48 protein-coding genes and 1 pseudogene (1 of these 49 running past the window's edge) are annotated in these 56,939 nt (G+C 67.2%); 26 read left to right on the forward strand and 23 right to left on the reverse strand.

Annotated features, from left to right (window positions below):
• The 8 genes and pseudogenes from glyA to HMPREF2924_RS28180 all read left to right on the forward strand — a co-directional run.
• Positions 1 to 314: pseudogene (gene glyA / locus HMPREF2924_RS28145) on the forward strand (serine hydroxymethyltransferase); the annotation flags it as partial.
• A gap of 85 nt (positions 315 to 399) precedes the next feature.
• Positions 400 to 1,650: a sarcosine oxidase subunit beta gene (locus HMPREF2924_RS28150; RefSeq protein WP_003096779.1), complete on the forward strand. Its 1,251-nt coding sequence runs from the start codon at positions 400 to 402 to the stop codon at positions 1,648 to 1,650.
• Positions 1,651 to 1,849: 199 nt separating this feature from the next.
• Positions 1,850 to 2,170: a sarcosine oxidase subunit delta gene (locus tag HMPREF2924_RS28155; RefSeq protein WP_003096781.1), complete on the forward strand. Its 321-nt coding sequence runs from the start codon at positions 1,850 to 1,852 to the stop codon at positions 2,168 to 2,170.
• Positions 2,167 to 5,184, forward strand: coding sequence for a sarcosine oxidase subunit alpha (locus HMPREF2924_RS28160; protein ID WP_003136379.1), 3,018 nt, complete (start codon positions 2,167 to 2,169; stop codon positions 5,182 to 5,184). The genes HMPREF2924_RS28155 and HMPREF2924_RS28160 overlap by 4 nt, the downstream gene beginning before the upstream one ends.
• Positions 5,185 to 5,277: 93 nt before the next feature.
• Entirely contained in the window at positions 5,278 to 5,913 is a 636-nt protein-coding gene (gene soxG, locus HMPREF2924_RS28165) for a sarcosine oxidase subunit gamma (RefSeq protein ID WP_003096784.1), read from the forward strand.
• Between the two features lie 49 nt (positions 5,914 to 5,962).
• Positions 5,963 to 6,820, forward strand: a complete 858-nt coding sequence (locus tag HMPREF2924_RS28170; RefSeq protein ID WP_003096786.1) for a formyltetrahydrofolate deformylase — start codon at positions 5,963 to 5,965, stop codon at positions 6,818 to 6,820.
• A 206-nt stretch (positions 6,821 to 7,026) separates the two neighbouring features.
• Positions 7,027 to 8,226, forward strand: a complete 1,200-nt coding sequence (fdhA, locus tag HMPREF2924_RS28175) for a formaldehyde dehydrogenase, glutathione-independent (protein WP_003096788.1) — start codon at positions 7,027 to 7,029, stop codon at positions 8,224 to 8,226.
• Between the two features lie 83 nt (positions 8,227 to 8,309).
• On the forward strand, positions 8,310 to 9,266 hold the full coding sequence (locus HMPREF2924_RS28180; RefSeq protein ID WP_003136382.1) for a D-hexose-6-phosphate mutarotase: 957 nt from the start codon (positions 8,310 to 8,312) through the stop codon (positions 9,264 to 9,266).
• A gap of 65 nt (positions 9,267 to 9,331) precedes the next feature.
• Here HMPREF2924_RS28180 and HMPREF2924_RS28185 read toward each other — a convergent pair whose 3' ends face one another.
• From HMPREF2924_RS28185 to purE, 4 genes are all read right to left on the reverse strand, one after another.
• The gene (locus tag HMPREF2924_RS28185) at positions 9,332 to 9,880 is read right to left on the reverse strand and encodes a DUF3299 domain-containing protein (protein ID WP_003136384.1); all 549 of its coding nucleotides are present in this window, start codon (positions 9,878 to 9,880) and stop codon (positions 9,332 to 9,334) included.
• A gap of 61 nt (positions 9,881 to 9,941) precedes the next feature.
• On the reverse strand, positions 9,942 to 10,187 hold the full coding sequence (locus HMPREF2924_RS28190; RefSeq protein WP_003096795.1) for a GlsB/YeaQ/YmgE family stress response membrane protein: 246 nt from the start codon (positions 10,185 to 10,187) through the stop codon (positions 9,942 to 9,944).
• 114 nt (positions 10,188 to 10,301) lie between these two features.
• Positions 10,302 to 11,384 (reverse strand): 5-(carboxyamino)imidazole ribonucleotide synthase, encoded by a 1,083-nt coding sequence (locus HMPREF2924_RS28195; protein ID WP_003117624.1) that lies wholly within the window; start codon positions 11,382 to 11,384, stop codon positions 10,302 to 10,304.
• A 30-nt stretch (positions 11,385 to 11,414) separates the two neighbouring features.
• Positions 11,415 to 11,906: a 5-(carboxyamino)imidazole ribonucleotide mutase gene (gene purE, locus HMPREF2924_RS28200; protein WP_003106314.1), complete on the reverse strand. Its 492-nt coding sequence runs from the start codon at positions 11,904 to 11,906 to the stop codon at positions 11,415 to 11,417.
• A 347-nt stretch (positions 11,907 to 12,253) separates the two neighbouring features.
• Between purE and adhP the strand changes: the two genes are divergently transcribed.
• Positions 12,254 to 13,282 (forward strand): alcohol dehydrogenase AdhP, encoded by a 1,029-nt coding sequence (adhP, locus tag HMPREF2924_RS28205; RefSeq protein WP_003111449.1) that lies wholly within the window; start codon positions 12,254 to 12,256, stop codon positions 13,280 to 13,282.
• 36 nt (positions 13,283 to 13,318) lie between these two features.
• On the opposite strand, the gene HMPREF2924_RS28210 is transcribed toward adhP, so the two are convergent.
• Entirely contained in the window at positions 13,319 to 14,227 is a 909-nt protein-coding gene (locus HMPREF2924_RS28210; RefSeq protein WP_003122350.1) for a LysR substrate-binding domain-containing protein, read from the reverse strand.
• Positions 14,228 to 14,402: 175 nt separating this feature from the next.
• Between HMPREF2924_RS28210 and aspA the strand changes: the two genes are divergently transcribed.
• Positions 14,403 to 15,827, forward strand: coding sequence for an aspartate ammonia-lyase (aspA, locus tag HMPREF2924_RS28215; protein WP_003096822.1), 1,425 nt, complete (start codon positions 14,403 to 14,405; stop codon positions 15,825 to 15,827).
• A 352-nt stretch (positions 15,828 to 16,179) separates the two neighbouring features.
• Here the strand turns inward: aspA and HMPREF2924_RS28220 are convergent, their stop codons facing one another.
• Both HMPREF2924_RS28220 and HMPREF2924_RS28225 read right to left on the reverse strand, forming a co-directional pair.
• Positions 16,180 to 17,394 (reverse strand): YeeE/YedE family protein, encoded by a 1,215-nt coding sequence (locus tag HMPREF2924_RS28220; RefSeq protein WP_003106317.1) that lies wholly within the window; start codon positions 17,392 to 17,394, stop codon positions 16,180 to 16,182.
• 36 nt (positions 17,395 to 17,430) lie between these two features.
• Positions 17,431 to 18,906: a MocR-like pyridoxine biosynthesis transcription factor PdxR gene (locus HMPREF2924_RS28225; RefSeq protein ID WP_003136388.1), complete on the reverse strand. Its 1,476-nt coding sequence runs from the start codon at positions 18,904 to 18,906 to the stop codon at positions 17,431 to 17,433.
• Positions 18,907 to 19,033: 127 nt separating this feature from the next.
• Here HMPREF2924_RS28225 and HMPREF2924_RS28230 point away from each other — a divergent pair, with 127 nt between their 5' ends.
• Both HMPREF2924_RS28230 and HMPREF2924_RS28235 read left to right on the forward strand, forming a co-directional pair.
• Positions 19,034 to 19,483 carry a GNAT family N-acetyltransferase gene (locus tag HMPREF2924_RS28230; protein WP_003136389.1) on the forward strand — a complete coding sequence of 150 codons (450 nt, stop codon included), beginning with the start codon at positions 19,034 to 19,036 and terminating at the stop codon, positions 19,481 to 19,483.
• Positions 19,484 to 19,491: 8 nt separating this feature from the next.
• Positions 19,492 to 20,166, forward strand: a complete 675-nt coding sequence (locus HMPREF2924_RS28235) for a GNAT family N-acetyltransferase (RefSeq protein ID WP_003096837.1) — start codon at positions 19,492 to 19,494, stop codon at positions 20,164 to 20,166.
• A 24-nt stretch (positions 20,167 to 20,190) separates the two neighbouring features.
• Here HMPREF2924_RS28235 and mtr read toward each other — a convergent pair whose 3' ends face one another.
• From mtr to HMPREF2924_RS28250, 3 genes are all read right to left on the reverse strand, one after another.
• The gene (mtr, locus tag HMPREF2924_RS28240; RefSeq protein WP_003096841.1) at positions 20,191 to 21,444 is read right to left on the reverse strand and encodes a tryptophan permease; all 1,254 of its coding nucleotides are present in this window, start codon (positions 21,442 to 21,444) and stop codon (positions 20,191 to 20,193) included.
• A gap of 179 nt (positions 21,445 to 21,623) precedes the next feature.
• Positions 21,624 to 23,447, reverse strand: a complete 1,824-nt coding sequence (gene oadA, locus HMPREF2924_RS28245) for a sodium-extruding oxaloacetate decarboxylase subunit alpha (RefSeq protein WP_003105555.1) — start codon at positions 23,445 to 23,447, stop codon at positions 21,624 to 21,626.
• 15 nt (positions 23,448 to 23,462) lie between these two features.
• Complete coding sequence (locus HMPREF2924_RS28250) at positions 23,463 to 24,878, reverse strand: acetyl-CoA carboxylase biotin carboxylase subunit (RefSeq protein ID WP_003096848.1); 1,416 nt, start codon at positions 24,876 to 24,878, stop codon at positions 23,463 to 23,465.
• 213 nt (positions 24,879 to 25,091) lie between these two features.
• On the opposite strand from HMPREF2924_RS28250, the gene pycR reads away from it, so the two are divergent.
• On the forward strand, positions 25,092 to 26,027 hold the full coding sequence (pycR, locus tag HMPREF2924_RS28255; RefSeq protein ID WP_003121355.1) for a LysR family transcriptional regulator PycR: 936 nt from the start codon (positions 25,092 to 25,094) through the stop codon (positions 26,025 to 26,027).
• Here the strand turns inward: pycR and HMPREF2924_RS28260 are convergent.
• Positions 25,981 to 26,196, reverse strand: a complete 216-nt coding sequence (locus tag HMPREF2924_RS28260; protein ID WP_070700815.1) for a PA3496 family putative envelope integrity protein — start codon at positions 26,194 to 26,196, stop codon at positions 25,981 to 25,983. The two genes, pycR and HMPREF2924_RS28260, sit on opposite strands and share 47 nt — an antisense overlap.
• A gap of 106 nt (positions 26,197 to 26,302) precedes the next feature.
• Entirely contained in the window at positions 26,303 to 27,184 is an 882-nt protein-coding gene (gene hexR / locus HMPREF2924_RS28265) for a transcriptional regulator HexR (protein WP_003096857.1), read from the reverse strand.
• 85 nt (positions 27,185 to 27,269) lie between these two features.
• Here hexR and zwf point away from each other — a divergent pair, with 85 nt between their 5' ends.
• Together zwf and yegQ are read left to right on the forward strand one after the other, a co-directional pair.
• Positions 27,270 to 28,736 carry a glucose-6-phosphate dehydrogenase gene (gene zwf, locus HMPREF2924_RS28270; RefSeq protein ID WP_003096859.1) on the forward strand — a complete coding sequence of 489 codons (1,467 nt, stop codon included), beginning with the start codon at positions 27,270 to 27,272 and terminating at the stop codon, positions 28,734 to 28,736.
• 80 nt (positions 28,737 to 28,816) lie between these two features.
• A complete protein-coding gene (gene yegQ / locus HMPREF2924_RS28275; protein WP_003136392.1) occupies positions 28,817 to 30,211 on the forward strand; it encodes a prephenate-dependent tRNA uridine(34) hydroxylase TrhP in 1,395 nt (464 codons plus the stop codon).
• Here yegQ and HMPREF2924_RS28280 read toward each other — a convergent pair.
• The 3 genes from HMPREF2924_RS28280 to HMPREF2924_RS28290 are packed head-to-tail and all read right to left on the reverse strand — an operon-like array spanning position 30,205 to position 36,039.
• Positions 30,205 to 30,930 carry a DUF3142 domain-containing protein gene (locus HMPREF2924_RS28280; RefSeq protein WP_003096864.1) on the reverse strand — a complete coding sequence of 242 codons (726 nt, stop codon included), beginning with the start codon at positions 30,928 to 30,930 and terminating at the stop codon, positions 30,205 to 30,207. The genes yegQ and HMPREF2924_RS28280 overlap by 7 nt on opposite strands.
• On the reverse strand, positions 30,927 to 33,128 hold the full coding sequence (locus HMPREF2924_RS28285; RefSeq protein ID WP_003136393.1) for a PA5441 family protein: 2,202 nt from the start codon (positions 33,126 to 33,128) through the stop codon (positions 30,927 to 30,929). The genes HMPREF2924_RS28280 and HMPREF2924_RS28285 overlap by 4 nt, the downstream gene beginning before the upstream one ends.
• Before the next feature lie 58 nt (positions 33,129 to 33,186).
• A complete protein-coding gene (locus tag HMPREF2924_RS28290) occupies positions 33,187 to 36,039 on the reverse strand; it encodes a putative bifunctional diguanylate cyclase/phosphodiesterase (RefSeq protein ID WP_023094956.1) in 2,853 nt (950 codons plus the stop codon).
• 176 nt (positions 36,040 to 36,215) lie between these two features.
• On the opposite strand from HMPREF2924_RS28290, the gene uvrD reads away from it, so the two are divergent.
• The 4 genes from uvrD to HMPREF2924_RS28310 all read left to right on the forward strand — a co-directional run bounded on the left by uvrD (position 36,216) and on the right by HMPREF2924_RS28310 (position 41,039).
• Positions 36,216 to 38,402 (forward strand): DNA helicase II, encoded by a 2,187-nt coding sequence (gene uvrD / locus HMPREF2924_RS28295; protein ID WP_004364720.1) that lies wholly within the window; start codon positions 36,216 to 36,218, stop codon positions 38,400 to 38,402.
• A 36-nt stretch (positions 38,403 to 38,438) separates the two neighbouring features.
• Positions 38,439 to 38,867, forward strand: coding sequence for an EamA family transporter (locus HMPREF2924_RS28300; protein WP_003110349.1), 429 nt, complete (start codon positions 38,439 to 38,441; stop codon positions 38,865 to 38,867).
• A gap of 97 nt (positions 38,868 to 38,964) precedes the next feature.
• On the forward strand, positions 38,965 to 40,458 hold the full coding sequence (locus HMPREF2924_RS28305) for an acetyl-CoA hydrolase/transferase family protein (RefSeq protein WP_003096875.1): 1,494 nt from the start codon (positions 38,965 to 38,967) through the stop codon (positions 40,456 to 40,458).
• Positions 40,459 to 40,835: 377 nt separating this feature from the next.
• Positions 40,836 to 41,039 (forward strand): DUF1127 domain-containing protein, encoded by a 204-nt coding sequence (locus tag HMPREF2924_RS28310; protein ID WP_003096877.1) that lies wholly within the window; start codon positions 40,836 to 40,838, stop codon positions 41,037 to 41,039.
• Positions 41,040 to 41,094: 55 nt separating this feature from the next.
• Here HMPREF2924_RS28310 and wbpZ read toward each other — a convergent pair whose 3' ends face one another.
• The 8 genes from wbpZ to rmd are packed head-to-tail and all read right to left on the reverse strand — an operon-like array spanning position 41,095 to position 50,118.
• Positions 41,095 to 42,240, reverse strand: a complete 1,146-nt coding sequence (gene wbpZ / locus HMPREF2924_RS28315; RefSeq protein ID WP_004364722.1) for a D-rhamnosyltransferase WbpZ — start codon at positions 42,238 to 42,240, stop codon at positions 41,095 to 41,097.
• Positions 42,241 to 43,368, reverse strand: coding sequence for a glycosyltransferase family 4 protein (locus HMPREF2924_RS28320; protein WP_003102573.1), 1,128 nt, complete (start codon positions 43,366 to 43,368; stop codon positions 42,241 to 42,243). It lies immediately after the preceding gene.
• On the reverse strand, positions 43,352 to 44,734 hold the full coding sequence (locus HMPREF2924_RS28325) for a glycosyltransferase family 4 protein (RefSeq protein ID WP_003110353.1): 1,383 nt from the start codon (positions 44,732 to 44,734) through the stop codon (positions 43,352 to 43,354). Before HMPREF2924_RS28325 ends, HMPREF2924_RS28320 begins: the two co-directional genes overlap by 17 nt.
• Positions 44,731 to 45,996: an ABC transporter ATP-binding protein gene (locus HMPREF2924_RS28330; RefSeq protein ID WP_004364725.1), complete on the reverse strand. Its 1,266-nt coding sequence runs from the start codon at positions 45,994 to 45,996 to the stop codon at positions 44,731 to 44,733. The genes HMPREF2924_RS28325 and HMPREF2924_RS28330 overlap by 4 nt, the downstream gene beginning before the upstream one ends.
• Positions 45,996 to 46,793 (reverse strand): ABC transporter permease, encoded by a 798-nt coding sequence (locus HMPREF2924_RS28335; RefSeq protein WP_003096887.1) that lies wholly within the window; start codon positions 46,791 to 46,793, stop codon positions 45,996 to 45,998. Before HMPREF2924_RS28335 ends, HMPREF2924_RS28330 begins: the two co-directional genes overlap by 1 nt.
• Entirely contained in the window at positions 46,793 to 48,232 is a 1,440-nt protein-coding gene (locus HMPREF2924_RS28340; RefSeq protein ID WP_003096889.1) for a mannose-1-phosphate guanylyltransferase/mannose-6-phosphate isomerase, read from the reverse strand. The genes HMPREF2924_RS28335 and HMPREF2924_RS28340 overlap by 1 nt, the downstream gene beginning before the upstream one ends.
• A gap of 3 nt (positions 48,233 to 48,235) precedes the next feature.
• The gene (gene gmd / locus HMPREF2924_RS28345; RefSeq protein WP_003096890.1) at positions 48,236 to 49,207 is read right to left on the reverse strand and encodes a GDP-mannose 4,6-dehydratase; all 972 of its coding nucleotides are present in this window, start codon (positions 49,205 to 49,207) and stop codon (positions 48,236 to 48,238) included.
• Positions 49,204 to 50,118: a GDP-6-deoxy-D-mannose reductase gene (rmd, locus tag HMPREF2924_RS28350; RefSeq protein WP_003096892.1), complete on the reverse strand. Its 915-nt coding sequence runs from the start codon at positions 50,116 to 50,118 to the stop codon at positions 49,204 to 49,206. Before rmd ends, gmd begins: the two co-directional genes overlap by 4 nt.
• Before the next feature lie 407 nt (positions 50,119 to 50,525).
• Here rmd and HMPREF2924_RS28355 point away from each other — a divergent pair, with 407 nt between their 5' ends.
• From HMPREF2924_RS28355 to HMPREF2924_RS28385, 7 genes are all read left to right on the forward strand, one after another.
• Entirely contained in the window at positions 50,526 to 52,154 is a 1,629-nt protein-coding gene (locus tag HMPREF2924_RS28355; protein ID WP_004364729.1) for a glycosyltransferase, read from the forward strand.
• Positions 52,148 to 53,449 (forward strand): glycosyltransferase, encoded by a 1,302-nt coding sequence (locus HMPREF2924_RS28360; RefSeq protein ID WP_004364733.1) that lies wholly within the window; start codon positions 52,148 to 52,150, stop codon positions 53,447 to 53,449. The genes HMPREF2924_RS28355 and HMPREF2924_RS28360 overlap by 7 nt, the downstream gene beginning before the upstream one ends.
• Positions 53,446 to 54,309: a class I SAM-dependent methyltransferase gene (locus tag HMPREF2924_RS28365; protein WP_003114110.1), complete on the forward strand. Its 864-nt coding sequence runs from the start codon at positions 53,446 to 53,448 to the stop codon at positions 54,307 to 54,309. The genes HMPREF2924_RS28360 and HMPREF2924_RS28365 overlap by 4 nt, the downstream gene beginning before the upstream one ends.
• Complete coding sequence (locus HMPREF2924_RS28370; RefSeq protein ID WP_004364736.1) at positions 54,306 to 55,448, forward strand: acyltransferase family protein; 1,143 nt, start codon at positions 54,306 to 54,308, stop codon at positions 55,446 to 55,448. The genes HMPREF2924_RS28365 and HMPREF2924_RS28370 overlap by 4 nt, the downstream gene beginning before the upstream one ends.
• Positions 55,442 to 56,278: a class I SAM-dependent methyltransferase gene (locus tag HMPREF2924_RS28375; RefSeq protein ID WP_003110361.1), complete on the forward strand. Its 837-nt coding sequence runs from the start codon at positions 55,442 to 55,444 to the stop codon at positions 56,276 to 56,278. The genes HMPREF2924_RS28370 and HMPREF2924_RS28375 overlap by 7 nt, the downstream gene beginning before the upstream one ends.
• Positions 56,279 to 56,440: 162 nt before the next feature.
• On the forward strand, positions 56,441 to 56,653 hold the full coding sequence (locus tag HMPREF2924_RS28380) for a DUF1127 domain-containing protein (RefSeq protein WP_003096905.1): 213 nt from the start codon (positions 56,441 to 56,443) through the stop codon (positions 56,651 to 56,653).
• 95 nt (positions 56,654 to 56,748) lie between these two features.
• On the forward strand, positions 56,749 to 56,939 hold the 5' portion of the coding sequence (locus HMPREF2924_RS28385; protein WP_003096907.1) for a DUF2388 domain-containing protein. 127 nt of this gene lie beyond the right edge of the window; only the first 191 of its 318 coding nucleotides appear in the window; its start codon is at positions 56,749 to 56,751; its stop codon lies off the right edge, out of view.

Genomic DNA, 56,939 nt, shown 5'->3' on the forward strand with positions numbered 1-56,939 from the left:
CCGACAACCACCTGATGCTGATCAGCCTGGTGCGCCAGGGCCTGACCGGCAAGGAAGCCGACGCCGCCCTCGGCCGGGTCGGCATCACGGTGAACAAGAACGCCGTGCCGAACGATCCGCAGAGCCCGTTCGTCACCTCCGGCATCCGCATCGGCACCCCGGCCATCACCACCCGCGGGCTGCAGGAAGCGCAGAGCCGCGAACTGGCCGGCTGGATCTGCGACATCCTCGACCACCTCGGCGATGCCGACGTGGAAGCCAAGGTCGCCACCCAAGTCGCCGGTCTCTGCGCGGACTTCCCGGTCTATCGCTGAGCCCCCCGAAGACGGTCGGGGAGCCCGACGCGCCCCGGCCCAACCCTCTCCGCGGGAGAGGGAGCAACAGTTCAGGAGCATCCACATGCAACGCTACTCCGGCTTCGGCCTGTTAAAGCATTCACTGAGCCATCACGAGAACTGGCAACGCATGTGGCGCACGCCCACGCCGAAGCCGGTCTACGACGTGGTCATCGTCGGCGGCGGCGGGCACGGCCTGGCCACCGCCTACTACCTGGCCAAGGAACACGGCATCAGCAACGTGGCGGTGGTCGAGAAAGGTTGGCTGGGCGGCGGCAACACCGCGCGCAACACCACCATCGTGCGCTCCAACTACCTGTGGGACGAGTCCGCGCTGCTCTACGAACACGCGATGAAGCTGTGGGAGGGCCTGTCCCAGGACCTCAACTACAACGTGATGTTCTCCCAGCGCGGGGTCTACAACCTCTGCCACACCCTCCAGGACATGCGCGACGGCGAGCGCCGGGTCAGCGCCAACCGCCTCAACGGCGTCGACGGCGAACTGTTGAACGCGCAGCAGGTGGCGGAGGAGATTCCCTACCTGGACTGCAGCAAGAACACCCGCTACCCGATCATGGGCGCGACCATCCAGCGTCGCGGCGGCGTCGCCCGCCATGATGCGGTGGCCTGGGGCTTCGCCCGCGCCGCCGATGCCCTCGGCGTGGACCTGATCCAGCAGACCGAAGTCACCGGCTTCCGCAAGCAGGACGGCGCGGTGATCGGCGTCGAGACCAACCGCGGCTTCATCGGCGCGCGTCGTGTCGGGGTGGTCACCGCCGGCAACTCCGGGCACATGGCCAGGCTCGCCGGCTTCCGCCTGCCGCTGGAGTCGCACCCGTTGCAGGCGCTGGTCTCCGAGCCGCTGAAGCCGATCATCGACAGCGTGATCATGTCCAACGCCGTGCATGGCTACATCAGCCAGTCGGACAAGGGCGACCTGGTCATCGGCGCCGGCATCGACGGCTACAACGGCTACGGCCAGCGCGGCTCTTACCCGGTGATCGAGCACACCCTGCAAGCCATCGTCGAGATGTTCCCGGTGCTCTCGCGGGTACGCATGAACCGCCAGTGGGGCGGCATCGTCGACACCACCCCGGACGCCTGCCCGATCATCGGCAAGACTCCGGTGCAGAACCTGTTCTTCAACTGCGGCTGGGGCACCGGCGGCTTCAAGGCCACTCCCGGCTCCGGAAACGTCTTCGCCGCCACCCTGGCCAAGGGCGAACCGCATCCGCTGGCCGCGCCCTTCTCCATCGAACGCTTCCACAGCGGTGCGCTGATCGACGAGCACGGCGCGGCGGCAGTGGCGCACTGACAAAAGCCGCCCGAAGGGCGAAATCCGCTGCCCCTCGCCCTTCAGGGAGAGGGTGCCCGAAGGGCGGGAGAGGGTGTTGAAGGCGCGCGCCCACTCTCGACCGTAACGAAACAACCGGGGAGCGACCCTCTCCCCAGCCCTCTCCCTGAAGGAAGAGGGTGCCGGTCAACCGGCAAGAACAGTTTCCGGAGGCTACAAAATGCTGAATATCTTCTGCCCCCACTGCGGCGAACTGCGTTCCGAAGAGGAATTCCACGCCAAGGGTCAGGCCCACATCCCGCGCCCGCTCGACCCGAACGCCTGCAGCGACGAGGAATGGGGCGACTACATGTTCTTCCGCGACAACCCGCGCGGCCTCCATCACGAGCTGTGGGTGCACGCCGCCGGCTGCCGCAAGTACTTCAACGTCACCCGCCATACGGTGACCTACGAGATCCTCGAGACCTACCTGATCGGCGAGCAGCCCAGCGTCGTCGCCGACGGTGAGAAGAAACCCGCCGTACAAGGGGAACCGGCATGAGCCAGATCAATCGCCTGTCCAGCGGCGGCCGCATCGACCGCAACCGCCTGCTGACCTTCAGCTTCAACGGCCAGCACTACCAGGGCTATGCCGGCGACACCCTGGCCGCCGCGCTGCTGGCCAACGGCGTCGACATCGTCGGCCGCAGCTTCAAGTACTCGCGGGCGCGCGGCATCGTCGCCGCCGGCGCCGAGGAGCCCAACGCGATCCTGCAGATCGGCTCCCGCGAAGCCACCCAGATCCCCAACGTACGCGCCACCCAGCAGGCCCTCTACGGCGGCCTGGTGGCCACCAGTACCAACGGCTGGCCGAACGTGCAGAACGACCTGATGGGAATCTTCGGCAAGGTCGGCGGCAAGCTGATGCCGCCCGGTTTCTACTACAAGACCTTCATGTACCCGCAGTCGATGTGGATGACCTACGAGAAGTACATCCGCAAGGCCGCCGGCCTGGGCCGCGCGCCGACCGAGGTCGATCCGGACAGCTACGACTGGATGAACCACCACTGCGACGTGCTGGTGGTCGGCGGCGGCCCGGCCGGCCTGGCCGCCGCCCTCGCCGCCGCCCGCAGCGGCGCGCGGGTGATCCTCGCCGACGAGCAGGAAGAGTTCGGCGGCAGCCTGCTGGACACCCGCGAGACCCTCGACGGCAAGCCCGCCGCCGAGTGGGTCGCGGACGCCGTGGCCGAGCTGCAAGGCCTGCCGGAAGTCATCCTGCTACCGCGCTCCACGGTCAACGGCTACCACGACCACAACTTCCTCACCATCCACGAGCGGCGCACCGACCACCTCGGCGAGGTCGCCCCGCTCGGCCAGGTCCGCCAGCGTGTGCACCGCGTGCGCGCCAAGCGCGTGGTACTGGCCGCCGGCGCCCATGAGCGGCCGCTGGTCTACGGCAACAACGACCTGCCCGGCAACATGCTCGCCGGCGCGGTTTCCACCTATGTACGGCGCTACGGCGTGGCACCGGGCAAGAAACTGGTGCTGGCCACCAACAACGACTACGCCTACCGCGTCGCCCTCGACTGGCAGGAAGCCGGCCTGCAAGTGGTGGCCATCGCCGACGCCCGGGCCAATCCGCGCGGCGAGTGGGTCGAGGAAGCACGCCAACGCGGTATGCGGGTGATCACCGGCAGTTCGGTGATCGAGGCTCGCGGCGGCAAGCGGGTCAGCGGCGCCAAGGTCGCCCGGATCGACCTGCAGGCCATGCGCGCCAGCGGCGGCGAATGGCTGGACTGCGACCTGATCGCCAGCTCCGGCGGCTACAGCCCGGTCGTGCACCTGGCCTCGCACCTGGGCGGCAAGCCGGAATGGCGCGAGGAAATCCTCGCCTTCGTCCCCGGCGACGGCCTGCAGAAACGCATCTGCGCCGGCGCCGTGAACGGCGTGTTCGGGCTCGCCGAGGTGCTCGCCGACGGCTACCAGGCCGGGAGCCGCGCCGCCCTCGACGCCGGCTACAAGACCGCCGCCGGCAGCCTGCCGAAGGTCCAGCCGCGCCGCGAGGAAGCACCCGTCGCGCTGTTCCAGGTGCCCCACGAAAAGCCCACGGCGCGCGCGCCGAAGCAGTTCGTCGATCCGCAGAACGACGTCACCGCCGCCGCCATCGAACTGGCCTGCCGCGAGGGCTTCGAGTCCATCGAGCATGTCAAGCGCTACACCGCGCTGGGCTTCGGCACCGACCAGGGCAAGCTGGGCAACATCAACGGCCTGGCGATCGCCGCGCGGGCCCAGGGCAAGAGCATCGCCGACACCGGCACCACCATGTTCCGTCCGAACTACACCCCGGTGACCTTCGGCGCCGTCGCCGGCCGCCACTGCGGGCACCTGTTCGAACCGGTGCGCTTCACCGCCCTGCACGCCTGGCACGTGAAGAACGGCGCCGAGTTCGAAGACGTCGGCCAGTGGAAGCGGCCGTGGTACTTCCCGCGCCGCGGCGAGGACATGCACGCCGCCGTGGCCCGCGAATGCCGCGCGGTGCGCGAGGCGGTCGGCCTGCTCGACGCCTCGACCCTGGGCAAGATCGACATCCAGGGCCCGGACGCGCGGGAGTTCCTCAACCGGGTCTACACCAACGCCTGGACCAAGCTCGACGTCGGCAAGGCGCGCTACGGCCTGATGTGCAAGGAAGACGGGATGGTCTTCGACGACGGCGTGACCGCCTGCCTGGCCGACAACCACTTCGTCATGACCACCACCACCGGCGGCGCCGCCCGCGTACTGGAGTGGCTGGAGCTGTACCACCAGACCGAATGGCCGGAGCTGAAGGTGTACTTCACCTCGGTCACCGACCACTACGCGACCCTCACCCTGTCCGGCCCGAACAGCCGCAAGCTGCTCGCCGAAGTCACCGACATCGACCTGGACAAGGATGCCTTCCCCTTCATGACCTGGAAGGAAGGCAAGGTCGCCGGGGTGCCGGCGCGGGTGTTCCGCATCTCCTTCACCGGCGAGCTGAGCTACGAGGTGAACGTCCAGGCCGACTACGCCATGGGCGTGCTCGAAGCGCTCGCCGAGCACGGTGCGAAGTACGGCCTGACGCCCTACGGCACCGAGACCATGCACGTCCTGCGCGCCGAGAAGGGCTTCATCATCGTCGGCCAGGACACCGATGCCTCGGTCACCCCGGACGATCTCAACATGGGCTGGGCGGTGGGCCGCAGCAAGCCGTTCTCCTGGATCGGCTGGCGCGGCATGAACCGCGCCGACTGCCTGCGCGAGGATCGCAAGCAACTGGTCGGACTCAGGCCGAGCAACCCGCAGGAGGTACTGCCCGAAGGCGCGCAACTGGTGTTCGACACCCAGCAGGCGATCCCGATGAAGATGGTCGGCCACGTCACCTCCAGCTACATGAGCGCCAGCCTCGGCCACGGCTTCGCCCTGGCGGTGGTGAAAGGCGGCCTCAAGCGCATGGGCCAGAAGGTCTACGCGCCGCTGGCGGACGGCCGCTTCATCGAGGCGGAGATCTGTTCCTCGGTGTTCTACGACCCGAAAGGGGAACGGCAGAACGTGGATTGACCGGAGAGGGGTTCGCCCCTCTCCCCGGCCCTCTCCCCGAAGGGAGAAGGCAGACAGGCTACCAGGGCGCGCGGCGCCCCAAGGTGAAAACGAATGAGCAAGGCAAACGTCTACCAGCAACGCCCCGAACCCGGCGTCCACGCCGAATCGCCGCTGCACCATGCCGAGCTGCACAAGCTCGCCGGCAAGACCGCCGCGAAGGCCGGTATCGTCCTGCGCGAGAAGAAGCTGCTCGGTCACCTGGTGCTGCGCGGCGATGCCGCCGACCCGGCCTTCGCCGCCGCCGTGCACCAGGCCCTCGGCCTGGAACTGCCGGTGGCCCTGACCCTGGTCGCCAGCGGCGAGACCTCGCTGCAATGGCTGGCCCCGGACGAATGGTTGCTGATCGTCCCCGGCGGCGAGGAATATGCCGTCGAACAGCGCCTGCGCCAGGCCCTGGGCGAGGAGCTGCACTACGCGGTGGTCAACGTCAGCGGCGGGCAGACGCTGCTCGAACTGAGCGGAGCGAACGTCCGCGAACTGCTGATGAAATCCACCAGCTACGACGTGCATCCGAGCAACTTCCCGGTGGGCAAGGCGGTCGGCAGCATCTTCGCCAAGTCGCAATGCGTGATCCGCCATACCGGCGAGGACACCTGGGAGCTGGTCGTGCGCCGCAGCTTCGCCGACTACTTCTGGCTCTGGTTGCAGGACGCCAGCGCCGAATACGGCCTGCAGGTAGCGGCATGAGCAGCCTTCCCCGCTCCCCGGGAGGGGATACCGGACCCGGAGCCTCGCGATGAGCCGTACCCCCGACACCTGGATCCTCACCGCCGACAGTCCCAGCCTGCTGGGCACCGTCGACGTGGTGACGCGCTACCTCTTCGAGCAGCGCTGCTACGTCACCGAGCACCATTCGTTCGACGACCGCCTGGCGCAACGCTTCTTCATCCGCGTGGAGTTCCGCGCCGGCGACGGCTTCGACGAAGCCTCCTTCCGCGCCGGACTGGCCGAACGGGTGGCACCGTTCGGCATGCGTACCGAGCTGACCGCGCCGGGCTACCGCAGCCAGGTGGCGATCATGGTTTCCAAGGCCGACCACTGCCTGAACGACCTGCTCTACCGCCAGCGCATCGGCCAGTTGCCGATGGACGTGGTGGCGGTGATTTCCAATCACCCGGACCTGGAGCCGCTGGCGCGCTGGCACGGCATTCCCTACCACCACTTCCCGCTCGACCCGAACGACAAGCCGGCCCAGGAAGCCAGGGTCTGGCAGGTGCTCGAAGAGAGTGGCGCCGAGCTGGTGATCCTCGCTCGCTACATGCAGGTGCTGTCGCCGGAACTGTGCCGACGCCTGGACGGCTGGGCGATCAACATCCATCACTCCCTGCTGCCCGGCTTCAAGGGCGCCAAGCCGTACCACCAGGCCTACCAGAAGGGCGTGAAGCTGGTCGGCGCCACCGCCCACTACATCAACAACGACCTCGACGAAGGGCCGATCATCGCCCAGGGCGTCGAGACGGTCGACCACGCCCACTACCCCGAGGACCTGATCGCCAAGGGCCGCGACATCGAGTGCCTGACCCTGGCGCGGGCGGTGGGCTACCACATCGAGCGGAGGGTATTCCTCAACGCCAATCGGACCGTGGTGCTGTAAGCGCGCCCTCTCTCCCCAACCCTCGCTGAAGGAAGAGCGCCAGGGAGAGGGGCGCTTCGCACGGCCTCGCGTCCCGAGCAACACCGACAGCCCGCCGGCTGCCAGCATTCTCCGGCCCTGTCGCGCAACAGACGACTTTCCAGTGCAAAGCCGCGCGGCCGTGGACGCCGCGCATTTGTACCCACAACGACAAAGAGGAAACGCGTATGTCTGGCAATCGTGGTGTGGTCTATCTCGGCCCGGGCAAGGTCGAGGTGCAGAACATTCCCTATCCGAAGATGCAGGACCCGCAGGGCCGGCAGATCGACCACGGGGTGATCCTGCGGGTGGTCTCCACCAACATCTGCGGCTCCGACCAGCACATGGTGCGCGGCCGCACCACCGCGCCGGAAGGCCTGGTGCTGGGCCACGAGATCACCGGCGAGGTGGTGGAGATCGGGCGTGGCGTGGAAACCATGAAGATCGGCGACCTGGTCTCGGTACCGTTCAACGTCGCCTGCGGCCACTGCCGTACCTGCAAGGAACAGCACACCGGCGTCTGCCTGACGGTCAATCCGGCGCGGGCCGGCGGCGCCTACGGCTACGTCGACATGGGCGGCTGGGTCGGCGGCCAGGCCGAATACGTGCTGGTGCCCTACGCCGACTTCAACCTGCTGAAACTGCCCAACCGCGAAGCGGCGATGGAGAAGATCCGCGACCTGACCTGCCTTTCGGACATCCTCCCCACCGGCTACCACGGCGCGGTCACCGCTGGCGTCGGCCCGGGCAGCACGGTCTACATCGCCGGCGCCGGTCCGGTCGGCCTGGCCGCGGCGGCCTCGGCACGCCTGCTCGGCGCGGCGGTGGTGATCGTCGGCGACGTCAACCCGACCCGCCTGGCCCATGCCAAGAAACAGGGCTTCGAGATCGCCGACCTGTCCAAGGACACCCCGCTGCACGAACAGATCGCCGCTCTGTTGGGCGAGCCGGAGGTCGACTGCGCGGTCGACGCGGTCGGTTTCGAGGCGCGCGGCCACGGCCATTCGGGCTCGCAGCAGGAAGCCCCGGCCACCGTGCTCAACTCGCTGATGGGCATCACCCGGGTCGCCGGCAAGATCGGCATTCCCGGCCTGTACGTCACCGAAGACCCGGGCGCGGTGGACGCGGCCGCCAAGCACGGCGCCCTGAGCATCCGCTTCGGCCTGGGCTGGGCCAAGTCGCACAGCTTCCATACCGGCCAGACCCCGGTGATGAAGTACAACCGCCAGCTGATGCAGGCGATCATGTGGGACCGGATCAAGATCGCCGACATCGTCGGGGTGGAAGTCATCACCCTCGACGATGCGCCGAAAGGCTACGGCGAGTTCGACGCCGGGGTGCCGAAGAAATTCGTCATCGACCCGCACAACCTGTTCCGCGCGGCCTGAACCACCGGCAACAACCGACGCGGCCTACGGGCCGCGTCTTCGTTGGCGCTATCCGGGGGAACTGCCGGCGATAAAATGGATCGGTGATACTGCTGCCATCCATTCGCCTCCCGGAGACCGCCATGAGCACCGATAGCCCGATCAACCGCGTCGAACAGATACAGGTCGACGACCTGGCCTGCTGGCGCATCCACACCGCCCATGGCGAGGCGCTGATCGCCCAGCAGGGCGCGCAACTGCTCAGCTACCAGCCCCACGAACAGCCGCCGCTGGTCTGGCTCAGCGACGAGGCCGGCTACCGGCGCGGGCAGTCGGTTCGCGGCGGGGTGCCGGTGTGCTGGCCGTGGTTCGGTCCGCTGGAGCGCAACCCGCAGGAAGTCCGCGGCCAGGTGGAAGATGGCCTGAAGGCGCCCGCCCACGGGCTGGTCCGGGCGGTCGACTGGGAAATCGACGACATCGCCGAGGAGGACGGCGACCTCTGCGTCAGCTTCCGCCTCGACGCCCCCGATGGCCTCCCCGGCTGGCCGCACCCGGCGGCGCTGCGCATGCTGTTCCGCTTCGGCGAGCGCCTGACCCTACGACTCACCAGCGAGAACCTAGGCAGCAAGCCGCTGGTGCTCAGCCAGGCACTGCACACCTACTTCGCGGTCAGCGACAGCCGCGAGATCGCCATCGAGGGCCTGGAAGGCGCGCGCTACATCGAGACCCTGGAGAACTGGGAAGAACGCACCCAGCACGGCGCGGTACGGGTCAAAGGCGAACTGGACCGCATCTACCTCGGTCTCGAACGCGACCTGCTGATCAAGGACCCGCGCTGGGAACGCAGCATCCACCTGCACGCCCTCGACTCGCGCTCGGCGGTGGTCTGGAACCCCTGGGTGGACAAGTCCCGGCGTCTCTCGCAGTTCGCCGACGACGCCTGGCAGCAGATGCTCTGCATCGAGACCGGGCGGGTCTGGGACGACCTCATGGTGGTCGCCCCCGGGCGCAGCGAAAGCTTTGGCGTGCAGATCTGGAGCGAGCCGCTGAAACGACCCTGAGCGGGTCGGCGAGCGGACGGCGCGGCTCGCATCGTCCGCCATGGACCGTTGCGCAGGTGCCGGCCCTACAGGTCCGCTTCCTCCACCACCTTCACCCGCGCCTTGTCGATGGCGTAGGCGGCATCGGCCAGGTCATTGCTCACCTGCTCGATCTTCAGCGTGCCGCTGACCCACAGCGGGGTGTAGATATCGGTCAGCTTCAGCCCCTGTGGATAACGCACCAGGACGATCTGGTTCGGCGGCGGCGGCGGCACGTGGATGCAGGCGCCCGGATAGGGCACCAGGAAGAATTCGGTGACGCGGCCCTTGGCGTCGTTCTCCAGCGGCACCGGGTAGCCGCCGAGGCGGATCGCCTTGCCATCCAGGCTGGCGACGGTCTTGGCCGAATACATCACCGCCGGCATCTTCCGGTCCGACTGCTTCAGGCCCCCTTTGCTGGTGAAGGTGCCGGCGGCCTCCGGGGTGTCGTGAACGATGTCGGGCATTTCTTCCAGCGCCTTGCGGTCGGCCGGCGGCATCAGTTCCAGCCAGTCGGTCTCGGGCAGTTCGGCGTGGGCCAGGGGTGAGGACAACAGGGCGAGCAGCAACAGGCGGGCGAACGGGAAGCGGCGCATGATGGCGGGAATACCGGCGAAGTGAGGAAACGTCGGCCCCCGCGGGGGCCGGCCAGAGCCATCAATTCTTCTTGATCAGGCCGTAAATGACCAGCAGTACGACGGCGCCGACCACCGCGCCGATGAAACCGGCCGCCTGACCGGCCTGGTAGAAGCCGATCGCCTGGCCGCCGTAGGTGGCCAGCAGCGAACCGCCGATGCCGAGCAGGATGGTCATGATCCAGCCCATGCTGTCGTCACCTGGCTTCAGAAAGCGTGCAACGAGACCAACGATCAGTCCGACGATGATGGTTCCGATTAATCCCATGACAGTCCCTCCTTACGGGTGTATGCGCATGTATTGCGCCTGCCATGGGACAGTGTAGAAAAGCCTTGGGTTCAGTGCCGCCCGCCAACCCAAGGATGGGCGGACGGCAATCGCTCACGCCTCGATCAGCGCCTCGACCTCGGCGATGCGCGCCTGCAGCGTCGCCCGGTCGGCACAGCGCAGGGTGGCATGGCCAACCTTGCGGCCGTTCTTGAAGGCCTTGCCGTAGTGATGCAGGTGGCAATCGGCGACGGCGACCACCTGAGCCACCGGGGGCACCGCGCCGATGAAATTGAGCATCGCGCTCTCGCCGACCTTGGCGGTCGAGCCCAGCGGCAGGCCGGCGACGGCGCGCAGGTGGTTCTCGAACTGGCTGCACTCGGCGCCTTCGATGGTCCAGTGCCCGGAGTTGTGCACGCGCGGGGCGATCTCGTTGGCCTTCAGGCCGCCGTCCACCTCGAAGAACTCGAAGGCCAGCACGCCGACGTAGTCGAGCCGGGCCAGCACGCGGCCGACGTAGTCCTCGGCCAGCGCCTGCAACGGATGCGCGCTGCTGGCCACGGAGAGCTTGAGGATGCCGCTGTCGTGGGTGTTGTGCACCAGCGGGTAGAAACGCGTCTCCCCATCGCGAGCGCGCACCGCCACCAGCGAGACTTCCCCGGTGAACGGCACGAAGCCCTCGAGGATGCACGGCACGCTGCCCAGTTCGGCGAACGCGCCCTGCACGTCGGCTGGCTGGCGCAGGACCTTCTGGCCCTTGCCGTCGTAGCCCAGGGTGCGGGTCTTGAGCACCGCCGGCAGGCCGATGGCGGCTGCGGCGGCATCGAGGTCGGCCTGGGACTGGACGTCGGCGAAGTCCGGAGTGGGAATGCCGAGGTCCTTGAACATCGACTTCTCGAACCAGCGGTCGCGGGCGATGCGCAGCGACTCGGCGTTCGGGTAGACCGGCACGAACTGGGAGAGGAAAGCCACGGTTTCCGCCGGCACGCTCTCGAACTCGAAGGTCACCAGGTCGACCTCGTCGGCCAGTTGCCGCAGGTGCTCCTGGTCGCCGTAGTCGGCGCGGATGTGCTCGCCCAGGGAGGCCGCGCAGGCGTCCGGCGCCGGGTCGAGGAAAGCGAAGTTCATGCCCAGCGGGGTTCCCGCCAGGGCCAGCATGCGGCCCAGCTGGCCGCCACCGATGACACCGATTTTCATGGTTCGAGCCTTACCTTCTCAGAGCCTGTCTCACGCATCGCGCGGGTCGGGATTGTCCAGCACGGTTTCGGTCTGGTTGGCGCGGAACTGCTTCAGCGCCTCGTGGTACTGCGGGTGCTTGGCGCCGAGGATGCTCGCCGAGAGCAGCGCCGCGTTGACCGCGCCGGCCTTGCCGATGGCCAGGGTGGCGACCGGTACGCCGGCGGGCATCTGCACGATGGAGAGCAGCGAGTCGACACCCGACAGCATCGACGACTGTACCGGCACGCCGAGTACCGGCAGGTGGGTCTTGGCCGCGCACATGCCCGGCAGGTGGGCGGCGCCGCCAGCGCCGGCGATGATCACTTCGAGGCCGCGGCCTTCGGCTTCCTCGGCGTACTGGAAGAGCAGGTCCGGGGTGCGGTGGGCGGAAACCACCTTCACTTCGTAGGGGATGCCCAGCTTGTCCAGCATGTCCGCGGTGTGACTGAGGGTGCTCCAGTCCGATTTGGAACCCATGATCACGCCAACCAGTGCGCTCATCGTCGTGCCTCTCTCAAATGCGCCGTCCGGCGCGTCAGAAACCAACAAGCCACGCTTCGTCGAGGGGCGTGGCTTGTACTGGGCCGAGCCGGCGGGCAGTGCCGGTTCGAAGGCGGCGCAGTATACCGCAAAGGCAGGCCGGGCGCGCGCCGGGGGTTACCGTCCGTCCCGTTTTTTCGCGCCATGGCGGGAAACTTGCCGCAACTCAATGCGCGCCTGCCACGAGCGGCCAGACTGGTTGTCGCGGCGCGCTCCGAGGGAGCGGCGGCCGCGCCGGTTCCGCAGCCTGTCGCGGTGCCCGTCAAAGGCACCGCGACAGGCGCTCAGCCCCGTCCAAGGAGATGACCATGACCCTGCCACAGACCATGAAAGCCGCGGTCGTGCACGCCTACGGCGCGCCGCTGCGGATCGAGGAAGTCAAGGTTCCGCTGCCCGGCCCCGGGCAGGTACTGGTGAAGATCGAAGCCTCCGGCGTCTGCCACACCGACCTGCACGCCGCCGAGGGCGACTGGCCGGTGAAGCCGCCGTTGCCGTTCATTCCCGGTCACGAAGGCGTCGGCTACGTCGCCGCGGTGGGCAGCGGAGTGACCCGGGTGAAGGAAGGCGACCGGGTCGGCATCCCCTGGCTGTACACCGCCTGCGGCTGCTGCGAGCACTGCCTGACCGGCTGGGAGACCCTCTGCGAGAGCCAGCAGAACACCGGCTACTCGGTGAACGGCGGCTATGCCGAATACGTATTGGCCGACCCGAACTACGTCGGAATTCTGCCGAAAAACGTCGAATTCGCTGAAATCGCGCCGATCCTCTGCGCCGGCGTCACCGTCTACAAGGGGCTCAAGCAGACCAACGCGCGCCCCGGCCAGTGGGTGGCGATCTCCGGCATCGGCGGCCTCGGCCACGTCGCCGTGCAGTACGCCAGGGCCATGGGCCTGCACGTCGCCGCCATCGACATCGACGACGCCAAGCTGGAACTGGCGCGCAAGCTCGGTGCCAGCCTGACGGTCAACGCCCGGCAGGAAGACCCGGTGGAGGCGATCCAGCGCGACATCGGCGGCGCCCACGGGGTGCTGGTCACAGCGGTATCCAACAGCGCCTTCGGCCAGGCCATCGGCATGGCCCGCCGCGGCGGCACCATTGCCCTGGTCGGCCTGCCGCCGGGTGACTTCCCGACGCCGATCTTCGACGTGGTGCTCAAGGGCCTGCACATCGCCGGCTCCATCGTCGGCACCCGCGCGGACCTGCAGGAAGCCCTCGACTTTGCCGGCGAAGGCCTGGTCAAGGCGACCATCCATCCGGGCAAGCTGGACGACATCAACCAGATCCTCGACCAGATGCGCGCCGGGCAGATCGAGGGGCGCATCGTCCTTGAGATGTGACCTGCGGGGCGGCGTCCCGGCGCCGCCCTTGCCTGTCTACTCGACGCTGCCCAGCCCGCCTTCCAGCTTGCGCCAGAGCAGGCGGATCGCCGCCTTGCGCACCAGCGCGCAGCGGTACAGGCGGATTTCCTGCGGCACGAACCATTGCGGCCCGCCACAGATCGCCAGTTCGCCGCGCTCCAGTTCGTTGACCACGCTCAGCCGTGGCACCCAGGCCACGCCCATGCCTTGCAGCGCCATGCTCTTCAGGCTGTCGGCCATCGCCGTCTCGTAGACCGTGGTGTAGCGCAGGTTGCGCTGGCGCAGCAGCAGGTTGACCCCGCGACCGAGGAAGGCGCTGGCGCTGTAGGCGAGCAGCGGCACGCTCTGGCCGTTCTCCAGGTCGAACAGCGGCAGGCCCTCGGCGTTCACCGCGCAGACCGGCAGCATCTCGGTGCGCCCCAGGTGCAGCGAGGGGAAGATCTCCGGATCCATCTGCAACGCGGCGTCAGGGTCGTAGAACGCCAGCATCAGGTCGCAGCTACCCTCGCGCAGGGAATGCACCGCCTCGCCGACGTTGGTGGCGATCAGCCGACTGGCGATGTTCAGCCCCTCGTTGCGCAGCCGCGCGATCCACTGCGGGAAGAAGCCCAGCGCCAGCGAGTGGGCGGCGGCGAACTGCAGCACCTCGCCCTGCCCGCCTTCCAGGTGGTGCAGGTGGCGCACCACCTGGCCGAGCTGCTCGACCACGCTGCGCGCGGTGACCAGGAACAGCTGCCCGGCCTCGGTCAGTTCCACCGGCGTGCGCTGGCGATTCACCAGGGTCAGGCCGAGGGCGTCCTCCAGGCTGCGGATGCGCCGGCTGAAGGCCGGCTGGGTGACGAAGCGCTTCTCCGCCGCCTGGGAAAAGCTGCGGGTGCCGGCCAGGGCGATGAAATCCTCCAGCCACTTCAGTTCGAGGTTCACGACGGGAAAGGCTCCGGTAATGCGATGACACGTCCGCCATCATACCAGCGTCACATCCAACATTATGCCGTTTGTGCATGAGGCAGCGTTTAACAGCATTGGCCACGAAATCGTCACATCCTTAGTCTAGTGGGCATCGCGGCACTGGCCGTGTCCCTCTGAGACAAATCCCGTCATGTCCCCCGTTGCATCTTCCCGTATCGAGAAAGACCTGCTCGGCACCCTCGAAGTGCCCGCTGACGCCTACTACGGCATCCAGACCCTGCGCGCCGTGAACAACTTCCGCCTCTCCGGGGTGCCGCTGTCGCACTACCCGAAGCTGGTCGTTGCCCTGGCCATGGTCAAGCAGGCCGCCGCCGACGCCAACCGTCAGCTCGGCCATCTCCCGGAAGACAAGCACGCCGCCATCAGCGAGGCCTGCGCCCGCCTGATCCGCGGCGATTTCCACGAGCAGTTCGTGGTGGACATGATCCAGGGCGGCGCCGGTACCTCCACCAACATGAACGCGAACGAAGTGATCGCGAACATCGCGCTGGAAGCCATGGGCCATACCAAGGGTGAGTACAAGTACCTGCACCCGAACAACGATGTGAACATGGCGCAGTCGACCAACGACGCCTACCCGACCGCCATCCGCCTGGGCCTGCTGCTCGGCCACGACACCCTGCTGGCCAGCCTCGACAGCCTGATCCAGGCCTTCGCCGCCAAGGGCGTCGAATTCGCCGGCGTACTGAAGATGGGCCGCACCCAGTTGCAGGACGCCGTGCCGATGACCCTCGGCCAGGAATTCCACGCTTTCGCCACCACCCTCGGCGAAGACCTCGACCGCCTGCGTCGCCTGGCGCCGGAGCTGCTCACCGAAGTGAACCTCGGTGGCACCGCCATCGGCACCGGCATCAACGCCGACCCCGGCTACCAGAAGCTCGCCGTCGAGCGCCTGGCCGCCATCAGCGGGCAGCCGCTGAAGCCGGCCGCCGACCTGATCGAAGCCACCTCCGACATGGGCGCCTTCGTGCTGTTCTCCGGCATGCTCAAGCGCACCGCGGTCAAGCTGTCGAAGATCTGCAACGACCTGCGCCTGCTCTCCAGCGGCCCGCGCACCGGCATCAACGAGATCAACCTGCCGCCGCGCCAGCCGGGCAGTTCGATCATGCCGGGCAAGGTCAACCCGGTGATCCCGGAAGCGGTCAACCAGGTCGCCTTCGAAGTGATCGGCAACGACCTCGCCCTGACCCTGGCGGCCGAAGGCGGCCAGTTGCAACTGAACGTGATGGAGCCGCTGATCGCCTACAAGATCTTCGACTCGATCCGCCTGCTGCAACGCGCCATGGACATGCTCCGCGAGCACTGCATCACCGGCATCACCGCCAACGTCGAGCGCTGCCACGAACTGGTCGAGCACAGCATCGGCCTGGTCACCGCGCTGAACCCGTACATCGGCTACGAGAACTCCACGCGGATCGCCAAGACCGCCCTGGAGAGCGGCCGCGGCGTACTGGAACTGGTACGCGAGGAAAAGCTGCTGGACGAGGCCACCCTGGCCGACATCCTGCTGCCGGAAAACATGATCGCGCCGCGCCTGATTCCGCTGCGCGCCTGATCCGATACGAGATCGAGCGCGCCCAGGTCCGGCTGTCGACGCAGCCGGGCCGCAGCACAGCCGATCGAAGAAGGCTCACCGGTAGAGGGGGAGTACTACCCCCTCGACCTTTAGGGATGGATACCCTTCATCCCTTCTTTTATACCCGGCGCCCCGGCCCAGCCGCGGCGCCACGCTCACCGGTCGAGAGGGATACCAACTTTCCCTCTCTACACTCTGAGGGACACGGCGACCTGCGGTGTCCCTTCTTTTTTTCACCGCTCAGGACGGCCCGCAGATCTTCCCCGTTGCCGAGGTGTTGTGTGGCTGCGCTCACGTCCGCGTCATACGTCCTACGAAGGCATATCCCCTCTCAACACCCCGTCAACCCTTGCTCCCGCCGCTCCTCCGGGAAGAAATAAGGCCTCAATACCCGTACCCCGACGCTGTTGCCGGCAAACGCCGCCACCAACCACAACCAGCCATGCAGGCTGCCGGAAGCGATCCCGCTGAAATACGCGCCGATGTTGCAGCCATAGGCCAGGCGCGCGCCGTAGCCGAGCAGCAGCCCGCCGATCACCGCCGCCGCCAGCGAACGGCGCGGGATGTCCAGGTTCGGCGCGAAGCGTCCGGCCAGGCCGGCGGCGAGCAGCGCGCCGAGGACGATGCCGATGTCCATCACGCTGGTGATGTCTTCCCACAGCGGCGCGGCCAGCGCCTTGGCGTTCGCCGGCGTCTGCCAGAAGGCCCAGGCGCCGACGTCCAGGCCCACGCCCTGGGCGATCTTCGCGCCCCACAGGGCGAAGGCCGATGTGATGCCCCAGGGGCGTCCGGCGAGGTACAGGGTGAGGAAGTTGAGCAGCGCCAGCGCCAGCGCCCCCCAGACCAGCGGCCAGGGGCCGCGGAGGAAGCGCCGCCAACCACGCCATTCGGCGCTCGGCGGGGTTTCCAGGGTGCCGTGGCGGGCCTTCTCCATGCGCACCGTGACCCCGGCGATGCCGATGAACACCGCCAGGCTCAACACCAGCGCCGGTGCCAGGCCCAGTTCGGCGACCAGCGAGATCGGCGGCAGCGACGGCAGGGCGAACCACCAGCCGACATGCTGGGTGGCGATCAGCGAGCCGAGGATGAAGAACAGCAGGGTCACCAGCATCCGCGCGTTGCCGCCGCCGACGGTGAACAGGGTGCCGGAGGCGCAGCCGCCGCCCAGTTGCATGCCGATGCCGAAAATGAAGGCGCCGACGATCACCGAAGTGCCGACCGGCGAGACGAAACCGCTCACCGGCTGGCCGAACAGGCTGCCCGCCGCCAGCGCCGGGAAGAACAGCAGCACCGCCAGCGCCAGCATCACCATCTGCGCGCGCAGCCCGGCGCCGCGCCGTTCGCGGATGAATACCCGCCAGGCGGAGGTGAAGCCGAAGGCGGCGTGGTAGAGGGTCAGGCCCAGGGCGCCGCCGACGATGAAGAGGATGGCCTGGCGCGCGCTGACCGCGTTGAACAGGAACAGCCCGCCGAGCACCAGCAGGGCGAAGGCGATCAGGGGGGCGGCGAGCTTGCGCTCGGGCGCGGCGGAAAGGGCGACACTCATGGCTACTCCTGGGCGCGAGGGTGATCCGGGGGCATTCTAGTCAGTCGCGACGACGGGTCCAACCAGGGCCTCCCGCCGCCAGGCCTTGCGCAACGCCCGCAGCGCTTCGTCGATACGCGCCTCGGGTACTGCCGCGAAGCCCAGCACCAGGCCCGCGCGGTCGTCTGGCGCAACGCTGGAGTCGTCCATCCAGTAGTCGCTCAAGGCGCTGACTTCCACCCCGGCGGCTGCCGCCGCGGCGATCAGGGCCCGCTCGCGCGCCAGGCTGTCGACCCGCACGCACAGATGCAGCCCCGCCTCCACCGCCGGCAACGGCTGGCAACCCGGCGCCTCTGGCCAGCCCCGCAGCAAGGCGTCGCGGCGGGCGCGGGCGGCGCGGCGCATGCGGCGGACGTGGCGCTGGAAATGCCCCTCGGCGATGAAGTCGGCCATGACCCGCTGGGTGCCCACCTCCGAATGGCGTACCTCGATGGCCCGCCGCTGGCGGAAGCGCTCGACCAGCGCCGGCGGGACCACCAGGTAGCCCAGGCGCAACGCCGGGAAGGCGATCTTGCAGAAGGTCCCGACGTAGAGCACCCGGCCCTGTCGGTCCAGCGCGGCCAGCGGCGCCAGCGGCGTACCGCTGTAGCGATACTCGCCGTCGTAGTCGTCCTCGACGATCCAGCCGTCGGCGCGCTCGGCCCACTCCAGCAGCTCCAGGCGCCGCGCCAGCGACAGGGTGACGCCGGTGGGGTACTGGTGTGACGGCGTGACATAGGCCAGGCGGCAGCCGGCGATGCCCGCGAGCCGGTCGCTGCGCAGGCCCTCGGCGTCGAGGTCGATCCCGTGCGGTACCGCGCCGGTCGCGGCGAAGGCCAGGCGCGCCGCGCGGTAGCCGGGGTTTTCCACAGCCACCGGATCGCCGTTCTCGAGCAACACCTGGGCGCACAGGCGGATGGCCTGCTGCGCGCCATGGGTGACGATCACCTGTTCCGCCTCGCAGCGCAGGCCGCGCGCGCTGCGCAGGTAGGCGGCGATCAGCTCGCGCAGGCGCGCCTCGCCGGCCGGGTCGCCGTAGCCCAGGCAGTCCGCCGGCGGGTTGCGCCAGAAGCGCGCCTGTAGCCGCGCCCAGGTGTCGAAGGGGAACAGGTCGAAGGCCGGCACGCCGACGCGGAACGCTCGCGGCGCGCCTTCCGGAGGCGGCGCCAGGGCCGCCGGGCCGCGTGGCGCGGGAGCGCTCGGGGCGACGGCAGGGGCCCTGCCTGGGATTTCCTGCAACTCGGCAACGTAGGTGCCGTCGCCTGTGCGCCCGTCGATATAGCCCTCGGCGTGCAACTGTTCATAGGCCCGCACCACGGTGTTGCGCGAGACCTTCAGGGCCTGGGCCAGCTCGCGGCTGGCGGGCATCCGCGTGCGGCTGCCGAGGCGGCCGTCGAGGATCCGTTCGCGCAGCGCGGCGTAGAGCTGGCGCGCCAGGCCCTGGGCGGGGTCGAGGTGGATGCCGGCGGCGTCGAAGGGCAGTACGGTGGCCATGGCGGTCTCGGAGGGAAGAAAGCGCCAGTGTGGATTGGACCTGTGGAATTGACCAGCAATGGATCTTCTAGCGGACCATTTCCCGGCCTAGTCTGGAGGCACCTTTACCCGGACATGGAACCGAGCCATGAGCACGTCCCTGCAGATTCGTCCCGTCGGCGCCGCCGACCACGCCGCCTGGCTGCCGCTGTGGCAGGGCTACCAGCGCTTCTACAAGACCGAGATCGCCGCCGCTACCAGCGACGCCACCTGGCAGCGCTTCCTCGACGCCGACGAACCGATGAACGCCGCCCTCGCCTGGCTCGACGAGCGCGCCGTGGGCCTGGTGCACTGGATCTACCACCGCTCCTGCTGGACCGTCGGCGACTACTGCTACCTGCAGGACCTGTTCGTCGCCGAGGGCCTGCGCGGCGAGGGCATAGGGCGCCGGCTGATCGAGCATGTCTACGCCGAGGCCGGCGCCGCTGGCTGTTCGCGGGTGCACTGGCTGACCCACGAGAGCAACAGCGACGCGATGAAGCTGTACGAGCGCATCGCCGACAAGTCCGGTTTCCTTCAGTACCGCAGGATTCTCTGAGGCCCACCATGCGCGAACCCTTGAACTGGCGCCCCGTCGCCACTCCACCCCACGCCCCGCTCGACGGCCGCTTCGTCAAGCTCGAACCGCTCGATCCGCAACGCCACGGCGACGACCTGTGGGACGCCCTGCAAGGGCCTGGCGCCGACCCGTTGCTGTGGGAATACCTGGCCTACGGCCCGTTCGCCGAGCGCCCGGCGTTCGACGCCTGGCTGGCCGGCCAGGCGGCCAGCCGCGACCCGCTGTTCTTCGCCGTGCGCGAGCGGCGCACGCAGCGCGCCGTCGGCCTGCTCAGCTACCTGCGGATCACGCCGAAGGATGGCGTCATCGAAATCGGCCATATCGCCTTCGGCGCGCCGATGCAGCGCACACCGGGGTCTACCGAGGCGGTCTACCTGCTCGCCGAACTCGCCCTCGGCCGCCTCGGCTACCGCCGCCTGGAGTGGAAGTGCAATGCCGGCAACGCCCGTTCGATGCGCGCCGCCGAGCGCCTGGGCTTCACCTACGAAGGCACCTTCCGCCAGCACATGGTGGTCAAGCAGCGCAACCGCGACACCGCCTGGTTCTCCCTGCTCGACAGCGAATGGCCGGCGCGACAGGCGGCGTTCGAGCGCTGGCTCGATCCTTCCAACTTCGACGCCGAAGGCCGCCAGCGGCAGACGCTGGAGGCGCTGCGCGACTAGCCCCTGGCAGGGACTGCCGGTCGCTCAACGGTACTCCGGCAGCCAGTGCAGGCTGGCCAGGATGTGCGCGACCGCGTTGGCCACGCCGAACAGCAGCACCAGCACGATCGCCGGCGTGCCGCCCCAGGCGCGGAACAGCGGGCTGCCGAAGCGCTTGCGCGAGGCCCGCGCCATCAGCGCCGGAACGATCACCGCCCAGAACGCCGCGGCCAGCCCGGCGAAACCGATGGCGTAGATGAAGCCGTTGGGGAACAGCAGCCCGCCGATGGTCGGTGGGACGAAGGTCAGCAACGCGGTCTTGAAGCGCCCGAAGTGGCTGTCGTCGAACCTGCACAGGTCGGCCAGGTAGTCGAACAGGCCGAGGGTCACGCCGAGGAAGGAGCTGGCCACCGCCAGGTTGGAGAAGGTGGTGAGCAGCGCGTTCAGCGAATCCGACGCGGTGATCCGGTGCAGGTATTCCACCAGGGTGCCGACGTTGCTGCCGCCGGCGATGATGCCCTTGAACTGCTCGCGCGGGATGGTGCCCAGGGTGCTGGCCTGCCACAGCAGGTAGATGGCCAGGGCGATCAGGGTGCCGATCCACAGCGAACGGCTGATCCGCTGCGGGTCCTTGCCGTAGTACTTCATCAGGCTCGGCACGTTGCCGTGGTAACCGAAGGAAGTCAGGCAGAACGGCAGGGTCGCCAGCAGGTAGGGCCAGTAGACCGCGTCCGGCTCGCCGCTGTTGAACAGGATCGCCGGCTGGATGCGCCCGAGCAGGCCGCTGATGGAGAGGCCGAAGGTAATGATCATGCCGCCGAGCATCAGCGTGGTGATGCGGTCCACCGCGCGGGTGCTCCACCACACCACCAGCGCCACCGCCAGGGCGAACAGCAGCCCGGCGAGCTTTTCCGGCAGGGTCACGCCGAGGCCGCTGGACAGGGTGTAGCCGATGATCGAGCCGCCGCCGGAGATATAGGCATAGGTGAGGATATAGAGGACGAAGGCGATGCTCAGCCCGTTGACCACATTCCAGCCCTGGCCGAGCAGGTCGCGGGTGATGGTCGAGAAGCTCGAGCCCACCGGGTAGTTGAGGTTGGCCTCGAGGATCATCATCCCCGACAGCAGCATGCAGAACCAGGTGAGCAGGAACACCGCCACCGACCAGCCGAACCAGATGCCGGACATGGCGATGGGCAGGGAGAACATTCCGGCGCCGACGGCGGTGCCGGCGATGATCATCGAACCGCCGAGCAGCGAGGGCCGGCGGCTGGGCGTTTGAGCTGGAGAGGACGACACCTGGACTTCCCGATAGTCAGCGCCTGCGGCGCGACGCGCCGTTGGCAGAGGCGGCATTCTAGGCGGCGCGCGCGCCGGGCGCACCCTGGCAGGGCGAACAGCCGGCCGACGCGGCAACCGATGCCGATAAAAAAAGGGGAGCATCATGCTCCCCCAGGGACTTTAACCGTCTGTCGCGGTCAGCCCGCAATCTCGATCAGGATCTCGCCCGGGTTGACCCGGTCGCCCTTGGCCACGTGGATCGCCTTGACCGTACCGGCGATGCCGGCCTGGACCTCGGTTTCCATCTTCATCGCCTCGGTGATCAACACCGCCTGGCCGGCCTTGACGCTATCGCCTTCCTTCACCAGCACGTCGACGATGTTGCCCGGCATGGTGGTGCTGACGTGGCCCGGCTCGCTGGCATGCTTGCGGCCGCTGGCGGAGCCGGCGACATATTCGTTGAGCGGCTCGAACACCACTTCTTCCGGCATGCCGTCGATGGACAGGTAGAAGTGCCGCTTGTTGTCGCTCTTCACGCCGACCCCGGTGATGTCGACGCGGTAGGTCTCGCCGTGCACGTCGATGACGAACTCGGTCGGGGTGCCTTCCGCGCCGGCGGCGGCGACGCCCTTGCCGGTGGGAATCGGCAGCAGTTCCTCGGGCTTCAGGGTGCCGGCCTCACGCTCTTCGAGGAACTTGCGCCCGATGTCCGGGAACATCGCGTAGGTGAGTACGTCTTCCTCGGACTTGGCCAGGTTGCCGATCTCGCTGCGCAGCTTGTTCAGCTCCGGCTTGATCAGGTCGGCCGGGCGCACGTCGATGACTTCCTCGCTGCCGATGGCCTGGCGCCGCAGTTGCTCGTTGACCTCGCCGGGAGCCTTGCCATAGCGGCCTTGCAGATACAGCTTCACCTCGTTGGTGATGGTCTTGTAGCGCTCGCCGGCGAGCACGTTGAAGAACGCCTGGGTGCCGACGATCTGCGAAGTCGGCGTCACCAGCGGCGGGAAACCGAGGTCGGCGCGGACCCGCGGGATTTCCTCGAGCACCTCGCCCATACGGTTCAGCGCGCCCTGCTCCTTGAGCTGGTTGGCCAGGTTGGAAATCATCCCGCCCGGCACCTGGTTGACCTGCACGCGGGTATCCACGCCGGTGAATTCGCTCTCGAACTGGTGGTACTTCTTGCGCACCGCGTGGAAGTACATGCCGATCTCCTGGATCAGCTCCAGGTCCAGGCCGGTGTCGTAGGGGGTACCGCGCAGCGCCGCGACCATCGATTCGGTGCCCGGGTGGCTGGTGCCCCAGGCCATGCTGGAGATCGCCGTGTCGATACGGTCGGCGCCGTTTTCCACGGCCTTGAGCTGGCACATGCTGGCGACACCGGCGGTGTCATGGGAATGCACCACCACGTCCAGCGGCAGGGCGTCCTTCAGGGCCTTGACCAGGTCGCCGGTGGCATAGGGGGTGAGCAGGCCGGCCATGTCCTTGATGGCGATGGAGTCGACGCCCATGTCGGCCATCGCCTTGCCCTGGGCGACGAAGGCCTCGATGGTGTGCACCGGGCTGGTGGTGTAGCAGATGGTGCCCTGGGCGTGCTTGCCGGCGGCCTTCACCGCCTCGATGGAGACGCGCAGGTTACGCACGTCGTTCATCGCGTCGAAGATGCGGAACACGTCGATGCCGTTGACCGCCGCCTTGGCCACGAAGGCGCGCACCACATCGTCGCTGTAGTGGCGGTAGCCGAGCAGGTTCTGCCCGCGCAGGAGCATCTGCAGGCGGGTGTTGGGCAGCGCCGCCTTGAGCTTGCGCAGGCGTTCCCACGGGTCTTCCTTGAGGAAGCGCACGCAGGCGTCGAAGGTGGCGCCGCCCCAGACTTCCAGCGACCAGTAGCCGACGCGGTCGAGCTTGTCGCAAATCGGCAGCATGTCCTCGGTGCGCATGCGGGTCGCCAGCAGCGACTGGTGGGCATCGCGCAGGATGGTATCGGTGACGCCGGTCTTCTTCGCTTGGATGGTGTTGCTCATGTTCTGCTCCTTCCCTTACAGGCCGGCGTGGGCCGCGATGGCGGTGGCGATGGCGATGGCCAGGTGCGACGGGTTGCGCTTGATCGAGTACTGGGTCAGTTCCGGGTGGCTTTCGACGAAGCTGGTGTTGAACTGGCCGCTGCGGAATTCCGGGTTGCGGAGGATTTCCTGGTAGTACGGCGCGGTGGTCTTGACCCCTTGCACGCGCATGTCGTCGAGGGCGCGCAGGCCGCGATCGAGGGCCTCTTCCCAGGTCAGCGCCCAGACGATCAGCTTCAGGCACATCGAGTCGTAGTACGGCGGGATGGTGTAGCCGGTGTAGATCGCCGTGTCGGTACGCACGCCGGGGCCGCCGGGGGCGTAGTAGCGGGTGATCTTGCCGAACGAGGGCAGGAAGTTGTTCTTCGGGTCCTCGGCGTTGATGCGGAACTGCAGGGCGTAGCCGCGATGGACGATGTCGTCCTGCTTGACCGACAGCTCCAGCCCGGAAGCGATGCGGATCTGCTCGCGGACCACGTCGATGCCGGTGATTTCCTCGGTGATGGTGTGCTCCACCTGGACCCGGGTGTTCATCTCCATGAAGTACACCTCGCCGTCGGCGAGCAGGAACTCCACGGTGCCGGCGTTCTCGTAGCCCACCGCCTTGGCCGCGCGCACCGCCAGGTCGCCGATATAGGCGCGCTGCTCGGGAGTGAGCTGCGGGCTCGGGGCGATCTCGATGAGCTTCTGGTTGCGGCGCTGGATCGAGCAGTCGCGCTCGAACAGGTGCACGGTGTTGCCGAAGGAATCGGCGAGGATCTGCGCCTCGATGTGCTTGGGATTGACGATGCACTTCTCGAGGAATACCTCGGCGCTGCCGAAGGCCTTGGTCGCCTCGGAGATCACCCGCGGGAACGCCTGTTCCAGCTCCTCGCGGCTGTTGCAGCGACGGATGCCGCGACCGCCGCCGCCGGAGGTGGCCTTGAGCATCACCGGGTAGCCGATCCGCTCGGCTTCGCGCAGGGCCTCGGCGAGATCGGCGACGTTGCCTTCGGTGCCGGGGGTACAGGGCACGCCGGCGGCGATCATGCTGCGGCGGGCTTCGGTCTTGTCGCCCATGCGGCGGATCACTTGCGCCGACGGGCCGATGAACTTGATACCGCGCTCGGCGCAGATTTCCGCCAGCTCGGCATTTTCCGAGAGGAAGCCATAGCCGGGGTGCAGGGCGTCGCAGCCACTTTCCACCGCCAGGTTCACCAGGGCGCGCGGGTTGAGGTAGCCGGCCAGCGGGTCCGCGCCGATGCTGTGGGCTTCGTCGGCGCGCTTGACGTGCAGCGCGTGGCGATCGGCCTCGGAGTAGACGGCCACCGAGCGGATGCCCATCTCGGCGCAGGCGCGCACGATGCGGACGGCGATCTCGCCGCGGTTGGCGATCAGGATCTTCTTGATCACGGAGGTCTCCCTCTTCGGGGTTGGGAACCTGGTACGGTCGATCCGGATATTCCGGTCGCTGCATGACCGGCAGGCAGCTCCCGGTCGCGCTTTTACCCTACCCCCGTGAGGGTCATTAACAAAAATCAATAATTATTGGGATAGCCATTAGAAAAGCTTTATAGTCGCCCGACCGATCTCGGTCAGAGTGTGACTGGAATGCGTAAGTCGTTGATGCGTATGACATTACGGCAGCTTCAGGTTTTTCGTGCCGTATGCGAGAGCCGCTCCTACAGCCGGGCGGCGGAGGAAATGGCCCTGACCCAGCCGGCAGTCAGCCTGCAGATCCGCCAACTGGAAGAGCTGGTCGGCCAGCCGCTGTTCGAGTACGTCGGCAAGAAGCTCTACCTGACCGATGCCGCCGAAGCCCTGCTGAAGACCAGCACCGACCTGTTCCAGCGCCTGGAAAGCCTGGACATGCAGCTCTCGGACCTGAAGGGCTCGCTGCAGGGCCAGTTGCGCCTGGCGGTGGAGTCCAGCGCCAAGTACATCACCCCGCACCTGTTCAAGGCGTTCCAGAACCTGCATCCGGAAGTCAGCCTGAGCCTGACGGTGGTCAACCGCACCCAGGTGATCAAGCGCCTGGCCGACAACCGCGACGACCTGGTGATCATGTCCCTGGTACCGCAGGACATGGCCCTGGAGTTCCTGCCCTTCCTGAACAACCCGATCATCGCCGTGGCGCCGCCGGACCATCCGCTGTGCAACGCCGCGAAGCTGGCCCTGAAGGACCTGGAGCCCTTCCCGCTACTGGTCCGCGAACCGGGCTCCGGCACCCGCAAGGCTTGCGAGGAGTTCTTCCAGCAACGCCGCGCGCACTTCTCGCAGATCCAGGAGATCGCCTCGCTGGAGTCCCTGCGCGAAGGGGTGATCGCCGGCCTCGGCCTGGCCCTGCTGCCGCGCCATGCGGCGCACCAGGAACTGGCCAACGGCCTGCTGCGCGAACTACCGGTGGAGGAATTGCCGCTCTATCGCAGCTGGTGCCTGGTGCACGCCAAGGGCAAGCGCCTGAGCCCGGTGGCCCAGGCGTTCGTCGCCTTCGTCCGCGAGGAGCGGGCGCTGATCAGCCAGCTCGCTGGGCGCTTCGCCGGCCCTGGCGGCTCGAGCTGAGGTAGGCGGCGGCTACCAGCTCGGGGTAGTCGGCCAGTTCCTGGCGCAGGCGCAGTTCTTCGCAGTGGTCCTCGATCGCCCGGCGGAATTGCATGCGCCGCTGGTCTTCGAGCTTGCGGCGGGTTTTCGAATCCACGTGCTGGGCATTGGCATCGCTATGACGGGGCATCTCGCGTCTCCCATGGCCGACTGGCTGGAGTCGCGAGCATCGCGCAGCAATGTGACGGTTTGGCGGCAGGCCGGTGAAGACTGCGTTATGCCTTCCCGGCGGCGCCTCAGGACGGCTCGCCGCGCTCTTCCTGGTTCTTCATCACCTTCGGCGACAGGCGCAGGCTGCGCAGGCTGCGCTTGACGCTCTTGAGGTGGTTGACCAGGTCCGGGCCGCGGGCCATGGCCACGCCCATCGCCAGCACGTCGATCACCACCAGGTGGGCGATGCGCGAGGTCAGCGGGGTGTAGATGTCGGTGTCCTCGTGCACGTCGATCGCCAGGTTGACCGTGGCCAGGTCGGCCAGCGGGGTCTGGCTCGGGCACAGGGTGATCAGCGTGGCGCCGGCCTCGCGCACCAGGTTGGCGGTGATCAGCAGGTCCTTCGAGCGACCCGACTGGGAAATGCAGATGGCCACGTCGCTGGGCTTGAGGGTCACCGCCGACATCGCCTGCATGTGCGGGTCGGAGTAGGCCGCCGCCGACAGCAGCAGGCGGAAGAACTTGTGCTGGGCATCCGAGGCTACCGCGCCGGAAGCGCCGAAGCCGTAGAACTCCACGCGCTGGGCGTGGGCGATGGCGGCGATGGCGCGCTCCAGGGCGTGGGTGTCCAGGTGCTCGCGGACTTCCATCAGGCTGTGCAGCGTGGTGTCGAAGATCTTCAGGCTGAAGTCGGCCACCGAGTCGCTCTCATGGATCGAGAACTGGCCGAAGCTGGCGCCGGCCGCCAGGCTCTGCGCCAGCTTCAGCTTGAGGTCCTGGAAGCCGCTGCAGCCGATGGCGCGGCAGAAACGCACGATGGTCGGCTCGCTGACCCCGACCCCATGGGCCAGTTCGGCCATGGAGCTGTGCATGACCGACGCCGGATCGTTGAGAACGTGATCGGCGACCTTGAGTTCCGACTTGCGGAGCTGTTGGCGGGACTGGGCTATGTGCTGCAGCAGGTTCACAGGCTGGGCTCGATTCTCTGTAGTAACCTTGTAGTTATACTACAAACAGTCAGCCACGCCCAGCCAACGCCGTCGGGAGCTTGCCTTGAGTACACCAGCCACTCCAACGTCCTGCGACATCCTGGTCTTCGGCGGTACCGGCGACCTGGCCCTGCACAAGCTGCTGCCGGCGCTCTATCGCCTGCACCGGGAGGACCGCCTGCCGGCCGATACGCGGATCTTCGCCCTCGCCCGCAGCGCGCTGGACAACGCCGCCTTCCTCGCCCTCGCCGAGCGCAACGTCCGCGCGGTGGTGGCGCGCAGCGAGTTCGCCGCCGAACAATGGAAAGGCTTCGCCGCGCGCCTCGACTACCTGGCCATGGACGCCTCGCAGAGCGCAGACTTCGGTCGTCTCGCGCGGCACCTGAAGAGCAGCGAGGGCCGGGTGCTGGTGCACTACCTGGCAACCTCGCCGAGCCTGTTCGCGCCGATCGCGCAGAACCTCTCCATCGCCGGCCTCGCCGGGCCGCAAGCGCGCATCGTGCTGGAAAAACCGCTGGGCCATTCGCTGGACTCGGCGAGGGCGATCAACCAGTCCATCGGCCGGGTGTTCGACGAGTCGCGGGTGTTCCGCATCGACCACTACCTGGGCAAGGAAACCGTGCAGAACCTGATGGCCCTGCGCTTCGCCAATGCGTTGTTCGAGCCGGTCTGGCGCGCGGCGCACATCGACCATGTGCAGATCAGCGTCAACGAGACCCTTGGCGTGGAGAACCGCGGCGGCTACTACGACCACGCCGGGGCGATGCGCGACATGGTGCAGAACCATCTGCTCCAGTTGCTCTGCCTGGTGGCGATGGAGGCGCCGGTGCGTTTCGACGCCGAGGCGGTGCGCAACGAGAAGCTCAAGGTGCTGCAGGCGCTGAAGCCGATCTCCGGGCTCGACGTGCAGGACAAGACGGTACGCGGCCAGTACGCCGCCGGCAGGATCGGCGGCCAGGAGGTGCCGGCGTACTACTTCGAGAAGAACGTCGACAACGACAGCGATACCGAGACCTTCGTCGCGCTCCAGGCCGAGGTCGAGAACTGGCGCTGGGCCGGGGTGCCGTTCTACCTGCGCACCGGCAAGCGCATGGCGCGCAAGTGCTCGGAAATCGTCATCCAGTTCAAGCCGGTGCCACACAGCCTGATCGACGGCGGCGGCGGGCCGGCCAACCGCCTGTGGATAAGGTTGCAGCCGGAGGAGCGGATCAGCGTGCAACTGATGGCCAAGACCCCGGGCAAGGGCATGCAACTGGAACCGGTGGAGCTGGACCTCAACCTGGCCGAGGCCCTCAGCCGCAACAAGCGCCGCTGGGACGCCTACGAACGCCTGCTGCTGGACGTGATCGAGGGCGACTCGACGCTGTTCATGCGCCGCGACGAGGTAGAGGCCGCCTGGGGCTGGGTCGACCCGATCCTCGCCGGCTGGCGCGAGCACTACCAGAGCCCGCGGCCCTACCCGGCCGGCAGCAACGGCCCGGAACAGGCGCAACTGCTGCTGGAACTGCAGGGTCGACGCTGGCTGGAATGACGCGGACATTGATCCGGCTCAGGATCGCCCGGCGCGCGCTCGGCTAAAGTCGCGCGCCCACGTCGTTGCGAGCCCGAACCATGACCGCCACCGCCCTCCGCCCCGAACTGCTGTGCCCCGCCGGCACCCTGAAAAGCATGCGCTATGCCTTCGCCTACGGCGCCGATGCCGTCTACGCCGGGCAGCCGCGCTACAGCCTGCGGGTGCGCAACAACGATTTCGACCACGCCCAACTGGCCGAAGGCATCGCCGAGGCCCACGCGCTCGGCAAGCGCTTCTACGTGGTGGTCAACATCGCCCCGCACAACGCCAAGCTGAAGACCTTCCTGCGCGACCTGGAGCCAGTGGTCGCCATGGGTCCGGATGCGCTGATCATGTCCGATCCCGGCCTGATCATGCTGGTTCGCCAGCATTTCCCGCAGATGCCCATCCACCTGTCGGTGCAGGCCAACGCGGTGAACTGGGCCGCGGTGCAATTCTGGCGGCAGCAGGGCCTGACCCGGGTGATCCTTTCCCGCGAGCTGTCGCTGGAGGAGATCGAGGAAATCCGCCAGCAGGTGCCGGACATGGAGCTGGAAGTGTTCGTCCACGGCGCCTTGTGCATGGCCTATTCCGGGCGCTGCCTGCTGTCCGGCTACATCAACCGCCGCGACCCCAACCAGGGCACCTGCACCAATGCCTGCCGCTGGGAATACAAGGCGGTGGAGGGCCGCGAGGACGAGCTGGGCAACGTGGTGGCGCGGGAGCCGACCCTGGGACGCGGCGCGCCGACCGAGCAGGTGTTCCTCCTCGAGGAAGGCAACCGTCCCGGCGAACCGATGGCCGCCTTCGAGGACGAACACGGCACCTACATCATGAATTCCAAGGACCTCCGCGCCGTGCAGCACGTCGAGCGGCTGGCGCGGATCGGCGTGCACTCGCTGAAGATCGAGGGCCGTACCAAGTCCCACTACTACGTGGCGCGCACCGCCCAGGTCTACCGCCAGGCGATCGACGACGCGGCGGCCGGCAAGCCGTTCGACCGCGGTCTGATGGACACCCTGGAGTCCCTCGCCCACCGCGGCTACACCGAGGGCTTCCTGCGCCGCCACGTGCACGACGAGTACCAGAACTACCAGCACGGCCATTCGTTGTCCGAGCGCCAGCAGTTCGTCGGCGAACTCACCGGCGAACGCCGCGACGGCCTGGCCGAGGTGGAGGTGAAGAACCGCTTCCAGCGCGGCGACAGCGTCGAGCTGATGACTCCGCGAGGCAACCTGAGCCTGCGCGTGGAGGACCTGCGCAACGCCGCCGGCGAAGCCATCGAGGTGGCGCCGGGCAATGGCCACGTGGTCTACCTGGCGCTGCCGGAAGGCCTGGACCTGCGCTACGCGTTACTGATGCGCGATCTCCAGCCCGGCCAGGACACCCGCCAGCCGCAGGCCGAACGCAGCGGCGGGTGTGCCGGCAAGGGCGGTTGCGGCTGCGCTCACTGAGGGTTGAGCAGGAACACCACGTAGCCCCTGAACCAGGGGCTCTTTTCCAGGTAGTCGGGGGCTTGCCAGTCGCCGCCCTGGACCAGGCCGATCCGGTACGGCAGTTGCAGGCGGCTGACCCGCGGGAGGTAGGCGGCGTGGTTGGGAATGCTGTGGCGCCCCTGGTAGGTCTGCACCACCACTTCGTCGACCACGCCCTTGAGCCGGTTGATCGCCGCCGGCTCGGCGTTGCTGCCCCAGTCGAGCAATCCGGTGATGCTCAAGCGGTATTCGCGGGGCAGGCGCCGGCGCAGGTCGCGGAGGAAATCGACGTACTCGTCGAGGTAGCGGGTACGCGCATCGAAGTCGATCTGGATGCCGACCACCGGGTTGCCGGCACGCTTCCAGCGCTGCACCTGGTTCAGCACGGCCTGGTAGATCTGCGGCGTCCAGCGCAGGGTATGGGCGCGGTACACCACCCAGACCTCGCCCCGCGCCAGGCGCGGCACCGAGATGCCCTGGGCGATCAGCCGCACGCCCTCGCCGGGGCGCCGGCGCGACTGGCTGATCTGTCCCTGCAGGATGTACAGCGTCTCGGCCCGCGCCAGCACCGGCTGCGGCGCGACGCCGCTCCACAGCCAGAAAGCGCCGTAGTCCTCGGCGCGCACCGCGGCCTCGACGGACGGCAACAGCGGCAGGCCCAGCAGCAGGCCCGCCAGCCAGGCTCGCCAGCGCCTCACCAGTAGTACTTCAGTTCCTTGGCCCAGGAGCTGTCGGCGTAGGTCGACTTGAGCGTACGGAACCATTGCTTGCGCTCGGCCTGCGGGATGTCCTGCTGGCCGCAGGTGTTGTAGCCGGCCGGGGCGAAGCAGTTGATCGCGCGGAACAGCGCGTAGGCCTTGTCTTCGCGCGGTGCCTTGGGGTTGTCCATGACCAGGCGATAGCCATCCAGCCGGGAGTACACCGCGCCCTTGAAGCCGCTCGGGGTGCCGCCCAGCTCGTTGGCCTCGGGCTGGCTGTCCAGCGGCATGCCGTCAAGACCGTTGCGCAGGATGAATTCGCCCAGGCAGTTCAGGCCCTTCGGGTCCTTGTCATCGGCGGCCAGCGCCGCGGCCGACTCGGCGATGGCCGGGCAAACGTAGCCGGACTCGGCCTTGTCGCCCTTCCAGCGGAACAGCTCCAGGCTGTTGCCGGCGCCGTAGACATAGCCGAGGCTGGTGCCCAGCTTGGTCTGCGAGGGGGTTTCGCCGAGCAGCGCGAAGTCCTTGCCGAAGTCGGCGAAGCGGCTGCGGCGCAGGTCCTTGTAAAGGAGAGTGAACAGCGCGCTGTCGCGCTCTTCCGCCGTCGCCCCCTGCTTGGCCTGGCGGCGCAACAGCGCGGCGTCGGCGACGTTGCGCAGGAGGATGCTGCGCAGCAGCGGCTCCTGGACCGGCGAACCTTCGGCGAAGACCTTTTCCAACTGGCCGCTGCGCTCGTAGTTGAGCGCCAGGGCCAACTGCAACTGGCCCTTCTGGTACGGCTGCGCGGCCTGCGGCAACAGTTCCAGCCAGAGCGCCTCGGCGGCTTTCCAGTCCTTCTGTTGCTCCAGCGCCAGCCCACGCAGGGTCTGCTGGCTGAAGCCGACGTAGTCGAGGCTGCCGACCTTTTGCGGCAGCGCTTCGAGGGTCTTCGCCGGGTCCTGGTCGACATAGAAGCGATAGGCCGCCTGCAGGTAGGCGAACAGTTCGGGATGCGCGGCGAAGCTGGCCTGTTGGGCCTGCAGTGTTTCCCAGGTGAAGCTGCGCGGGGTCGACGGATCGTGGGCGCGCATCTGCACCAGGTCGGCCACCGCCAGCAGCAGCGGGGTCTGGATGTCGCCGAGCTGGATACCGGTCAGGAGCTTGTTGTCGACCTCCTGGACCAGGTCTTCCAGGGCCATGTTGCGCTGCCCTTGCTCGGCTTCGGCGAATTGCGCGGCATAGTCCTGGGCCAGCAGCTTCTGGTCGCCGGCCAGCCAATGCACGCGCCGCTGCAAGCCCTTGGCAGAGGCGGCGTAGAGCCCCTTCGGATACGCCTGCAGGTAGGCATCGAGGGCGCTGCGGGTCTGTTCCAGGCGAGCCTTGTCGACATTCTGCAACTCGGGGAAGCCCATGTCGTCGAAGGCGTTCTGCTGGGCGGCGTTGAGCAGGGTGCGCGCCTGCAGGTACAGGGCGGTTTCCTTCAGCCAGGGCTGCGACACGTCCTGCAACGCCTTGAAGCCCTGTTCGGCTTCGTCGAAGCGGCCGCTGTAGAAGTTGGCCGCAGCCTCCAGGTACGTGGCGAAGGCCTTGCCTGCGGCCGACTCGACGCCTTGCGCGAGCACACCGCCCAGTTCCTCTTGTTCCCAGCCGCAGGCACCGAGCAGCTCCAGGCGGCTGTTGGCCAGTGCCTTGGTCTCCGCCTCGCCCAGCCCGGCGTCACGGACCTGGCGAAGAAACGCCAGCGCGCTGTCCTGGTCGTTGCTGCGGCAGCGGCTGCCCTCGCCCTCGAAGAATTCGGCGCCGGCGATCTTTTCCGGTAGCGCTGCGGCGCCCATCTGCCGGGCCAGTTCGGCGAGCGGCGAGGGCGCTGGCGCAGGCGGCGGTGTCTCGGCTTCGCTCGCCGCCGGAGGCGCGGGCGGCTGGCTGCCGTCGCCGGGCAGCAGGCGGAACAGGCCGAACGGCACCAGGCCGTAGCCTTCGAGCTTCTCTTCCTCCGACGGCGGCGCCTCCACCAACCGCCAGTGGCCGGCGTCGGCCAGCAGCAGGCGCAGGTTGGCGCGGGTGTCGTTGCCCGGGGCGAGGAACGGCAAGGTATCGCAGACACCGCCGCCGACCAGCGACCAATCGGGATAGCAGGAGTCGTCGCTGCTGGCCTGGGCCAGCGGGGAGAGACCGGCGCCCACCAGCAGGAGGGCGGGAAGAAGCGGCTTCGAGCGCATGAATCGTCCTTAATTCGTGGGAGTCGAAAGTGCTACAGCATACTCCGCCGGATCGCGTTCAACGAGCCTGGCGCAAACCTTCCTCCAGGGCATGGGCCGGCAACGGCCGGCCGATCAGGTAGCCCTGCAGCTCGTCGCAACGCTGGGCCACCAGGAAGTCCCGCTGCTCGATGGTTTCCACGCCTTCGGCGACCACCTTCAGGTCGAGGCTGTGGGCCATGGCGATGATCGCCCGGATGATCGCCGCATCCTCGCTGTTCTGGGTCAGGTCGCGGACGAACGACTGGTCGATCTTCAGGTAGTCCAGCGGCAGGCGCTTCAGGTAGCTGAGCGAGGAATAGCCGGTGCCGAAGTCGTCGACCGACAGCTTCACCCCCATCTCGCGCAACTGGCGGAAGGTCGCCAGGACACTGTCGAGGGCGTCCAGCCACTGGCTTTCGGTCAACTCCAGCTCCAGTTGCACCGCCGGCAGGCCGCTGTCGGCCAGCGCCGAGCGCACTACGTCGAGCAGGTCGCCCTGGCGCAACTGGTGGACCGAGAGGTTCACCGAGACCCGCAGGTTCAGGCCCCGCTGGCTCCACTCGGCGGCCTGCAGGCAGGCCCGGCGCAGGACGAATTCGCCGATCTCGCCGATCAACCCGCACTCCTCGGCGAGGCCGATGAAGGTCGACGGCGGGATCATGCCCTCCTCCGGATGGTGCCAGCGCACCAGCGCCTCGACCGAGTCCGGGCGGCCGCTGGCCAGGCACAGCTTGGGCTGGTAATGCACGTCCAGCTGGCCCTCCTCGACCGCCTTGCGCAACCGGGTTTCCAGGCGCAGGCGTTCGAGGGTGCTGTCCTGCAGGTTGTCGCGGAAGAACTGGAAGGTGTTGCCGCCGAGTTGCTTGGCATGTTGCATCGCCAGGTTCGCCTGGCTCATGAGCACGGAGATTTCCCGCGCCTGCTCGGAAAACAGGCTGATCCCCAGCGAGGCGCCGAGGATCAGCTCGTGGCCGAGCACGCTCACCGGCTGGCGCAACTGGACCAGCAGGCGTTCGGCCAGGCGCGACAGGGCCGCGGCGCCGGTGCCACCATCGAGGAGGATGGCGAACTCGTCGCCGGCCAGACGCGCCAGGGTGTTGGCTTCCGGCGCGGTGCGCCGCAGGCGCTGGGCCATCTCCCTGAGCAACTGGTCGGCGACCTCATGGCCGAGGCTGTCGTTGAGCAGCTTGAAGCGGTCCAGGTCGATCAGCAGCAAGGCCAGCCCGCCCTCCTCCTGGCGCGCCCGCTGGGCCGCCTCGTGCAGCCGCTCGCGGAACAACCGGCGGTTGGCCAGGCCGGTCAGTTCGTCGTAGTGCAGCAGATGACGCAGGCGCTCCTCGACGTCGCGGCGGGCACTGAGATCGGTGAAGAAACCGACGATGTGGGTCGCCTCGCCATTGCCGTCGCGCAGCAGGTTGAGCTGCAGCCATTGGGGATAGGGATCGCCATTCTTCCGCGTATCCACCAGTTCGCCCTGCCACTGCCCGTGCTGGCGCAGCTCGGCGCGGATCTGCCGGTAGTGGCGCTGGGCCTCGGGGGTATTCACCAGCAGGCTGGCGTTGCGCCCGACCACGTCCTCGCGGCGATAGCCGGTGATGCGACTGAAGGCCTGGTTGACCGCCAGCAGGTTATAGGCCGGATCGAGGATCACGATGCTCTCGCTGGCCGCCTCGAACACTGTCGCGGCCAGTTGCTGCTGCTCTTCCAGGCGCTTGCGCGCGCTGATGTCGCTGCGCGTGCCGAGCATCCGCGTCACCCGTCCCCGCGGGTCGCGAGCCATGGCCCGGCCGCGATCCTCCAGCCAGCGCCAGCCGCCCTCCCGGTCGCGCACGCGGTACTCCACCCGGTACAGCTCGCTACGCCCCTTGAGATGTTCGGCGAGGGCGCGACGGATACGCGGCAGGTCGCCGGGGTGGATGCTTTCGATCAGCCTGCGATAGTCCTCGGGACCGTCCCCGGCGCTGAAGACCGCCTCGAGATAGGAATGCTGGACCCGGCCGCTCTCCAGGTTCCAGTCCCACAACCCCAGTTCGCTGGCCTCCAGGGCCATGGCCAGGCGCGCCTCGCTCTGGCTGAGCGCCTGGCTGGTCGCGCCAAGCTCCTCGGTGCGCGCCTCCACCCGGCGCTGCAAGGCATCGCGGGCGGCGCGCAGCTCGCGTTCGACCAGGCGTCGCTGGCCGACCTCCTGGGCGAGCTTGCGATTGAGCGCTTCGGCCTCGGCGTTGACGCGCTCCAGGTGCAGGTTCAGCGCCTGGGTCTGGAAGCGTCGCAGCAGCGCGCCCTGCACCAGCCGGTGGATCTGCCCGGCGACCACCAGCAGCGCCACCAGCAGGATCAGGCCGAGCACGCCCCAGCCCTGCAACAGGCTATGCGGCTGTAACAGCAGGAAAACGATGGATGGCAGCAGGCCCGGCAAGGCGAAGGTGAGGAAGGCCGGCAGGCTCACCGCATAGGCGACGCTGGCGGAGAGGATCGCCGCCGCCACCAGGCCGAACACCAGCACCTGCTGGAGGAAGGCATCGGCCGGGACCAGCATGATCACCGCGAACGCCAGGGTCAGGCCCGAGGCGCCGGCGCCGCACAGGAAGGTCCGCCGCCAGTGGCGGCTGGCCTGGCGACGGCTGTCGGCCTGCTGGAAGGCGGCGACCTGCAGCAGGCGCAGGACGGCGAGCAACACCAGCCAGACCAGCCAGCCACCGAGCAGCCAGCTGCTGACCTTGCCCCACACCAGGCAGGCGCTGGTCACGCCGCCGAGCAGCATGAGCAGGGTCGGCGTGCGCGAGCCGAGATAAAGGAGCCGGGTACGCTCGATGGCAATTTCGCGGGCGTAGAGCCGCAGTACATCGGTGCTGCCGCCCGGCAGCGCCAAGGGCTCGACATGGACGGTCATAGGCGCTTGTTCTTGTAGTGGTTTGCCTTGAAGTGGCCGGAGCATAACCGAGCAGGGGCAGGCTGCCCAAGGCCGGGATAGAGCATTTTTCCGCAGCCAGGCCCGACGCTGCGCCGGCCTGCGCCGAATGGCGGCCCGGTTTGCCCGGCTTTTCCCCGCCCCGGTAGAATGCCGCGATGAACGACGACCTCTCCCTCCTGCTGAACTCCCTCAACGACCCGCAGCGCCAGGCCGTGGCCGCGCCGCTGGGCCGCCAACTGGTCCTCGCCGGCGCCGGCTCGGGCAAGACCCGCGTGCTGGTGCACCGGATCGCCTGGCTGATCCAGGTCGAGCACGCCTCGCCCTACAGCATCCTGTCGGTGACCTTCACCAACAAGGCGGCGGCGGAGATGCGCCACCGCATCGAGCAGTTGCTCGGGATCAATCCGGCGGGCATGTGGGTCGGCACCTTCCACGGCCTCGCCCATCGCCTGCTGCGCGCGCACTGGCGCGAGGCCGGGCTGAGCGAGAACTTCCAGATCCTCGACAGCGACGACCAGCAACGCCTGGTCAAGCGGGTGATCCGCGAACTCGGCCTCGACGAGCAGCGCTGGCCGGCGCGCCAGGCCCAGTGGTTCATCAACGGGCAGAAGGACGAGGGCCTGCGGCCGCAACACATCCAGCCCGGCGGCGACCTGTTCCTCGCCACCATGCTGAAGATCTACGAAGCCTACGAGGCGGCCTGCGCCCGCGCCGGGGTGATCGACTTCTCCGAGCTGCTGCTGCGCGCCCTGGACCTCTGGCGCGACCATCCCGGCGTGCTCGAGCACTACCAGCGGCGCTTCCGCCATATCCTGGTGGACGAGTTCCAGGACACCAACGCCGTGCAGTACGCCTGGCTGCGGATTCTCGCCAAGGGCGGCGACAGCCTGATGGTGGTCGGCGACGACGACCAGTCGATCTACGGCTGGCGTGGCGCGCGGATCGAGAACATCCAGCAGTTCAGCGACGACTTCGCCGACGCCGAGGTGATCCGCCTGGAGCAGAACTACCGCTCCACCGCGTCGATCCTCAAGGCCGCCAACGCCCTGATCGCCAACAACCAGGGACGCCTGGGCAAGGAGTTGTGGACCGACGGCGAGGACGGCGAGTCGCTGAGCCTGTACGCCGCGTTCAACGAGCACGACGAGGCGCGCTACGTGGTCGAGTCGATCGAGAGCGCGCTCAAGGGCGGCCTGGCGCGCAGCGAGATCGCCATCCTCTACCGCTCCAACGCCCAGTCGCGGGTGCTGGAGGAAGCCCTGCTGCGGGAGAAGATTCCCTACCGCATCTACGGCGGCCAGCGCTTCTTCGAGCGAGCCGAGATCAAGAACGCCATGGCCTACCTGCGCCTGCTCGACGGCCGCGGCAACGACGCGGCGCTGGAACGGGTGGTCAACGTGCCGGCACGCGGCATCGGCGAGAAGACCGTGGAGAGCATCCGCGAATTCGCCCGCGGCAACGACGTGTCGATGTGGGAGGCGATACGCCTGATGATCGCCAACAAGGTCCTGCCCGGCCGCGCCGCCAGCGCCCTGACCGGCTTCGTCGAGCTGATCGAGAATCTTTCGGCGAAGGTCATGGACATGCCGCTGCACCTGATGACCCAGACGGTGATCGAGCAGTCCGGACTGATCAGCTACCACAAGGAAGAAAAAGGCGAGAAAGGCCAGGCCCGGGTGGAGAACCTCGAGGAACTGGTCAGCGCCGCCCGCGCCTTCGAGAACAGCGAGGAAGAGGAAGACCTCACCCCGCTGCAGGCCTTCCTCAGCCACGCCTCCCTGGAGGCCGGGGAAACCCAGGCCGACGCCCACGAGGACAGTATCCAACTGATGACCTTGCACAGCGCCAAGGGCCTGGAGTTCCCGCTGGTGTTCCTGGTCGGCATGGAGGAAGGGCTGTTCCCGCACAAGATGAGCCTGGAGGAATCCGGCCGCCTGGAAGAGGAACGCCGCCTGGCCTACGTCGGCGTCACCCGCGCCATGCAGCGACTGGTCCTGACCTACGCGGAGACCCGCCGGCTCTACGGCAGCGAGACCTACAACAAGGTTTCGCGCTTCATCCGCGAGATCCCACCGTCGCTGATCCAGGAAGTGCGCCTGTCCAATACCGTCAGCCGCCCCTACGGCGGCACTTCGCGCAACGCCGGCGGCAGCCTGTTCAGCGGCGCCGGGGTGCCGGAGACGCCCTTCTCCCTCGGCCAGCGGGTGCGCCACGCGCTGTTCGGCGAAGGGACTATCCTCAACTTCGAAGGCGCCGGCGCCCAGGCCCGGGTGCAGGTGAACTTCGAGAGCGAAGGCAGCAAGTGGCTGATGCTCGGCTACGCCAAGCTGGAAGCCCTGTAGCGGCGCAGCCCTGGAGAAGGCCCGGAGGAGGACGACATGCTGGCATCCTGGGCCTTCTGGGCACTGCTTTCGGCGCTGTTCGCCGCGCTGACCGCGATCTTCGCCAAGATCGGCCTCGACCGGGTCGATTCGGACTTCGCCACCTTCATCCGCACCCTGGTGATCCTCGTCACCCTCGGCGGCATCCTCGCGGTCCTGGGCAAGTTCCAGGCCCCGGGCAGCATCCCGCCGCGCAGCTGGCTGTTCCTGGTGCTCTCCGGGCTGGCCACCGGTGCCTCCTGGATCTGCTATTTCCGCGCCCTCAAGCTCGGCCCGGCGTCGCTGGTGGCGCCGCTGGACAAGTTCAGCGTGGTGCTGGTGGCACTGCTCGGCGTGGCCCTCCTCGGCGAACGCCTGGACCTGCGCCAATGGCTCGGCGTAGCCCTGGTGACAGCGGGCGTGGTGGTCCTGGCAATCCGCCCATAAGCCCGCTGAATGGCGCTTCGACCTTGGTATAAAGGCGAAAAATCGCGGAAACCCTAGACTGGCGGCCTCTAATAATTCGTCGTCTGAGGTTCGTTCCATGTACCGTGATCGCGTGCGCCTGCCCTCCCTGCTCGACAAGGTGATGAGTGCGGCCGAAGCCGCCGACCTGATCCAGGACGGCATGACCGTCGGCATGAGCGGTTTCACCCGCGCCGGCGAGGCCAAGGCCGTACCCCAGGCGCTGGCCATGCGCGCCAAGGAACGTCCGCTGCGTATCAGCCTGATGACCGGCGCCAGCCTCGGCAACGACCTCGACAAGCAGCTCACCGAGGCCGGCGTGCTCGCCCGGCGCATGCCGTTCCAGGTCGACAGCACCCTGCGCAAGGCGATCAACGCCGGCGAAGTGATGTTCATCGACCAGCACCTCTCGGAAACCGTCGAGCAGTTGCGCAACCACCAGTTGAAGCTGCCGGACATCGCCGTCATCGAAGCCGCCGCGATCACCGAGCAGGGCCACATCGTGCCGACCACCTCGGTGGGCAACTCGGCGAGCTTCGCGATCTTCGCCAAGCAGGTCATCGTCGAGATCAACCTGGCCCACAGCACCAATCTGGAAGGCCTGCACGACATCTATATCCCGACCTACCGGCCGACCCGCACGCCGATCCCGCTGACCCGCGTCGACGACCGCATCGGCAGCACGGCGATCCCGATCCCGCCGGAGAAGATCGTCGCCATCGTCATCAACGACCAGCCGGACTCGCCATCCACCGTGCTGCCGCCGGACGGCGAGACCCAGGCCATCGCCAACCACCTGATCGATTTCTTCAAGCGCGAGGTCGACGCCGGGCGCATGAGCAACAGCCTCGGCCCGCTGCAGGCCGGTATCGGCAGCATCGCCAACGCGGTGATGTGCGGCCTGATCGAGTCGCCGTTCGAGAACCTGACCATGTACTCCGAAGTGCTGCAGGACTCGACCTTCGACCTGATCGACGCCGGCAAGCTGCGCTTCGCCTCGGGCAGCTCGATCACCCTGTCGCCGCGGCGCAACGCCGACGTGTTCGGTAACCTGGAGCGCTACAAGGACAAGCTGGTGCTGCGCCCGCAGGAAATCTCCAACCACCCCGAGGTGGTCCGTCGCCTGGGCATCATCGGCATCAATACGGCGCTGGAGTTCGACATCTACGGCAACGTCAACTCGACCCACGTCGGCGGCACCAAGATGATGAACGGCATCGGCGGCTCCGGCGACTTCGCCCGCAACGCGCACCTGGCGATCTTCGTCACCAAGTCGATCGCCAAGGGCGGCAACATTTCCAGCGTGGTGCCGATGGTCAGCCACGTCGACCACACCGAGCACGACGTCGACATCCTCGTCACCGAGCAGGGCCTCGCCGACCTGCGCGGCCTGGCGCCTCGCGAACGGGCCCGGGTGATCATCGAGAACTGTGTCCACCCGTCCTACCAGGCACCGCTGCTGGACTACTTCGAGGCGGCTTGCGCGAAAGGCGGCCACACGCCGCATCTGTTGCGCGAGGCGCTGGCCTGGCACCTGAACCTGGAAGAACGTGGACACATGCTGGCCGGCTGAGGCTGAACCGTTTCATCCGCAACTATTTCCAGCGCCCGGACGATTAATTCTTCCGGGCGTCTGGACAGGGCAGAAAAAACCACGTAAAAACATATTTCGGCGGCCTTTTCTCTTGCCGCCATCGCAACACGCCCACCCGGCCCTTTCGCTTTTCCTGCTGTAACACTTCGCTGTTTCTTTCGGTAACGCACCATGACGGTGCAGAGCGGTACAGTTACGCACCGAAACAACCCATACAGTTCGGAAACACACCCCGGTGATCCAACGCAATTCTCCGCAACTGTTCCTATTCTTGTTGACCTGTTAGTCAGATCATATTGCTCAGTTAATCACTAGCAACCTGACTACCCACCACAAGTGGGAAGGATCGACACATCATGGAACGTACCCTCGGTTCCAACACTTTCGACATCGCTCGCTCCAACCGCCGCAGCAGCAGCCTGCTGGGCACCATGAAACTGTGGCAGCGCCGCATCCAGAGCCGTCGCCAGCTGGCCCGCCTGGACTCCCGCCTGCTCGCCGACGCCGGCATCAGCGAAGCCCAGCGCTACGCCGAGCTGAACAAGCCGTTCTGGCGCTAAGCGATACTGTAACGCCCCGGTTCGGCCCAGCCTGAACTGTACCGTAGGCCGCTCCTTACCGAGCGGCCTTCACGTATCTGGAAGAAGCCTTTTCCTCCAGCAGTTCACGGTACAGCTCGCTCCAGCGACGCCCCATCTCTTCGGCGGTGAACAGTTGCCGATAGCGGGCCTCCGCGTTCCTGCCCATTTCCTCCGCCTGCTGCGGATGCTCCCAGAGCCAGCGCATCGCTTGGCGAAACGCGGCCGGCTGGCTGGGCGGCACGACCAGGCCGGTCTCGCCATGGATATTGATGTAGCTGGTGCCGGTGCCGATCTCGCTGGAGATCATCGGCTTGCCGTACATCGCGCCCTCCAGCAGGGAAATGCCGAACGCCTCGGAACGCAGGTGCGACGGAAAGACCATGGCGTAGCTGAGTTGCAGCAGGGCGACCTTGTCCTCGTCGTCCACCCGCCCGAGGAAGTGCACGTTGCGCAACCCCAGCGCCGCGGCCTGGGCATACAGCTCGGCCTGCAACGGCCCGGCACCGACGATTACCACCGGGTAATCGGTGCCCTGCAACGCATCCAGCAGGATATGCAGGCCCTTGTAGTAGCGCATCACCCCGACGAACAGGAAGAACCGCGGCCCGAGTTTCTCTCGCCAGTGCTCCAGACGCTGTGCCGCAGGCTTCGGGTAGCCGTCCTTGTCCAGGCCGTAGGTGATCACCCGGGTCTTTTCCCGGTACTGGCGGAGCACGTCGCTGGTACTGAAGTAGTTGGGCGAGGCTGCGACGATGCGATCCACGCTGTGGAGGAAACGACTCATCAGCGGCCGGTACAGTTTCAACAGGACGCGCTGGCGGATGATGTCCGAATGGTAGGTGACCACGCTCGGCTTGTTCATACCGGTGAGGAAATGCACCAGGTCCATGAACGGCCAGGGGAAGTGGTAGTTGACCACGTCCGCCTCTGCCGCCAGCTCGCGGAACTGCTTGAACACGCTCAGGGAAAAACCGGTGGAGGCGAGCTGCAGGTCGAGCCTGGCGCGATGCACCACATGTCCGCCGAAGGGCACGACAGGCGGATGCGGGTCGCTGCTCAGGGTCAGGACGTGGTTGTCGATCCCCCACGGCCCGCTGCTCTCGCAAAGCTGGAAGATCACCTGTTCGATCCCGCCTACCGTTTCGCTCAGGTAGGTCTTGTAGAAGTGCAGTACCCGCATTCAGCCCTCCACGGCACGACGATAGGCTGCAGCGGTGAGATTCGCGCAACGTTTCCAGGAAAACTGCTCCGCCCGTCGCAGGCCGGCTTCCCGGCAGCACTCCCAGTAGACGGTATCCTCGGTCATGCGGACCAGCATGTCAGATAGCCCATTGGCATCATCCGGGTCAATATAGCTGCCCGCCTCGCCGGCCACCTCCGGCATTGCGGAGAGTCGCGTGAGCAATACCGGCGTGCCGCTGGCCATGGCTTCCAGCACAGGCAGGCCGAAGCCTTCGTAGATCGAGGGGAAGACCAGCGCCCGAGCGCCCGACATCAACTCGGCGACCCGCTCGTCCGGCAGGTAGCCGAGCAGCCGCACCGTCCCCGAAGCCAGCGCCTGGCGCAGTTCGTCGTCAAGCGAGCGACTTTCCCATCCCGGCATGCCGACGATCATCAGCGGAAAACGCTGGCGGACCGCCGCCGGCAGTTGCCCATGGGCGCGCAGGGCCAGCGACAGGTTCTTGCGCGGTTCGAGGGTTCCTACGCAGAGGAAATACCCGCGCGGCACCAGGCCATGCGCGCGCAAGGGCTCGCGCAGGGACTCCCGGTCCCGCGGACGGAACCGCGCGGCATGGCCGAGGGGCGCCACCACGAAGCGCTCGCGCGGCAGGCCGAAATACGCCTGCGCCTCGTCGGCGATCGCCTGCGAGTCGGTCAGGATCAACCGGGCCTTTTCCATCCCGCGCGCCAGCCGGCGTTCTATTTCGCGCAAGCGGGCGGCGGGTTGCGTCGCCGGATAATGCAGGTGGGTCAGGTCGTGCAGGGTCATCAACATCGGCCCGTCGAAGTCCAGCGGCCAGAGACTGGGCTCATGGTAGAGATCGACCGGCGGCCGACCGCTATCGAAACGCCGCTGCTCCAGCCAGCGTCGTGCCCGGTAGGCTCCGGGCAGGTTGCGCAGCCAGGGCGACAGACGCGAATAGCCGGGCAGCGCCGCCGCCGGCAGGTCGCCGCTCCAGCCCCAGCCATGGAACAGGGAAAACTCGAAGTCCGCGTGCGCCTGCAACGCGCCCAGCAACTCGACCAGGTAATGTCCGATGCCGGTCCGCGGCGCCTGGAGAATCCGTGCGTTAACCGCAATCCGCATGTACTGCCTCGCCATGCGTCGGGGCCTTGCCGAGGGCGAGCAGGATCCGCGCGATCAGTTGCCGACTCGCTTCGTGCCAGCCGATCCAGCGCCATTCGCCGACCGGTCGCTCGGCCGGGAACTCGCCCGTGGCTTCGAAGCGGGTGACCAGGTTCGCCAGGGTCTGCGGATCGGCAAGGTCGAAGTAGGCCATGAATTCGCCGCCGATCTCGCGGAACACCGGGATGTCGCTGCCCATCGCCGGCAGGCCGCGCTGCATGGCCTCCACCAGCGGCAGGCCGAAACCTTCCACATAGGACGGGAAGACCAGCGATGCGGCATGGGAGTATGCGTACTCCAGGCTCTTGTCGGAGAGGTCGTTGAACATGAACAGGCGCTTGTTCAGCTCCGGATGCTGCCGCACCCGTTCCACCAGCGCCTCGCACTTCCAGCCGATGCGTCCGGCGATGCACAACCGCACCTGCGAACCCTGGGCCCAGGCGCGCTCGAAGGCATCCAGCAGGTAACCGTGGTTCTTCCGCGGCTCGATGGTGCTGACCATCAGGAATACCGGCGCCTTGGCCTTGAACATGCGCAGCAGGTCGGGCTCGACGGAGGCGCCGTCCTCCACCAGGTCCAGCTCCGAACCCAGGTGGAAATAATCGAACCAGCGTTGCGCGACCTTCTCCGGGCCGATGCGCCGCAGCATCTCCGCGCGCACTTCGTCGCGGATGGTCTCGGAAATCGCGACGTAGCCGTCGGCGGTGGCCGCGATCCAGTCGAACCAGTGGTTGAACACCTTGACCAGGCCGGCATCGCAGAATTGCGGATGGGTCAGGGGAATCAGGTCGTAGATCACCGAGACGATGCCCACGCCCTCGCTCTTGAGGCGTTCCGCCAGCGGGAAGAAATCGGCGTGCCAGGAGGAGTCCAGCAAGACCAGTTGGTCGCCGGCCCGATGTTCGAGCGGGGTCGCGCGCACGGGTGCAGGCTGCTGCTTGCCGAGGATGCGGTCGAGCAGGCGCAGCGGAATGCTGAGGAAGGCGAAGGCGAACAGGCGGCAGGCTACATAGAGAAGGCGCCGGGCCCACGGCGAGGAACGGAACGGGCGGCGCTTTTCCAGGGTGCGCTGGCCCAGCCAGAAGTAGTTGGCGGCTCGCTCCACCAGGATGCGCAGGCGTACCAGCGGCGAATGCGGCCGTGGGTCCAGCGGCGCCAGGCTGTGGACCTGATACAGGGTGCCGTCGAGCATTGCCACCGGGATGCACTCCACCGTCTCGTCGGCTTCCGGCAACTCGCGGATGACGTTGCGCACCACCCGCTGAATACCGGAATTGACCTTGGGATGCTCGAACACATAGGTGCATTCGACCAACAGACGCGTCATGGAGTGCTCTCCGTGGAAGTGGGGTCCAGAGCCACCTCGCCGGAGCGGCTGATATGGATTTCGGCGCCCAGCCAGGAGCAACCGACGAAGTCTTCCTGGCGGTTGTTGATGACATGGAAGACCAGGCCGTAGTCGCGCCATTCGAAGTTGCGGTCCAGGTGCGAGTCCAGCCGCGACAGGCTCAGCGCCACCGAGTAGTGCCCCTTGCCCAGGCGCATGTCGAAGGCGAAGCGGTAGGTGATGCGCTCGCCGGCCTTCAGGTCGGTGAGGGCCTTGTCCAGGCGGTGGGTATTGATCCCGTACATCGGCTGGCCGAGGCGGTCCTTGATCATGAAGCCGAGGATCAGCCGCTCGATGTCCTGGCGAACCTCGACCTCGACTTCCAGCGTCACCGCCTGGCCTACCTCGACCACCTCCAGCGCGCGCTGCCGCTGGTCGACCATCCGTACGTCGAGGATCGCTGCCTCGCCAGTGCCGGAAATCGTCCGCACCTGGCCGTCGGCGAGCATTTCCTGGCGCACGGTCTGCCCCTCGCGCTCGGCGAGCAGGGCGTTGTAGTAGTCCATCACTTCTTCCGGCCGCCCGCGCATGGCCATCCGTCCCTGCTCCAGGAGGATCGCGGAGTCGCAGATGGACTGGATCGCCGAGCGGTCGTGGGAAACGATCAGCAGGGTGGTGCCGGCCTTGCGGAAACTGCGGATGCGCTCGAAGCTCTTGTGCTGGAAATAGGCATCGCCAACCGACAGGGCCTCGTCGACGATCAGGATGTCCGGCCGCCGGGCAGTCGCCACGCTGAACGCCAGGCGCATCTGCATGCCGCTGGAGTAGGTGCGCACCGGTTGCTCGATGGCCTCGCCGATTTCGGCGAAGGCCTCGATATCCGGCATCAGCGCCTGGATTTCCTCGACCTGCATGCCCAGCAGTTGCCCGGCCATGAAGACGTTCTGCCGGCCGGTGAAGTCCGGGTGGAAGCCCATGCCCAGCTCGAGCAGCGCGGCGACCCGGCCGGCCACGCGGATCTCGCCGCAGGTCGGCTGGGTGGTGCCGGCGATCATCTTCAGCAAGGTGCTCTTGCCGGCGCCGTTGACCCCGACGATGCCGACCGCTTCGCCCGGCTCGATGGTGAACTCGACCTCGCGCAGGATCCAGTGCAGGTGGTGGCGCGAAGGGCTGAAAGGCACCAGCCATTCGAACAACCGGCTCCAGCGATTGGGATACTGCTTGTAGGCCTTGCCGAGGCCGGATACGCGTATCTGTCCCATCAGAGTTCATCCACCATTTCGCCGACCCGCTGGCGGAACAGACGCAGGCCGAGCGCGCACAGCAGCAGCGCCAGCAGGGTGATCGGCAGCAATGAAGGCCAGTCCGGCCATTGCCCGTGGAGGAACAGCTGCTGGTAGCTGCGCATCAGCGCGGTCATCGGGTTGAGTTCGATCAGCGAGCGGATACCCTCGGGCAGGATGCCGATCGGATAGACGATCGGCGTCAGCCAGAACCAGAACTGCAGGCAGATGCCGAACAACTGGCCGACGTCGCGGAAGAACACGTTGAGCACCCCGAGGATCATCCCCAGTCCCGCCGCGAACAGCACCTGGATCGCCAGCAGCGGCACCAGCGCGAGCAATGCCGCGCCCGGCAGGCGCCCGCTGAGTGCGAGAAAGCCGAGGAACAAGGCGAGGATGATGGCGAAATTGACCCCGGCGTTGAGCAGTACGATGACCGGCAGGCAGATGCGCGGGAAGCTGATCTTCTTCAGCAGGTTGGCGTTCTCGATGAACATGCTCTGGCTGCGCGAGGTGATTTCCGCGAACAGGCCCCAGGTCAGCAGGCCGGCGCAGAGATAGACGCTGTAGGCCAGGCCGTCGTCGACCCCCGGCAGGCGCGCGCGCATCACCTGGGAGAAGATCACCGTGTAGACGACGATCATCGACAGCGGATTGAGCACCGTCCACAACGCGCCGAACAGCGACCCGCGGTAGCGCGACTGGAACTCGCGCTTGACGCTGCCGAGAACGAAGCCACGATAGCCCCACAAGGAACGAGACAAGCCAAGAAGCATCAGACCACCCTGCCGTACTGGTCCTCGAAGCGGACGATGTCGTCCTCTCCCAGGTATTCGCCGCTCTGCACCTCGATCATCACCAGGTCGATGACCCCCGGGTTTTCCAGGCGATGCCGGTGGCCCGCGGGAATGTAGGTCGACTCGTTGCTGTTGACCAGCCGCGCGCCATCGCCATTGGTGACCCTGGCCATGCCTTGCACCACGATCCAGTGCTCGCTGCGGTGATGGTGCATCTGCAGCGACAAGCGCTCTCCCGGCCTGACCACGATTCGCTTGATCTTGAAGCGCGGCCCTTCCTCGAGGACGGTATAGCTGCCCCAGGGACGGTTGACGGTCCGATGCAGCCGATAGGCCTCGTGCCGCTCGTCCTTCAACCGCTGCACCACCCTGCGCACCTCTTGGACCCGGTCGGCGCGGGCGATCAGCAGCGCATCGGAAGTATCCACCACGACCAGGTCGTCGACCCCGACCGTGGCGACCAGGCGCCCGTCGCTCTGCACGAAGGTGTTACGGGTGTCGACGAACAGGGTGTCGCCGCTGCCGCGATTGCCCTCTGCGTCCGCGTCGAGCAGCGCGCTCATCGCGCCCCAGGAACCGATATCGCTCCAGTCGAAGGCCGCCGGCACCACGGCGACCCGCGCGGAGCGCTCCATCAGCGCATAGTCGATGGAAATGTCCGGCAGCGCGGCGAAGGCTTCGCCCGCCAGCTCATGCTGGATGCCATCGGCCATCTTCACCGCCGCACTGGCGGCCAGGCAGGCCCTGGCCTGCTCCAGCAGGGCCGGGGCATGCTGCGCCAGCTCGTCGACCAGGGTCGAGGCCGTGAAACAGAACATCCCGGAATTCCACAGGAAACCGCCACTTTCCACGTAGCGGCGGGCGGTTTCCTCATCGGGTTTCTCGACGAAGCGGCGCACCTTGGCCGCCCCCTGTTCGTCCAGCCGGTCGCCCAGCTCGATATAGCCGAAACCGGTTTCCGCTGCGTCCGGCACCACGCCGAAGGTAACCAGGTGCCCGGCGACGGCGAGACGCGCGGCATGCCCCACCGCCTCGCGGAAGGCCTCCTCGTTGCGGATCAGGTGATCCGCCGGCATCACCACCAGTACCGCCGCGTCGCCATGTTCGGCTTGCAGCGCCAGGGCGGCGACGGCAATCGCCGGAGCGGTGTTGCGCCCGGTCGGTTCGAGGATGAAATGTCCTCGGTGCCGCCCCAGGCGGGCTGCCTGGAACTGGTCCTTGCTCTGGAAGTAATGCTCGCGGTTGGTCACCGTGACGATTTCGCCATGCCCGGCCAGGAGCCCGGCGGCACGTCGGTAGGTCTTGCCCAGCAGGGTCTGGCCATCGGGCAGGCGCATGAACGGCTTCGGCTGTCCTTCACGCGACACCGGCCACAGGCGGGTACCGGCGCCGCCGGAAAGCACCACGGGAATCAGCATGGCTTACTCCCGGGAAACGCGTCGCAGGTCCGCCTCGACCATCATCCGGATCAGCTCGTCCAGGCTGGTCCTGGGCTTCCAGCCGAGCACACGCTGGGCCTTGGCCGGATTACCCAGCAGCACATCGACCTCGGCGGGCCGGAAGAACGCCGGGTCGATCTTGAGGAAGTCGCGGTAGTCCAGGCCCACATGCTCGAAAGCGATCTGGCACATGTCGCGCACGGTGGTAGTGACACCGGTGGCCACCACGTAGTCGTCGGCCTTGTCCTGCTGCAACATCAGCCACATGGCTTCGACGTAGTCCCCGGCAAAGCCCCAGTCGCGCTTGGCGTCGACGTTGCCCAGGCGCAATTCCTGCTGCTTGCCGAGCTTGATGCGGGCCACCGCGTCGGTAACCTTGCGCGTGACGAACTCGATGCCGCGCAGCGGCGACTCGTGGTTGAACAGGATGCCGCTGGAGGCATGCAGGCCGAAGCTCTCGCGATAGTTGACGGTGATCCAGTGGCCATAGAGCTTGGCCACGCCGTAGGGGCTGCGCGGGTAGAACGGCGTGTTCTCGTCCTGGCGCTCGGCCTGGATCAGGCCGAACATCTCGCTGGTGGAAGCCTGGTAGAAGCGCGTTTCCGGGCTGAACTGGCGGATCGCCTCGAGCAGGTGGGTCACGCCCAGGCCGTCGACGACGCCGGTGGTCACCGGCTGGTTCCAGGAAGCCCCGACGAAGCTCTGTGCCGCCAGGTTGTAGACCTCCTGCGGCTGCGCCTTGATCACCGCGCGCTGCACCGAACAGGCATCGGCCATGTCGCCGTCCTCGTACTGGATATCGCCTTCGATCCCCAGTTCGCGCAGGCGCCAGCGCGTGTCGCTGCTGCGCCGCGCCACCAGGCCGTGGACCCGGTAGCCCTTCTCCAGCAGCAGCTTGGCCAGGTACGCTCCATCCTGACCGGTGATCCCAGTTACCAGTGCACTTCTTGTCATTCTTCTCGTACCCGTGACTCCCAGTCGGACAGGATCGCCCGCAGGGACTGTTTTATGGTTATTTCAGGCTTCCAGCCCGTGGCGTCGTGCAGTCGCGCATGGCTGCCGCGAACCCGACGCTGTTCCGCCCGGCGCATCCGGGCAGGGTCCTGAACGATTTCCAGCTCGACCTGGGCGATGTCCGCCAGCAGTTCGATCAGCTCGCGAATCTTCTGCTCCTGCCCGGAACAGACGTTATAGACGGCGCCCGCCTCGCCGTGGGAGAGCAGGCGCAGATAGGCTGACAGCACGTCCTGGACATCGAGGAAATCACGGCTGACGTCGATGTCCCCCACTTCCAGCCGATTGGCCTGCAAGCCTTGCTTCATCCGGGCGATCTGCCGCGCGGCGCTGGCGATCACGAAGCTGTCCTTCTGCCCCGGCCCGATATGGTTGAACGGCCGCGCCACCAGCACCCGCCAGCCTTCGGTGATACCCCACTGCAGGCACAGCGACTCGGCCGCCAGCTTGCTGACCGCATAGGGATTGCGCGGGTGGGGGATGAGTTCCTCGTGGATCGGCAACGCCGCCTCGGCCACCTGGCCGTAGACGTCGCCGGAGCTGATGTACAGGAAGGTACCGGAGAAGCCCCGCGCCTTAAGCGCCTGGAGCAGGTTCAGGGTGCCAAGGAGGTTGATCTGCAGGGTCCGCGCAGGATCGCGGAAGGCCTCCGGCACATAGGTCTGCCCGGCCAGGTGGATGACCGCATCCGGCAGCTCCGGCCAGAGGTCGCCCAGCGAATCCGGCTCCAGCAGGTCGTAACGATGCGGTACGGGAAGGAGCGCCCACGGCGTGTGGGCCGCTGCCAGATAAGCTTGAAGATGCTTGCCTACGAAACCGGAGAGCCCGGTGACGAACAGACGCTGAGTCAAGGAAGCGGGCCTTTTATCTGATGCTACGCTCGGCGACGCTCTTCCTAGGAATACGACGTTCCAGAGGTCATGCCGGATAGCGTGTTGTTCTGATTATCGCGCTCCAATCTGTGCCAAGAATGCGCCGATTTCAACCGCTTATTCGTGACCGGTAGGTTCTCACTCGAACGGCATGACGTTTTCTCCGTCAGCCTTCACGTTTTTGCGAAAGGTATGTTTAGAATGCCTCTCGATTTCGTGCTTGACTGCCTCCTGTGCTGTTGGTCGAACAGGTCGCGGTCGTGATAACAGAACAAGAACACGATGGGTCGACCAGTCCGCCGGGAAGGCTTCCGCACAACGAAGCAGCGCCTGGCCTCGCTCATCACCACCAAGCTGTCGAACGGGCAGTTTCATCACGAGATGCCATGAATTTCATCCTTTACTCGGATATCAACGAGCGCTCGATCGGCCACAACCTCGGTCGCCCCGAATACAGCTACTACTTCGTCCTCAAGGCCTACCGGCCAATCCTCGAATCGCTGGGACAGGTCCACCTGGTACAGAGCACGGACGAAGTCGACCCGCTCTACCGGCAACTGCATGAACAGGGCGAAGACTGCCTGTTCCTCTCCTTCACCCCGCCGCACAAGGCGGCGCGGGACCTGCAATGCCCGATGCTGTGCGTGGTCGCCTGGGAGTTCGAGTCGATTCCCGACGTGGCGTGGGACGGCGATCCGGCGCAGGACTGGAGCCAGGTCCTGGCCGGCCATGGCGCAGCCATCACCCTCTCCGAGCAGACTGCCCACGCGGTTCGCCGGGTGCTGGGCGAAGATTTTCCGGTGCTGGCGCTGCCGACGCCGATCTGGGAGGAGTTCGCCGCGATCCGCCAGCAAGGCGAACGGAATCCGGTCAAGTCCGCCGAGACCCTGCAACTCAAGGGCTGCGTCATCGACAGTCGCCTGCTGGGCCTTTCCGCCGACGGCCTCATCGCACCGATCAGGGAAGAGACCGAGGATGAGATCCTCGAGGTCCTCCCCGAGACGCCCGCCGAGCCCGAGCCCGAACCGGTCCCTGAGCCAGAACCAGAGCCAGAGCCGGTTCCTCTCGACTGGAGGCGCCGACTGGTCATCAGCAAGCACTACCTGCTGCTGTGGTACCGGGAAGCCGTCAGCGACCTGGTACCCATACCGGTACGCCGCTGGCTGTTCCGTCACCTGCGCCGGCCGCTGCCGCCCCCGCCAACGGCGCTGGAAACGCTGCCGGAGCCATTGCCCCAGGCCACCGAGCCGATGCCGCCCGCCGAACCCGAGCATCCGCCGGCGCTGCTGCCGGACGTCGACCAGCACCAGCAGGTCGTCGTGGACGGGGTGGTCTACGTCTCGGTGTTCAATCCGCTGGACGGGCGCAAGAACTGGCATCAGTTGATCACCGCCTTCTGCTGGGCATTCCGCGACACCAGCGATGCCACGCTGGTGCTGAAGATGACCCAGAGCGACCTGACGACCTACCACGTCGAACTGCTCACCCTGCTTTCCCAACTGTCGCCGTTCGCCTGCCGGGTCATCGCCCTGCACGGCTATCTCGACGCCGCGGAGTACGCCCGTCTGTACGGAGCCGCCAGCTACTACGTGAACGCCTCGCGCTGCGAAGGCCTGTGCCTGCCGCTGATGGAGTTCATGTCCTGCGGCACCCCGGCGATCGCTCCGGACCATTCGGCGATGGCCGACTACATGGACGCCCAGGTGGGCTTCGTGGTCCGCTCCAGCCAGGAGCCCGCGGCCTGGCCGCAGGATTCGCGCCGGTTGTACAGCACCCGGCGCTACCGGCCGAGCTGGGAGTCCCTGAAGGAGGCCTACCTGGAGAGCTACCGGGTGGCCCGGGAACAGCCGGAGCGCTATCGGCAGCTGTCCACCGCGGCCAACCAACGCATGCGCGGCTACTGCGCCGGCGACGTGGTCCGCCAGCGCCTGGAACCCTTCCTTTCCGCTCGCAAGGCACCCCCTGCGCCCGGCGTCGAACTGGCGGCCACCGCCACAGGCAACGTTCCATGCTGATCATCATCCACTCCGAGACCAACAAGACCACCATCCGGCAGAACCTCGGGCGCCCGGAGTACAGCTATTACTTCGTCCTCAAGGAATTCCGTCCGCTGCTGGAAGAGATCGGCCAGGTGGTCGAAGTCAGCGATCCCGACGAACTGGTGGACCGCCTCTACCACGACTGCCGCAAGCGCGGCGAACCCTGCGTCTTCCTCTCCTTCTCGCCGCCCCATCGCACGCCGATCCACCATGCCTGCCCAACCATCCCGGTGTTCGCCTGGGAGTTCAGCACCCTGCCCAGCGAAACCTGGCACGGCGAACCGCGCCACGACTGGCGACACGTGCTGCGCCACAGCGGACGGGCCATCACCCACTCCAGCTTCACGGTCGACGTGGTGCGCGCCGCCATGGGTCGCGACTACCCGGTACTGAGCGTGCCGGCGCCGGTCTGGGATCGCTTCGCCAACCGCGCCTCGCAGCAGGCGGGCCGTCCCGAAGCCCGGGATGTGCGCCTGCGCCTGGACGGCCTGCTGGTGGACAGCCGCCAGCTGGACCTGGCCGTCCATGCCGACCCCGAGCCCTCGGCGGAGGTCCTGGCCCTGCCGGACCGCGCGGCGAAACAGGTCGAGCTGAGCCTCGACGGGGTCATCTACACCTCGGTGTTCAACCCCTACGACGGGCGCAAGAACTGGCAGGACATGATCAGCGCGTTCTGCGCCACCTTCCGCGACGAGCCCGACGCCACCCTGGTGCTGAAACTGACCCACCACAACGTCGGCGAAGCGCTGGCCGACATGCTTCACCACCTGTACAAGAACCAGTCCTACCGCTGCCGCATCGTGCTGATCCACGGCTACCTCGCCGACCCGGACTACGAGCGGCTGGTCGAGGCCACCAGCTACGTGGTGAACACCTCCTACGGCGAAGGCCAATGCCTGCCGCTGATGGAATTCATGTCCAGCGGCAAGCCGGCCGTGGCTCCGCGCAATACCGCGATGATCGACTACATCGACGCCGACAACGCCTTCATCGTCGACTCCTCGGAAGAAGCCACCGCCTGGCCCCACGACCCGCGTGCGGCCTACCGCACGCTGCGCTACATCACCGACTGGGAGTCGCTGTGCCGGGCCTACCGGGCCAGTTTCGAGGTCGCTCGCCAGGAACCGGAGCGCTACGCACGCATGTCCGCGCATGCCAGCGCCAGCCTCGAACGCTTCTGCAGCCGCAAGCTGGCCGTGGAGCGCCTGCGTCGCTTCCTCGACGAAGCGGCACAAGGCGACCCCGCCGACTTGCAAAGCATCCCGGCATGATCCGCGCCCTGCTCCAACGCTGGCGTTCCCGTCCCGCTGCGGCGAGCGAACCGGTGTCGCCACGCATGTGCGGTCTGCGCGATGCGGTGCTGGATGGCTGGTTCCGCAGCGAAACCGGCGAACTGCTCGCCGGCTTCGCCATCGGCGCCCAGGACACCCTGCTCGATCTCGGCTGCGGCGAAGGCGTCGCCACCCTCTTCGCCGCCCGCCAGGGCGCTTCGGTGATCTTCACCGACAGCGAGGAAGACAAGGTGCGGAGCCTGGCGCAGCAGGTCGAGGCAGTGGCCCGGCGGCCCTTCACCGGCCTGGTCAGCGACAGCGACCCGCTGCCGCTGCGCGACGCCTGCGCCGACAAGCTGGTGTGCATGGAAGTGCTCGAACACGTGGCCAACCCAGCGCGGGTGATGGCCGAACTCGTGCGTCTCGGGCGCCCTGGCGCGCAGTACCTGCTGAGCGTGCCGGACCCGGTCGGCGAACACCTGCAGCAGGGCATCGCCCCGGCCGACTACTTCCGGGCGCCCAACCACATCCACATCTTCTCCCGCGACGACTTCGCGCGCCTGGTGCAGGACGCCGGGCTGGTCATCGAGCACCGCCAGGCCAGCGGCTTCTTCTGGGTGATGGGCATGATCTTCTTCTGGGCCAGCGAACGGGCCGCCGGCCGTGAGCTCGGCGGCGCCGTCCGCGACCGTATCCAGCCGCCCTACCCGGCGCTGATGGAAGACTGGGCACGGCTCTGGGAAAACCTCCTGGCCCGTCCCGACGGTCTGGAGATCAAGCACCTGCTCGACCATTTCATGCCCAAGAGCCAGGTGATCATCGCGCGCAAGCCGCTCGACCCCGGATCGTCGCGGACATGAGCGGCAAACGCATCCTCGACATCGAACTGTTGCGCGGGCTGGCCGTGCTCGGCGTGGTATTCCACCATCTGCACGGCAACCTGTTCAGCGGCTCCCCGGCACTGCTGGACGGCATCAACCAGCGCGTCCAGTTCTGGTGGGGCGTGGACCTGTTCTTCGCCATCTCCGGCTTCGTCATCGCCCGCACCCTCATCCCGCAACTGCGCGAGGCGCCCACACGCCAGGCATTCTGGGAACAGGCGCGGTACTTCTGGATCCGCCGCGCCTTCCGCCTGCTGCCCTCGGCCTGGCTGTGGCTGGCGCTGATCCTGGCCTGTTGCCTGCTGCTGAACCGCTCCGGAGCCTTCGGCAGCCTGTCGGCCAACCTCGCGGCGAGCCTCGCCGGTTTCCTCCAGGTCGCCAACTTCCGCTTCGCCGACAGTTTCTACCGCTACGAATACGGTGCCAGCTTCGTCTACTGGAGCCTTTCCCTGGAGGAACAGTTCTACCTCCTGCTGCCGCTGCTGATCCTCTGCCTGCGTCGCTACCTGGGCTGGGCCCTGCTGGCGCTGGTGCTGGTCCAGTTCTTCAGCCTGCGCACGCCGCTGCTGATGGTGTTGCGCACCGACGCCCTGGCCATCGGCGTACTGCTCGCCCTCGCCTCCCTGCAGCCTGGCTATGCCCGCTGGAACCCCACCCTGCTGGGCCGCGCCTGGAGCGGGCCGTTGCTGCTGGTCGCCGTGGCCGCGGCCCTGGGCGTGCTGGCCAGCGAAGCGTACAGCCTGGTCGCCGTGCGGATCGGCGCCATCGCGCTATTGTGCGGACTGCTGGTGTGGATAGCCTCCTACGACCGCGACTACCTGCTCTCCAACGGGCCGCTGAAGCGCTTGCTGGTCTGGGTCGGCGCGCGCTCCTATGCGATCTACCTGATCCACATCCCGGCGTTCTATCTCAGTCGCGAACTCTGCTTCCGCCTGGGCTGGGACGCCGGCGAGCGGCCCCTGTCGCTGCTCGGCACCAGCCTGGTCCTGATCGTCGTACTCAGCGAGTTCAACTACCGCTTCGTCGAGAGCCCCTGCCGCGACCTGGGCTCCCGCCTGGTCAAGCGCCTGAGCGCCGCCCGCCGCGTCGCCACCACTTCCGGAGCCACCTCATGCTGAACTTCCTCAAGAAGATCGTCTCGCCGCCCAGCCCCGTCGCCGAGCCCGTCGCCGCGCCACCCGCCCCTGCGCCGGTCGACCCGTACATGCTCGGGTTGCGCGACGCGGTGCTCAGCGGCTGGTTCAACCAGGAGACCGACGAGCTGTTCAGCGGCTTTCCGATTTCCGCCAAGGACACCGTGCTCGACGTGGGGTGCGGCGACGGCGGCAACGTTCATTTCTGCGCCATGCGCGGCGCTCGCATCATCATCGCCGACATCGACGCGGAAAAGATCGCCAGGACCCGCGAGCGCCTGGCCGATACCCCGGCCCGCGAACTGGAATGCCTGGTCAGCGACTGCGACCCGCTGCCCCTGGCTGACGCCACGGCCACCCGGGTGGTCTCCACCGAGGTCATCGAGCACGTCGACGATCCGCGGCAGTTCCTCGCCGAGCTGGTACGGGTCGGCCAGCCCGGCGCACTCTATCTGCTCAGCGTGCCGCATCCCACGTCGGAAGACCTGCAGAAAGACTTCGCCGCCGACGAATACTTCCGCAAGCCCAACCACATCCGCGTGCTCGGCGAGGAGCAGTTCGCCGCACTGGTGCGCGAAGCCGGGCTGGAAATCCTCAGCCACAGCCGCTACGGCTTCTACTGGTCGCTGTGGATGCTGCTGTTCTGGGAGGCCAAGGTCGATTTCGGCAATCCCGACCATCCTCTCCTCGAACACTGGGCCAGGACCTGGCAGGCGCTGCTCGACTCGCCGCGCGGCCCGGCCATCAAGCAGGCCCTGGACGCCGTGGTCGCCAAGAGCCAGGTGATCATCGCGCGCAAGCCCGCCCAGGCGTAGAGCCACCGGAACAGTTCCGCTACAGCCGGGCGGAACAGTTGCCGGGGCCACCGAACTGTTCCGTCCAACTCCCGCGTGGTTGCCCCTGAGCAAGCCAGCGGTCCCGGCGCATCATGAGGTTCCACACCCCGCCCCCATCCCCGGGATGGGAAGGAACGCACGATGAGGACATCCCCGCACCCGCACGCCGGGAGTTCCAGCGGTCTCCCGGCTGCCCATCCACATCTCGCCGCCCTGCTGGAAAAATTGAATTCCTGGCGACAAAACGCTCGATCGCGCAAGCATCTTGCGCAAATGTCCGAACACGACCTCGCCGACCTGGCGATCAGCCCGAGCGAACGCTACGTAGAGATTTCGAAACCTTTCTGGCGCTGAGCCGCTGGTGACGTGGCGCACAGTTGGTTAGTCTCAGCGTTGACACGGCCGCGCGGATGCGGCCGTCTACGCTGACTTCGTTCGGAGCAACTCACATGAAACGTCTGCGCCTGATCGGTGCCGCTGCCCTGCTCGCCTGCGCCTCCAGCGCGTTCGCCAGCAGCTTCGTGGTCACCACGGATACCCTGGTCCGCGCTACCGGCATGACCTCCAATGCCACTTCGGACATCACCAATTCCTTCCGCGACGACAAGATCGTCCTCGAAGCGCGCGACGACGCCGCCAG

Origin of the sequence: Pseudomonas sp. HMSC063H08 (assembly GCF_001813645.1) — a bacterium.
Lineage (GTDB): Bacteria > Pseudomonadota > Gammaproteobacteria > Pseudomonadales > Pseudomonadaceae > Pseudomonas > Pseudomonas aeruginosa.

Bases quoted from the DNA above. Each gene is read 5' to 3' on its own strand.
- HMPREF2924_RS28150 (WP_003096779.1), top strand. From the start codon at position 400: ATGCAACGCTACTCCGGCTTCGGCCTGTTAAAGCATTCACTGAGCCAT.
- HMPREF2924_RS28155 (WP_003096781.1), top strand. From the start codon at position 1,850: ATGCTGAATATCTTCTGCCCCCACTGCGGCGAACTGCGTTCCGAAGAG.
- HMPREF2924_RS28160 (WP_003136379.1), top strand. From the start codon at position 2,167: ATGAGCCAGATCAATCGCCTGTCCAGCGGCGGCCGCATCGACCGCAAC.
- soxG (WP_003096784.1), top strand. From the start codon at position 5,278: ATGAGCAAGGCAAACGTCTACCAGCAACGCCCCGAACCCGGCGTCCAC.
- HMPREF2924_RS28170 (WP_003096786.1), top strand. From the start codon at position 5,963: ATGAGCCGTACCCCCGACACCTGGATCCTCACCGCCGACAGTCCCAGC.
- fdhA (WP_003096788.1), top strand. From the start codon at position 7,027: ATGTCTGGCAATCGTGGTGTGGTCTATCTCGGCCCGGGCAAGGTCGAG.
- HMPREF2924_RS28185 (WP_003136384.1), bottom strand. From the start codon at position 9,880: ATGCGCCGCTTCCCGTTCGCCCGCCTGTTGCTGCTCGCCCTGTTGTCC.
- HMPREF2924_RS28190 (WP_003096795.1), bottom strand. From the start codon at position 10,187: ATGGGATTAATCGGAACCATCATCGTCGGACTGATCGTTGGTCTCGTT.
- HMPREF2924_RS28195 (WP_003117624.1), bottom strand. From the start codon at position 11,384: ATGAAAATCGGTGTCATCGGTGGCGGCCAGCTGGGCCGCATGCTGGCC.
- purE (WP_003106314.1), bottom strand. From the start codon at position 11,906: ATGAGCGCACTGGTTGGCGTGATCATGGGTTCCAAATCGGACTGGAGC.
- adhP (WP_003111449.1), top strand. From the start codon at position 12,254: ATGACCCTGCCACAGACCATGAAAGCCGCGGTCGTGCACGCCTACGGC.
- aspA (WP_003096822.1), top strand. From the start codon at position 14,403: ATGTCCCCCGTTGCATCTTCCCGTATCGAGAAAGACCTGCTCGGCACC.
- HMPREF2924_RS28220 (WP_003106317.1), bottom strand. From the start codon at position 17,394: ATGAGTGTCGCCCTTTCCGCCGCGCCCGAGCGCAAGCTCGCCGCCCCC.
- HMPREF2924_RS28225 (WP_003136388.1), bottom strand. From the start codon at position 18,906: ATGGCCACCGTACTGCCCTTCGACGCCGCCGGCATCCACCTCGACCCC.
- HMPREF2924_RS28230 (WP_003136389.1), top strand. From the start codon at position 19,034: ATGAGCACGTCCCTGCAGATTCGTCCCGTCGGCGCCGCCGACCACGCC.
- HMPREF2924_RS28235 (WP_003096837.1), top strand. From the start codon at position 19,492: ATGCGCGAACCCTTGAACTGGCGCCCCGTCGCCACTCCACCCCACGCC.
- oadA (WP_003105555.1), bottom strand. From the start codon at position 23,447: ATGAGCAACACCATCCAAGCGAAGAAGACCGGCGTCACCGATACCATC.
- pycR (WP_003121355.1), top strand. From the start codon at position 25,092: ATGCGTATGACATTACGGCAGCTTCAGGTTTTTCGTGCCGTATGCGAG.
- HMPREF2924_RS28260 (WP_070700815.1), bottom strand. From the start codon at position 26,196: ATGCCCCGTCATAGCGATGCCAATGCCCAGCACGTGGATTCGAAAACC.
- yegQ (WP_003136392.1), top strand. From the start codon at position 28,817: ATGACCGCCACCGCCCTCCGCCCCGAACTGCTGTGCCCCGCCGGCACC.
- HMPREF2924_RS28285 (WP_003136393.1), bottom strand. From the start codon at position 33,128: ATGCGCTCGAAGCCGCTTCTTCCCGCCCTCCTGCTGGTGGGCGCCGGT.
- HMPREF2924_RS28290 (WP_023094956.1), bottom strand. From the start codon at position 36,039: ATGACCGTCCATGTCGAGCCCTTGGCGCTGCCGGGCGGCAGCACCGAT.
- uvrD (WP_004364720.1), top strand. From the start codon at position 36,216: ATGAACGACGACCTCTCCCTCCTGCTGAACTCCCTCAACGACCCGCAG.
- HMPREF2924_RS28300 (WP_003110349.1), top strand. From the start codon at position 38,439: ATGCTGGCATCCTGGGCCTTCTGGGCACTGCTTTCGGCGCTGTTCGCC.
- HMPREF2924_RS28305 (WP_003096875.1), top strand. From the start codon at position 38,965: ATGTACCGTGATCGCGTGCGCCTGCCCTCCCTGCTCGACAAGGTGATG.
- HMPREF2924_RS28310 (WP_003096877.1), top strand. From the start codon at position 40,836: ATGGAACGTACCCTCGGTTCCAACACTTTCGACATCGCTCGCTCCAAC.
- wbpZ (WP_004364722.1), bottom strand. From the start codon at position 42,240: ATGCGGGTACTGCACTTCTACAAGACCTACCTGAGCGAAACGGTAGGC.
- HMPREF2924_RS28320 (WP_003102573.1), bottom strand. From the start codon at position 43,368: ATGCGGATTGCGGTTAACGCACGGATTCTCCAGGCGCCGCGGACCGGC.
- HMPREF2924_RS28325 (WP_003110353.1), bottom strand. From the start codon at position 44,734: ATGACGCGTCTGTTGGTCGAATGCACCTATGTGTTCGAGCATCCCAAG.
- HMPREF2924_RS28330 (WP_004364725.1), bottom strand. From the start codon at position 45,996: ATGGGACAGATACGCGTATCCGGCCTCGGCAAGGCCTACAAGCAGTAT.
- HMPREF2924_RS28335 (WP_003096887.1), bottom strand. From the start codon at position 46,793: ATGCTTCTTGGCTTGTCTCGTTCCTTGTGGGGCTATCGTGGCTTCGTT.
- HMPREF2924_RS28340 (WP_003096889.1), bottom strand. From the start codon at position 48,232: ATGCTGATTCCCGTGGTGCTTTCCGGCGGCGCCGGTACCCGCCTGTGG.
- gmd (WP_003096890.1), bottom strand. From the start codon at position 49,207: ATGACAAGAAGTGCACTGGTAACTGGGATCACCGGTCAGGATGGAGCG.
- HMPREF2924_RS28355 (WP_004364729.1), top strand. From the start codon at position 50,526: ATGAATTTCATCCTTTACTCGGATATCAACGAGCGCTCGATCGGCCAC.
- HMPREF2924_RS28360 (WP_004364733.1), top strand. From the start codon at position 52,148: ATGCTGATCATCATCCACTCCGAGACCAACAAGACCACCATCCGGCAG.
- HMPREF2924_RS28365 (WP_003114110.1), top strand. From the start codon at position 53,446: ATGATCCGCGCCCTGCTCCAACGCTGGCGTTCCCGTCCCGCTGCGGCG.
- HMPREF2924_RS28370 (WP_004364736.1), top strand. From the start codon at position 54,306: ATGAGCGGCAAACGCATCCTCGACATCGAACTGTTGCGCGGGCTGGCC.
- HMPREF2924_RS28375 (WP_003110361.1), top strand. From the start codon at position 55,442: ATGCTGAACTTCCTCAAGAAGATCGTCTCGCCGCCCAGCCCCGTCGCC.
- HMPREF2924_RS28380 (WP_003096905.1), top strand. From the start codon at position 56,441: ATGAGGACATCCCCGCACCCGCACGCCGGGAGTTCCAGCGGTCTCCCG.